Raw genomic sequence first — 54848 nt, 5'->3', positions numbered from 1 at the left:
CGCCGCAGGAGTTCGACCGCGTGCTCTCCTCGATGTGCACGCGCCCGCACCCCGCGGCCGCCCGGGCGGCACGGCGGTTCCTCGCGGACAACCCCGGCGACCCGGCGACGTATCCGGACGTCGCCGCGCTGGAGGAGCGCGCCGTCGACGCCCTCGGCACCATCACCGGCCTCGATGACCCCGCGGGCTACGTCGCCGGTGGGGGGACGGAGGCGAACCTGCAGGCCGTCCGCGCGGCCCGCGACCTCGCGGCGAGCGACGACCCGGTCGTCGTCGCGCCGACGAGCGTCCACTTCTCCTTCCAGAAGGCCGCGGACGTCCTCGGCGTCACCCTCCGGCTCGTCCCGACGGACGACGACCACCGCGCGGACCCGGACGCCGTGGCCGCGGCGGTCGACGACGACACCGCGCTCGTCGTCGGCGTCGCCGGTACGACGGAGTTCGGCCGCGTCGACCCCATACCCGCGCTCGCGAGAATCGCCGACGAGGCGGACGCGCGCTTCCACGTCGACGCCGCGTGGGGCGGCTTCCACCTCCCCTTCACGGACCACGACTGGCACTTCGACCACGCGGCCGTCGACACGCTCACCATCGACCCGCACAAGGTCGGGCGCGCCCCGATTCCGGCAGGCGGGTTCCTCGCGCGCGACGGCGCGACGCTGGACGCGCTCGCCGTCGAGACGCCGTACCTGGAGACGACGGCGCAGGCGACGCTCGCGGGCACGCGCAGCGGCGCGGGGGTCGCGGGCGCGGCCGCGGCGCTCGACGCCCAGTGGCCGGACGAGTACCGCGAGAACCACGAGCGCGCGGCGGCGAACGCCACGTCCCTCACCGAGAGCCTCCGCGACCGGGGGTACGACGTCGTCACGCCCGACCTCCCGCTCGTCGCCTTCGACCTCCCGGAGCCCGCCTTCGAGGCCGTCCGCGAGGAGGGGTGGCGGCTCTCGCGCACCGGGAGTGGCGAGGCGCGTATCGTCTGCATGCCACACGTCACCCGCGCGATGCTCGAGTCGTTCCTCGAAACGCTCGACGCCGTGCGGGTCGGGGCGAGCGGTCGATGACGCTCCCCGTCGCACGCGCGGCCGCGGGAGCGCTGTTCGCCGCGCCACTCGCGCTCCCCGCGGACATCTTCGGGCTCCAACACCTCGTCGAGACGGCGACGGGCCCCCTCGCGCTCCTCGTCATCGCCGTCTACTCATTTCTGATCGCGGTCGTCCTCCCGCTCCCGAGCGAGGTCGTCCTCATCCCCGCGGCGAGCCTCGACATGGGGTTCAGCTATCCCGTCCAGCTCGCCCTCGTGATGCTGACGAGCGGGCTCGGGAAGGCCGCGGGGAGCGTCGTCGCGCTCTACGTCGGCCACGGCGCGACGCACTCCGGACCGGTGATCGACCTGCTCCAGCGCGCCGGCTACGAGCCGGTCGCGTGGTCGAAACACCGCGTCGTCGCCCTCGTCCAGTCCTACGGGTACGTCGGGCTCGCGCTCGGGCTCTGCGTCCCCTTCTTCCCCGACACGCTCTCCATCTACGCCTTCAGCGTCCTCGAAAGCGACTACGTGCGGTTCGCGGCCGCGACGTTCGCCGGGAGCGTCGGCCGCCTCGTCGTCACCGTCCTCCTCTTCGAGGGGACGCTCGCGGTCCTCTGAGTTACTCCTCGTCGTCGTCGTCGTCGTCCTTCATCTCCTGGAGCCGGTCGACGAGTTCGCCGCTGGAGGCCCCCGTGTCGAAGCTGACGCTGCCGTCGTGGTCGTTCTGGTGGACGTTCACGGCGTCCTCCTCGTCGTAGTCGGCGTCCGCGTTCTGGTTCTCCTGCTCGGACTCGTCGTAGCTACCGAATCCCATGTGTAACGTATCGGTATGCAACAGGTAAAGGCGCATCGTTCCGACGGCCGAACGCGGCGAACACCGACACCGCCGCCCTCGACGGGACGCGCCCGCCCCTCCTAAGTCCCGCGTTCGAGCGCGGGCCGCGGTGTCGAGGCCCACGGTCGGGGCGCGCGCCGCACCGGGAATCCGCGGGATTTAGGCCGACACGGTTCGGTGGTACGGACATGACCCACGAGGAGTTCCCCACGGAACACCCCGCACTGGTGACCTGCGGGCTCCCCTACGCGAACGGGGACCTGCACGTCGGCCACCTGCGGACGTACGTCAGCGGCGACGCGTTCAGCCGCGCGCTGCGCACGCTCGGGCAGGACGTCGCGTTCGTCTCCGGTTCGGACATGCACGGCACGCCCATCGCCGTCAACGCCGCGAAGGAGGGCGTCAGCCCCGAGGCGTTCGCGCTGCGCCACCACGAGCAGTACGAGGAGACGTTCCCGCGCTTCAACGTCGACTTCGACAACTACGGGCACACGCACGACGAGACGAACGTCGAGCTCACCCAGGCGTTCGTCCGCGCGTGGGAGGAAAACGACCACGTCTACGAGCGGGAGATTCAGGTCGCCTACGACCCCGAGGCCGACCAGTGGCTCCCCGACCGCTACGTCGAGGGCGAATGTCCCTACTGCGGCGAGCACGCCCGCGGCGACGAGTGCGACGAGGGGTGTCAGCGTCACCTCGAACCCGGCGACATCGTCGACCCCGTCAGCACGCTCACCGGCAACCCCGCCGAGTACCGCGAGCGCGAACACAAGTTCCTCCGCCTCTCCGAGTTCCAGGAGTACCTCACGGGGTTCATCAACCGCATGGAGGGGACGAGCAACGCCCAGAACCAGCCCCGCGAGTGGATAGAGGGCGACCTCCAGGACCTCTGTATCACCCGCGACATGGACTGGGGCATCGACTACCCGGACGACCTCGACGGCGGCGCCGAGGACCTCGTGCTCTACGTCTGGGTCGACGCCCCCATCGAGTACGTCGCCTCCAGCAAGCAGTACAGCGAACGCGTCGGCGCGGACACCTACGACTGGGAGGAGGTCTGGACAGGGGACGACTCGGAGATCGTCCACGTCATCGGACGCGACATCATCCAGCACCACACGGTCTTCTGGCCGTCGATGCTCAAGGCCGCCGACTACAACGAGCCCCGCGCCGTCTGCGCGACCGGCTTCGTCAACCTCAACGGCAAGGCCTTCTCCACGAGCCGGAACCGCGCCATCTGGGCCGACGAGTACCTCCAGGAGGGCTTCCACCCCGACCTCCTGCGCTACTACCTCGCCACCGCTGCCGGCTTCGAGCGCGACGTCAACTTCTCCTGGGAGCGCTTCCAGGAGCGCGTCAACACCGAGCTCGCGGACGTCGTCGGGAACTTCGTCAACCGCGCGCTCCTCTTCGCCGCGCGCAACTTCGAGGGCACGCCGGACGCCGAGCTGACCGACGAGACGGAGACCCGTATCGCCGAGGCGATGGACGACTACGAGGACGCCCTCAACGACTACGACGTCCGTGCGGCCGGCGAGACCGCCGTCGCCCTCGCGCGCTACGGCAACGAGTACATCCAGAACGCAGAGCCGTGGAAGCTCGACGACGCCGAGGCCGCGCCCGTCATCCGCGACTGCGTGCAGCTCGTGAAAGCCGTCACGGTCCTCCTCCAGCCGATCACGCCCGAGAAGGCCGAGGAGGCGTGGGACCAACTCGGTGCCGAGGGGCGCGCCGCCGACGCCACCGTCGGCGACTGCCTCCAGGCGCCCCCCGAATCCTTCCCCGAACCCGACGGCCCGCTCTTCGAGAAGATCGACGACGAGCGCGTCGCCGAACTCAACGAGAAACTCGACGAGCGCGTCGCCGAGGCGACCGCTGACGGAGACGAGACCGAGAGCGACGACACTACCGAGGACACCACGATGACCGACGACACCGACACGGACGCGTTCGAAGCGCTCGCCGACGACCGCATCGACTTCGGGACGTTCCAGGACCTCGACCTCCGCGTCGGGCGCATCGAGATGGCCGAGGGAATCGAGGGGGCCGACGACCTCCTGCGTCTCACCGTCGACATCGGCATCGAGACCAGACAGATCGTCGCCGGCCTCAAGGGCCTCCACGACGTCGAGGACCTCGAAGGCACGACGGTCGTCGTCGTCGCCAACCTCGAAAGGGCCGAGCTGTTCGGCGTCGAGTCGAACGGGATGGTGCTCGCCGCGGGCGAGGACGCCGACCTCCTCACGACGCACGGCGACAGCGAACCCGGCACGAAGATCAAGTAACGACGCGACGGCGCGACGGCGCGCACACGGGGGCGTGATGGCGCCCGCGCGATGGCGCGATGGCGACCCGACGACAGCGCGACCCGCGCCGTCCGACCCCGTCGTCTCCGCCCGTGGGCCGCTATCGGACGTGTTCGTCGAGGAAGTCCACCACCGCCCGGTAGGCCGTGATGCGGTTCTCCAGTTTCGAGAAGCCGTGGCCCTCGTCCTCGAAGATCAGCTTCTCGACGGGGACGTGGTCGCTCGCCTCCGCGGCGATCTGTTCCGCCTCCCCGACCGGGACCCGCGGGTCGTTCGCGCCGTGCATGACGAGCAGCGGGGCCTCGATGCGTTCGACGTTGTTGATCGGGCTGATAGACTCGAGGAACGCCCGGTCCGCGTCGAGACGCCCGTACTCGGCTTCGCGGTGTTCGCGTCGCCACTCGCCCGTGTTTTCGAGGAAGGTGACGAAGTCCGCGATGCCGACGACGTCGACGCCCGCCGCCCAGCGCTCGGGGTACTCGGTGAGCGCCGCGAGGACCATAAAGCCGCCGTAGGAGCCCCCGTAGGCGACGATTCGCTCGTCGTCCACGTCGTCGCGCGCGGTGAGCCACTCGACGCCCCGGTCGAGGTCCGCGACGGCGTCCATGCGCTTCTCGACGTCGTCGAGGTTCATGTAGCGCGTGCCGTACCCCGAGGAGCCCCGGACGTTCGGCTCGAAGACCGCGTAGCCGTTGTCGACGAAGTACTGCCGCAGGGCGCGGAAAGCGGGGCGACGCTGGGACTCCGGGCCGCCGTGGACGTCGACGATGACCGGGTGGGGACCGTCGCCGTCGGGGCGCGTGAAGAACGCCGGGATCGTCAAGCCAACGGGAGACTCCGTCTCCCGGGCGGACGGGCTACGCCCGTCAACGCCGACGCTCTCATAGTGGACGAGCTCGGGCTCGCGGAAGGTCGACGTCGGGATGCCGGCGGTCGAGGCGGCCGTCCAGCGCTCGCTCGCGCCCGTGTCGAGGGCGACGACGTGGACGTTCGCGTTCGCCGTCGGCGTCGAGACGGCGGCCGCGAGGCGCTCGCCGTCGGGACCGACGGAGAGGCCGAGCAGGACGCCCTCGGGGAGGTCGGGGTCGGGGAGGGGGACGCGCTCGCGGTCGGCGTCGAGACGCGAGAGCGAGAGCTCGCTGTACCCCTCGACGTTCCGCACGACGGCCATCGTCCGCGACTCGTGGTCGACGCTGACCCCCGAGACGTCCCAGTCGCCGTCGACGAGCGTGGGGCCGAGGTCGCCCGTCTCGGGGTCGAGTTCGCGCAGCGCGAGCGTGTCCCGCTCGTGGTCCGTCGCCACGTACAGCGTCTCGCCGTCCGGCCCCCACGCGACCGACGAGTACCGGACCTCGCCCGCGCGGTCGGCCGTGAGCGCCGTCACCTCCCCGGTGTCGAGGTGCGCGACGTGGAGGTCGTGCGAGCGATTCGAGTGCGTCTCGTGGACGAGGAGCCGGTCGTCCGACGGGCTCCACCCCACAACGGAGCAGAGGTCGAGGTCCGTGCCGTCGACGACGAGTTCGGCGGCGTCGCCCGTCTCGTCGCGGCGCTGGACGTAGGCATCGAAGCTCCCCTCGTCGCGGCGGTTCGCCGCGAACGCGACCCGCTCGCCGTCGTGACTCCATCCGCCCCAGCCGTGGATCGACTCGGGGTCGTCGGTGAGGTCGAGCGCCTCGCTCCCGTCGCCCGCGAGCCGGTAGAGCTGGGTCCGCTCGTTGCCGCCCTCGTCGACGCCGTAGACGAGTTCGTCGCGCGTCGGCGAGTAGGACGCGAAGCTCACCGCCTCCTCGCCGAAGGAGAGCTGAGTCGGCCACTCGCGCGCGCCGTCGAGCCGCCAGACCTGCGCGACGCCCGTCGTGTCCATCGTGAACGCCAGTTGGCCGTCGGGGCCGACCGTCGGCCCGGCGGCGCTTCGCACGTTCAGGTACCGCTCGATGTCGTAGGCCATGCGGGGTGGTCCGCGGGCGCGCCGATAGCTCTTCGGGTGGCAATACTTATAGATAGTCGACGGGAACCCTGGGACAGTTAATGAGCGGCGGAATCGACATTAGTGCGACCGAAGAGAGTGTGAAAAGCGTCTTCTCGTTCGACTATCGGTTCGAGGTCCCCGACTACCAGCGGGAATACTCGTGGCGCGAGGAACACTGGAGCGACTTCTGGTACGACATCCGCTCACTGGACCACGGAGAGACCCACTTTCTTGGTTCCATCGTCGTTATTGAACGTCAGACGTTGGTAAACGAGCTCTCGGTTCTCGAACTCGTCGACGGGCAACAACGGATGACAACTATTGCCGTGCTGCTCCGGGCGCTTCAGGACGTCCTCTCGACGACGGAGGAGTTCGCCGACGTCGCGGCCGACATCAGCCCCGATTACCTCTGGAAGAGCGACCTCGACGGGAACGATTTTCCCACGCTCTCCCTCGGGAAGAACGACGACGGCGCGTTCCAGGCGCTTTTGCGCGACGGACGCGCCACCGCCCACGACTCCCGTGTAACGGAAGCGTACGACTTCTTCGTGGAGCGCTTGGAGGGTATGACGCCCGAGCAGGTGAACGAGCTCCGCATCCACCTCTTGGGCTCCCTCTCGCTCGTCGTTATCGAGACCGATAGCGAAACCTCCGCGTATCGCCTGTTCGAGAGCCTCAACGACCGTGGTCTCGACCTCTCAGCCGTAGACCTGATGAAGAACTACCTCCTCAGATACGCGTCCGAACACGACGACACGGACCCGGAGACCGTGAAATCGGAGTGGGAGGCCATCCTCGACAACGTCCGGGGGCGGATGAACAAGCCCGCACGGTTCTTCCGTCACTACCTCATGTCCATGCCGGACCCGGACTACGACGGGGCAATATCGAATCACACGCTGTACGATACGTTCACCGAGATCGTCGAGGACCAGCTCCCCGAGAGCGGTCAGTCGCTCGAATCCTTCCTCGTCGACATGCGCGAGCAGTCCGACCGGTACGTCGAGCTCTTGGAGGGCTCTCTCACTGTCTTCTCCGGGAAGTCGAGCAAACGCGTAAACGACCGCCTCGCGGCGCTAAACGCTATTCGGCCGACGCAAGCCCGGACGTTCCTCCTCAGGCTACTACGCGAGGTCGACGACCCGAACGTCGTGCTCGACGCGATGTGGGACTTGGAGGTCCTGTTGCTCCGCCGAGGGATGGCGGGCTACGCGACCGGATCGGAGATGGACCGGCTGTTCAGTCACGTCTGCTCGACGGCGTTCGAGACGCCGGACCCGCTCACAGATATCTCTCGGGCGTTTCGGAACGCCGCACCCTCCGACGCCGAGTTCCGAGCTGCATTCGTAAACAACCGGATGCCGATGAACGACCGGACGAAGTACGTGCTCGACACGCTCGAACGCGAGATATACATGAGCTCCGCGGGCGGGAAAGAAATCGCGGACCGGTCGGTCGTCGATATCGAACACATCGCGCCGCGTGCGAGCTTCTCGGCGAAGAAGTACGCACCGTGGCGCTCGTATCTCGGCGTCGACGAGGAGACGTTCATCGAGTGGCGAGACCGGATCGGGAACCTGACCCTCCTCGAAGACAGCCTCAACCTCTCCGCCTCGGACAACCCGTTCGACCAGAAGAAGGCGCATTATCGGGAATCGGACTTCCTCATGACGCAGGCGCTCTGTGAGTACGACCAGTGGACGATTCCCGAGGTAGAGCGTCGGACGGAGAAACTGGCAGATTACGCGGTCGACCTCTGGTCCCTGCGGTAGAGCGAGCGCAGCGCAAGCCTTTTTCTCACGTCGCGCACACCCCTCGATATGCGCGTCGCGCTCGTCTCGGATCGGACCGTCCACCACGACGACGGCGAGGAGCGACGCACCGCGGACGACGCCCTCGCGCGCCTCGACACGCTCGTCTCGACGCTCGACGCGGACGGCCACGACGTCGAGGTCTTCTGCGCGCGCTGGTGGGACGGCGGGTTCCCGTCGTTCGACTACGACGGCGTGACGTACCGCGCCATCGCGGCGACGCCGGGCGAGCGCCGGGGGACGCTCCGGCTCGTCCGCGCGCTCCGCGCCTTCGACCCGGACGTCGTCCACGTCGCGGGCGCGACCCCCGAGCGCACGCTGGGTGCGCGGGTCGCCACCGCCTTCGGCGCCCCGGTCGTCCTCGACTACTACGACCCGCCGGACGGCTCGCGCGCCGACCGCTTGGCGCTCCGGGCGGCGGACGGGGTGGTCGTCCCCTCCGAGCACGTCGCCACGGCGGCCCGCGAGTGCAGCGCCTCCGACGACGCGCTCGCCCGCATCCCGAACCCCGTCGAGATGGCGCGCGTCCGGGCCGTCGAGCCCGACCCCGAGGCGGGCGACGTCGTCTACTCCCGTCGACTCGACGATGCGGCGAACCTCGAATCGCTACTGCTCGCGCTCGCGGAGTTCCGGGAGTACGAGTGGTCGGCGACCGTTATCGGCGACGGGCCGGAGCGCGAGAGCTACGAGCGCCAGGCCCGCGACCTACGGATAGCCGACCGTATCGACTTCGTCGGCGCGCGCGGGCTCGACGACCGGCTCGCGCTTTTCGCGGGCGCGCACGTCTACGCGCAGACGGCGACGCGGACGAGCTTCCCGACCGACCTGCTGCGCGCGCTCGCCTGCGGCTGCGTCGGCGTCGTCGAGTATCACGCGAACTCGGCCGCACACGAACTCGTCGAGCACGCGGACCGGGGGCTGCTGGCGACGAGCGACGCGGCGCTCGTCGAGCGACTCCGCGAGGCGACGGCGATGGAGCGCGCGAGCGTCGACGAGGCGTACGCGGAGTACGACGTCGGGCGCTTCCGGGCGCGCCACATCGAGTACTACCGGTCGCTCTAGGCGCGCACGCGGACGAAGAGGAACTCGCCACCGCCGTGTTCGTCGGGGACGCGCGTCTCCTCCTCGACCGCGAAGCCGGCCGCGCGGAGGCTCGTCAGGGTCTCCTCGGCGGCGGGGAAACTCCAGTGCATCTCGACGCCGCTGCCGAGCCAGTTCGGCGTGCCGCCCTCGTAGGCGTCCGTCCCCGTGGTGACGAGCGCGGGCGCGCCGTCGGCGAGCACGCGGTGGAACTCCCGGTAGACGCGCGGGTGGGCCTCGCGGGGGACGTGGATGATGGAGTGGAGTGCGACGAGGCCGTCGAAGGCGTCGTCCGCGAACGGGAGCGAGGTCATGTCGCCCTGCACGAGGCCGGCGGTCGGCGAGCGCTCGTGGGCGCGCTCCAGTTGCTCGCGCGAGAGGTCGAGGCCGACGACGTCGAAGGCGAGGTCGAAGCGCGAGAGGACGGGGACGCCGGAGCCACACCCCGCGTCGAGGACGCGCGCACCGTCCGGGAGGTCGCGCGCCACCGCGTCCACCTGGTCGATGCCGGGTTCGCCGACGGCGGTGCGGGCCTCGCGGTGGACCCGCGCGAGCTCGTCGTACGCCTCGTGGACCGCGCGGAGGTAGGACGCGCGACCGTCGCCGCCAGCGTCGACCCCGTCGGCGTCTGCGTCGGCGTCTTCAGGCATCGTCTTCCCCTCCGTCGTCGCCCGCCCCGCGGCGCGTCGCCTCGACGGTCCGGACCGCGGCGACGTTCTCGGGGACGTCGTGGACGCGGACGACGTCGGCGCCGCGCTCCGCGGCGATGGCCGTGCCCGCGACCGTCGCGTGCTCGCTGGACGCGCCGTCCCCGAGCGCGCCGAACATCGACTTGTGCGAGTGGCCGATGAGGACGGGACAGCCGAGCGCGTGGAACTCGTCGGTCCGGTGGAGGATTTCGAACTCCTCGCCGGCGGTCTTGGCGAAGCCGAGGCCGGGGTCGACGACGATCTTCTCGCGGGGGAGCCCCGCCTTCTCGGCGAGCAGGACGCGCTCTCTGAGCTCGTCGATGACGTCCTCGACGACGTCGTCGTACTCGGGTTCCTCGCCGGGTTCGACGGGCGCGTTCAGCGAGTGCATCACGATCAGCGGCGCGTCGTACTCGGCGGCGACGAAGCGCATCTCGGGGTCCTCGAGGCCCGTGACGTCGTTGAGGACGTCCGCGCCCGCCTCGAGGGCCGCGCGGCCGACCTCGGCCTTCATCGTGTCGACGCTGATGAGACAGTCGAGGTCCGCGATGCGCTCGATGACGGGGACGATGCGCTCGATCTCCGTCGCCGCGGGGACGGGGTCCGCGCCCGGACGCGTCGACTCGCCGCCGACGTCCACGATGTCCGCGCCGTCCGCGACCATCCGCTCGGCGCGCGCGACGGCGTCCTCGATGGCCTCGTACTCGCCCCCGTCGTGGAAGGAGTCGGGCGTGACGTTCAGGATGCCCATCACGGCCGTCCCCTCGCCCGTCCACGGGTAGTCGGCGTCGTCGCCCGCGGTCTCGATGTCGAGCGTCTCGCGGAGTTCGTCCGCGTAGAGCGACAGCCCGTACGGCTGACCGTCGAGTTTCCCGCAGAGGCGCTTGAACTGCGCGAGCGTCCCCATCATGACGACGTCGACGGTCCCGCGGGCCTGCTCGTTCAGCCCCGAGACCGCACACTCGCCGCCCAGACTCAACAGCTCCTCCTTGAGGTACTGGGCCTGGCGCTTCTGGACGTGCGCGCGGACGACGCGGTGGACGCCCTTCCCGCGCATCCGCCACGCGCCCGCGGGGGTGACGTGCGCGCGTTCGAGGTGCGCGCGCGACTCCGCGAGGTCGTCGGCGCGCTTCGGGACGGAGACGCGCGTCCAGCGTCGCCGGGCCTCGGCAACGGTGTAGAGCGACCCCGCGACGAGCACGCAGTCGTCCGGGCCGGCGGCGTCGAGCGCCCGGTCGAGCGCGCTCTCGACGGCGCGGCGCGTCGACACCTCGCCCGCGCCGGCCTCACGGAACGCGGCCGCGAGCGCCGCCTCGTCCTCGGCGCGGCCCGTGTCGGGGCGACACGCCCAGACGTGGTCGGCGGTCGGGAGCGCCGCGGCCATCCCGACGTGGTCCTTGTCGTTCATCGCGCCGACGACGAGGTGGAGGTCGTCGTAGTCGAAGTCCGCGAGCGTGTCGGCGACCGCCGCGCACGCCCCGGGGTTGTGCGCGCCGTCGAGGACGGTCAGGGGGTCGTCGCCCATCACCTCGAAGCGCCCCGGCCAGTGGGCCTTGCGCAGGCCGCGCGCGAGCGTCGCGTCGTCGACGTCGACGAGCTGGCGGACGAGGGTCGCCGCGATTCCCGCGTTCGTCGCCTGGTGTCGGCCGAACAGCGGGATGCGCGCGTCGAGCGTGCCCGATTCGTCCGTGAGCGTCACGCTCGCCTCGCTGGTCGAGGCCGGCCCACCGTAGGCCACGCGGACGTCGTCGTCGTCGGACTCGCCGACGGTCACGACGTCGCCGGCGACCTCGCGCACCGTCTCGCGGGCCTCGCCCGTCGTCGCCGTCACGAGCGGCGCGTCCGCGGGCGCGACCGCGGCCTTCTCCCGGGCGATCTCCGCGACGGTGTCGCCGAGGACGTCCGTGTGTTCGAGCGAGACGCTCGTCACGCAGGCCGCGCTCGGGTCGACGACGCTCGTCGCGTCGAAGCGGCCGCCGATGCCGACTTCGAGGATCGCCACGTCGACGTCCATCTCGCCGAAGTGCCAGAGCGCCATCCCCGTCACCGTCTCGAAGAACGTCGGCGAATCGCCGACGGCGGCGTGCTCCGTGACGTACTCCTCTATCGCCGCCGTGTAGTCGGCGACCGCCGACTCGGGAATCTTCCGGCCGTTCACGCGGATTCGCTCGCGCAGGTCGTCGAAGTGCGGCGACGTGTAGAGACCGACGTCGAGGTCCGTCTCGCGGAGCGCGGCCTCGACCATCCGTGCGGTGCTTCCCTTCCCGTTCGACCCCGCGACCTGGACGTACGTCGGGCCCCGGTGTGGGTCGTCGAGGGTCGAGAGCAGGTCCGCGATACCCTCCGTCCCCGCCCGCGGGCTGAACCGCCGGAGGTCGAGGAGGAAGTTCGCGGCCTCGTCGTAGCGCATACCGATACGTCCGCGCCGGTCGTCAAATGCGTGTCGGATGGGCGCACGCCCGCGACGTGACGCCGCACGCGGCGAGGCAGGACGCGGCGCTGTGCGACGGGCGGCAAAGAGGCTGGAGAGGGAAAACGAGAGCGCGTGTCGCGTCGCGTTAGCTGTGGCGGAACGTCCGGTTGCCCGTGAACGCCATGGCGATGCCGTGTTCGTTCGCCGTCTCGATGACGGCCTCGTCGTTGTTCGAGCCGCCGGGCTGGACGATGGCGTCGACGCCGGCCTTCGCGGCCTCCTCGACGGCGTCCGGGAACGGGAAGAAGGCGTCCGAGGCCATGACGGAGCCCTCGGGGCCCTTGTCCTCGGCGTGCTCCTCGGCCTTCATCGCGGCGAGGCGGACGGCGTCGACGCGCGAGACCTGCCCCATGCCGACGCCGACCGTCTCGGTGTCCTTGGCGAGGACGATGCCGTTCGACATGACGTGCTTGAGGACGCGCCACGAGAAGCACATCGTCTCGATCTGCGCCTCGGTCGGCTCGGCCTCCGTGACGACTTCGAGGTCGTCCGGGTCGGGGGCCCACGTGTCGCGCTCCTGGACGAGGCGGCCGCCGACGAGCGACTGGTCCGTGTAGGTCTCGCTCACGACGTCGGGGCCGAGTTCGTCGCCGCCGACGTCGAGCACGCGGAGGTTCTCCTGGGCCGTGAGGACGTCGAGGGCGCCGTCGGTGTAGCCGGGCGCGACGACGACCTCCTTGAAGGAGTCGACGATCAGCTCCGCGGTCTCCCGATCACACGTGCGGTTGAGGGAGACGATGCCGCCGAAGGCGCTCATCGGGTCCGTGGCGAGGGCGTCCGCGTAGGCCTCCGCGAGGGTGTCCGCGGTCGCGCACCCCGCGGGGTTCGTGTGCTTGATCGCCGCGGCGGCGGGGCGCTCGAACTCCTTGATGAGGCTGAGCGCGCCGTCCGCGTCGTTGTAGTTGTTGTACGAGAGGGCCTTCGCGCCCTCGTTGAGCTGGTCGGCGGCGACGACGCTGGGTTCATCGCAGGACGCGTCGCCGTAGACGGCGGCGTCCTGGTGGGGGTTCTCCCCGTAGCGGAGGTCGGCGGTGCGGTCCGCGCCCTCGATGCGTCGCAGCGGCAGTTCCTCGGCGGCGTCGGCCTCGACGACGACCTCGCCGTCGACGACCGTGGCCTCGCCGTCGGCGAACCACTTCACGGCGCGTGGGTAGGCCTTGAACTCGGCGTCGTGGAGGACGCGCTCCTTGAGGGACGCGGCGTCGTCGTCGTCGTAGACGGCGACGGGCTCCTGCGTGACGATGGGACCCTCGTCGACGGACTCGGTGACGACGTGGACCGTCGCGCCGGTCACGCTCACGTCCGCCTCGAGCACCTGCTCGTGGGCGTCCGCGCCGGGGAACGACGGCAGGAGGCTCGGGTGAACGTTCAGCGTCGTCGGCGTCGCGTCGCGGAACGTCTCGGTGAGGACGCGCATGTAGCCGTCGAGGGTGACGAGGTCGACGTCGTAGCCGTCGAGGGCGTCGAGGATGCGCTCCTCGTGGGCCGCACGGTCCTCGTCGGCGTCGCGCTCGACGACCTCGGTCGGGATGTCGCGCTCCGCCGCGGCCTCGAGCACGGGCGCGTCGGCGTCGTTCGTGACGATCACCGAGAACTCCGCGCCGCCAGGCGCGCGGTCGGCGATGTGCAGCAGGTTCCGTCCACGGTTGCTAGCCATGCCGGCGAGCTTCATACGTGGCAGTCGCTACCGCCACGATGAAAGTGGTTTCGGTTCCGACGCCCAATATATACACGAACGGGCATAGATTGAGGCTCTTACGCGCCCGCTACGGCTCCATCTATACACACACGTGGCGATTCGGACCGGCACGCTTTTGGGTCGCGGGACGGGAGTGACGGCCATGCCCGACCCCCTCGACGCCGTCTCGCCGCTCGACGGACGCTACGCCTCGCGGACCGCCCCGCTCGCCGACTACGCGAGCGAGGCCGCGCTCATCCGCGCCCGCGTCCGCGTCGAAGTCGAGTACCTCTGCGCGCTCGCCGACCTGGACGCGACGCCGCTCGACCTCACCGAGTCCGAACGCGCCGCGCTGCGCGACGCCTACGAGTCCTTCGACGGCGAGTCGGCGCGCCTCGTCAAGCGCATCGAGACCGAGGGCACCGAGACGTACGCCGCGACGAACCACGACGTGAAGGCGGTCGAATACTTCGTCCGCGAGCACGCCCCCGAGCGCGTCCACCAGTGGATTCACTTCGCGCTCACCAGCGAGGACGTCAACAACCTCGCCTACCGGCTCCTCGTCAAGCCCGCCGTCACGGACGTCCTCGTGCCCGAACTTCGTGCGGTCCGCGACGAACTCGTCGGCTTCGCCCACGACTACGCCGAGACGCCGATGCTCGCGCGCACCCACGGCCAGCCCGCGACGCCCACCACCTTCGGCAAGGAGATGGCCGTCTACGCCGCGCGCCTCGGCCGGACACTCGCGGACGTCGAGGCCGCCGCCGACGGCCTCGCCGGGAAGCTCGCCGGTGCCTCCGGCGACTACGCCGCCCACCACGTCGCCTATCCCGAGGTCGACTGGCGCGCCTTCTCCCGCGACTTCGTCGCCTCGCTCGGCCTCGACCACGTCGAGCCCACCACCCAGGTCAACCCCTCCGACGACGTCGCCGCGCTCTTCGGCGCGCTCCGCGAGACCAACACCGTCCTCCTCGACCTCGATAAGGACGTCTGGACCTACGTCTCCCAGCGCTACCTCGGCCAGGAGGCGGCGAAGTCCGAGACCGGGAGCTCCACGATGCCCCACAAGGTCAACCCCATCGACTTCGAGAACTCCGAGGGGAACCTCTCGAAGGCCAACAGCGACCTCGACTTCCTCGCGGACTACCTCCCGACTTCCCGCCTCCAGCGCGACCTCTCGGACTCCACCGTGAAGCGCAACGTCGGCGCGGCGTTCGCCTACTGTCTCCTGGGGTACGTCAAACTTCAGGACGGCCTCGGGAAGGTCGTCCCCAACGAGCAGGTGATGCGCGAGGACCTGGAGGCCACCCCCGAGGTCATCGGCGAGGCCGTCCAGACCATCCTCCGCCGCGAGGGCGACACCGAGGCCTACGAGCGCGTGAAGGAGCTCACGCGCGGCGAGCGCGTCACGCTGGCCGACTTCCGCGACCTCTTCGACGACCTCGACGTCTCCGAGGACGTCCGCGAGGAACTCCGCGCGCTCACGCCCGCGGGCTACACGGGCGTCGCCGCCGACCTCGCCCGCGACGTCTGAGACGCGCGTACAAGACTTTTGGCGCCGGCGGACGCACTCCCGTCCGCGATGCCCGACCCTGATACCTCCCCGAGCGGTACCGGCACCGACACCGACACCGACGACTACGGCTGTCCGAAGTGCGGCCACGACGAGGCCGCGACCGGCTCCATCTCCACGACCGGCTCCGGGCTCTCCAAGCTGTTCGACGTCCAGACGAATCGCTTCGAGACCGTCACCTGCGAGAACTGCGGCTACACGGAGCTGTACCGCGACGTCGGAAACAGAGGAAGCGACGTCGTGGACGTCTTCTTCGGTTAAGCGAGCAGGTCGTCGAGGGCGTCCGTGACGATCCGCGCGCCCGCCTCGACCTCGGGCAGGTCGACGTACTCGCGCTCGGCGTGGGCGACCGCGCCCTCGTCGTCCGCGAGGTATCCCGGCCCGAAGACGACCGTCGGGGCGTCGTCCGCGAAGTACGACGCTTCGGTCGCCGCGCCGAACGGCCGCGGGTCGCCCGCGCCCGCCCCGCAGAGCGCGCACACCACGTCGCTGTCGTGGGGCGTGGCGAACGCCTCCAAGAACGGCGTCGTCCGCTCCTGTGGCTCGACTTCGACACCGACGGCGTCCGGGACGGCCGCGCGCAGGTGCTCGCGGAGGCCGGCGAAGAAGCCGTTCGCGGTCTCCGGCGGGACGGAGCGGCGGTCGATGACGAACGAGCAGTCGGCGGGTATCTGGTTCGTCGCCCCGCCGCCCTCGATGGTCGTCGCCGTCAGCGTCGGCGCGCCGAGCGACGGGTGCGTGTCGGGACCGCGCTCGTCGTCGTACATCTCGACGGCGCGAAGCGCCGCCGCCGCGCCCTGAATCGCGGAGACGCCCGATTCGGGTTCCGCGGCGTGCGCCGCCGTCCCCGAGAGGGTGACCGTCCCCTGGAAGCGCCCGCGCGCCGCCGTGCAGGCGTCGAGTTCGGTCGGCTCGCCGACGACGTAGCAGTCCGCGTCGAGGTCGAGCGCGTCCGCGCCCGTCGACTCCGTCTCCTCGTCCGGCGTCACCGCGAGCGTCAGCGTCCCGCGCGCGGGCTCGGTGTCGAGGAACGCCGACAGGAGGACGGCGAGGGGCCCCTTCGCGTCGCACGACCCCCGCCCGCGCAGGACGTCGCCGTCGCGTTTCGGCGGGACGTGCGGCGGCACCGTGTCGATATGGGTATTCAACACGACGTGGGGGCCCTCGCGCGCGCCGGCCGTCCGGGCGAGCGTGTTGCCCGCGTCGTCCACGCGCGCCTCGACGCCCGCGTCCGCCAGTTCCGCGACGAGCAACTCGCGCATCGCGTCGACGTCCTCGTGTGAGGGGATTTCGACGGCGCGTTCGAGGAAGTCGGCGGGGTCGACGCTCACGCGTCCGACACCTCGCCCGTCAGCATACGCTCGGTCGGACCGCGCAACGTCGTCGTCCCGTCCTCGCGCAGGCCGATGGCGAGGTCGCCGCCGGGGGGCGAGACCGTCACCTCGCCCGTCTCGGGGGCCAACCCGAGGCGGGAGGCGACGACGGCGATGGCGACCGCGCCCGTCCCGCAGGCCTGCGTCTCGCCCTCGACGCCGCGCTCGTAGGTGCGCTGGTCGAACCCGTGTTCCGTGGGTGCCGCGAGGTTCACGTTCGCGCCCTCCGGGAAGACCTCGTGGTGGCGAATCGGCGGGGCCATCTCGGCGAGGTCGACGGCGTCCACGTCGTCGACGAACGTCACGGCGTGCGGGACGCCCGTGTTCACGGCCGTCACGTCGTACCCTTCGAGTGCCTCGTCGACGAGCGCGGCCTCGCGGGCGAGCGGGACGTCGTCGGGGTCGAAGGCGGGCGTTCCCATCTCGACCGTGACGACGTCGCCCTCGACCGTGCAGCGCCGCGGGCCCGCGCCCGTTTCGAGGGTGACGACGTCGCGCCCGGTGCGCTCGCTCACCCACTTCGCCGCGCAGCGCGCCCCGTTGCCGCACATCGCGGCGCGCGAGCCGTCCGGCTGGACGAGCGTCATCGTCGCGCGCTCGCCGCCGTCCTCGATTCCGAGGAACAGCGTGCCGTCCACGTCCAGCGACCGACAGAGGTCGGTGCCGAAGGCCGTCTTCTCGACCTGCTCGTCGGCGTCGACGACCGCGAAGTCGTTGCCCGTGCCGTGGTAGACGTCGTAGCTCGTCATGGGTCTGGGTAGGTGCCTGCGGTGTCCTCGGCGTGCGTCACGTCGGCGAGCGTCTCGCGCCGGCGGACGAGTTCCTCGCCCTCGTCGTCGAGCGCGACGACCGCCGGCCGCGGACGCGAGTTGTAGTTCGAGGCCATCTCGACGCCGTACGCGCCCGCGTTGCCGACCGCGAGCAGGTCGCCGCGCTCGGGTGCGGGGAGGTCGCGCGCCTCGCCGAGGACGTCCGTACTCTCACAGACGGGCCCGACGACCGAAACCTCCTCGGTCGCCCGCGACTCCTCAACGAGCGAGCGAATCGGGTGGTACGAGCCGTACATCGCCGGCCGGACGAGCGTCGTCATCCCGGCGTCCGCGCCCGCGATGACGGCCCCGCCGACGCGCTTTACGGTGTTCACCTCGGTGAGGAGCACGCCCGCGTCCGCGACGAGGTAGCGCCCCGGCTCGACCATCAGCGTCGCGTCCACGCCCGTGAGGGCGTCGCGCGTCCGCTCGGCGACACGGTCGAGGTCGAGCGCGTCCTCGCGCTCCCGGTAGGGGACGCCGAAGCCGCCCCCAACGTCCACGAACTCGAAGTCGCGGCCGCTCTCGCGCGCGACGTCCGCGAGCGTCGACACCACGCGCTCGTGGTCGTCGAGCTGGTCGTTCGTGATGCCGCTGCCCGCGTGCGCGTGGAGCCCGACGACGTCGAAGCCGTGTTCGGCCGCGCGGTCGAGGACGTCGACGGCCTCGTCGGCGGGGACGCCGAACTTCGCGTCCTTCCCGGTCGAGACGGACTCGCTGTGGCCCGCGCCGACGCCCGGGTGGACGCGGAGACAGAAGCGCCCCGCGAAGCCGCGCTCGGCGAGGCGCTCGACGGTGTCGCGCGCGCCCGCCGTCACCGTGAGGGCGGGATGTTCGTCGGCGACCCGACGGGCGTAGTCGAGGTCCGCGTCAGGTGGGTTGACCGCCGTGTAGTGGACGTCCGCGGGGTCGAAGCCGGCGTCGAGAGCGCGCGCGAGCTCGCCCGCGCTCGCGCACTCCGCGCCCGCCCCGGCGTCGCGGAGCGTCCGCAGGACGTGACCGCCCGCGTTGGCCTTCATCGCGAACAGCACCTCGGCGTCCGGGAACGCCTCGGCGAGGCGCGCGTAGTTCTCGCGGACCCGACTGCGGTCGTCGACGTAGAGCGGCGTGCCGTACGCGTCGGCGAGGGGGCGGAGGTCGTCGGCGTCCCACGCGGAGAGCCGACGGACCGCGGGGCCGCCGTCGGCGTCCGCTCCGCCGTCGACCGCCGCGTCGGCATCGCTCGCCCCGCTCGCGCCGTCGTCGGCGTCCGCTCCGCCGTCGACCGCCGCGTCGGCATCGCTCGCCCCGCTCGCGCCGTCGTCGGCGTCGCCGCTCACTCCCGGAGCGCCTCCTCGCGCTGGCTGCCTTCGAGCGTGCTCGCCTCGAGGTCGGTGGCGACGACCGCGGGCTTGTACGCGCCGCCCTCGAAGAGGTCGTGGTCGCCGATGGAGGACTCGACGAAGCGCGTGAACGCGCGGCGCTCCGGCGGGAGATACCCGTAGAGGACCTCCTCCTCGACGAGGTCGTAGACCGGGATGCGCGGCGTCAGCAGGGTGTTCTCGCCGACGACGGAATCCTCGCCGACGACGAAACCGGAGGTGACGCGACAGCCCGCGCCGAGGGAGACGCCGTCCTCGACGACGACGGGCGCGTCCTCGACGGGTTCGAGGACGCCGCCGATGAGCGTGTTCGCGCCGAGTTTCACGTCGTCGCCGATCTGCGCGCAGGAGCCGACGGTGTCGGCGGAGTCGACGAGCGTGCGGTCGCCGACGTGCGCGCCGATGTTCACGAACGCCGGGGACATCAGGATGGCGTCGCTCCCGATGTAGGCCCCGCGGCGGATCGTCGTCCCGTCCGGCGTGTTGCGCGTGCCGCGCTCGCCGAGGTCCGCGGTGTCGCGCAGCGGGAGGACGTCGTGGTAGGTGACGCCGCCGTACTCGCGTGGCTGGGTCTCGCGCAACGAGAAGTTCAGCAGGACGCCGCGCTTCACCCACTCGACGGCCTCCCACTCGCCCGCGTCCTTCTCCGCGGCGCGCACCTCGCCCGCTTCGAGGGCGTCGAGGAAGGCGTCGATGGTGTCCGCGTCGGCCGCGTCGAGGTCCGCAGGCCCGAGGTCCTCGGCCTGCACGCGTTCCCAGAGGTCTTCCACGTCGGCTTCGAGCGCGTCGTAGCTTCGGCTCACAGTTGGCTGGCGATTGTCTCGAAGCGGTAATAGTCCGCCGGTTGCTCGGCGAGCCACGCCGCCGCGTCCAGCGCGCCCTCGGCGAAGACGCTCCGCGAGCCCGCGCGATGCGTCAGTTCGAGCGCCTCGTGGTTCCCCGCGAGGAGCACCTCGTGCTCGCCCGTGATGTCGCCCGCGCGGCGCGCGTGGACGCCGACCTCGCCCGCCTCGCGGGGGGCCTCGCCCTCGCGGCCGTGGACGCGCTCGCTCGCGTCCTCGCGCGTCCCCTCGACCCGGTCGAGGAGGACCTTCGCGGTGCCGGAGGGCGCGTCGCGCTTCCCGTTGTGGTGCGTCTCCGTCAGCTCGACGTCGTACTCGGGGAGGTCGCCCACCGCGCTCTCGACGGCGTCGAGGAGCGCCTGCACGCCCCGCGAGAAGTTCGCGCCGACGAGGACCGGCGTCTCGGTGCCCGCCTCCTCCAGCGCCGCGACGTCGGCCTCGGAGAACCCGGTGGTCCCCGTGACGAGCGGAACGCCGTCGGTCGCACACGCCCCGGCGTACGCCACGGTCGCCTCGGGACCCGTGAAGTCCACGACGGCGTCCGGGCGTTCCTCGTCGAGCAGCGCCTCGAACTCCACGCTCGGGCGGACGGGGACGCCCTCGACGTGCTCGCCCTCCGCGTCGCGGTTCACCGCGAACGCGACGTCGAGCCCGCGCTCGCGCGCGACCGAGAGGACGGTCTTCCCCATCCGGCCGGTCGCGCCCGTGACGGCGACTCTCACTGTCCGCCCTCCAGTTCGTCGCGGAGCGTCTCCAGCGTCTCGCGGGTCGCCGGCGTCGCGCGCGAGAGCGGGTCGCGCAGTTCCGCGGGCCCGTACCCCCAGACGTCCATCGCCTCCTTCACCGGAATCGGGTTCGTCTCCGCGAAGAGCGCGCGGAAGAGCGGCCCGAGCTCGTGGTGGCGTTCGCGCGCGAGCGCGTACTCGCCGTCGAGGGCGTCGCCGACGAGCGCCGCCGTGCGCTCCGGGACGACGTTCGCGGCGACGCTGATGACGCCCGTCGCGCCGATGGAGAGCAGCGGGAGCGTCATCCCGTCGTCGCCCGAGAGCACCGCGAACTCCTCGTCGCGGGTGCGCTCGATGACCTCGGAGATGAGGCCGACGTCGCCGCTCGCGGCCTTGTAGCCCACGATGTTCTCGTGTTCGGCGAGCGCGACCGTCGTGTCGACGTCGACGGAGCGCCCCGTCCGCGAGGGGACGTTGTAGACGATCTGCGGGAGGTCGACCGCGTCCGCGATCCGTCGATAGTGGCGCTCCATCCCCGCCGGCTCGGGCTTGTTGTAGTACGGCGAGATGAGGAGCAGGCCGTCCGCGCCGGCGTCCGCGACGCGGCGGGAGAGCGAGACGGCCTCGTGGGTCGAGTTCGACCCCGCGCCCGCGATGACCGGGACGTCGACGGCGTCGACGACGGTGTCGACGACCTCGACGTGCTCGTCGTGAGTCAGCGTCGCGGACTCGCCCGTCGAACCCGCGGGGACGAGGCCGTCGACGCCCGCGGCCTCCAGGCGCGTTGCGTCGGCGGCGAGTTGGTCGTGGTCGATGCGGTCCGGGTCGTCCTCGAACGGCGTCGTCATCGCGACGAACGTGCCGGTCGTCGGTGGCGTGTGGGACATGTGTGTGGTGTGTGGTGACTGCGGGTGGGAGTAAAACGGTACGCGGTTCGCGGCCGCGGTGGCCCGAGACGGGACGCTACGCCCGCAGCGAGCCGACGAGCCCGCGTTTAGCGCGTTTGCGGTCGGCGAGACGCCCGCGCGTCCGGGCGCACGGGTCGGCGCCGACGCCGACGCTCACGGCGGCCGCAGAGCCCGTGAACGCGCGCGCCTCGGTCATACACGCACGTAGTGGGCCCGGCCGGCATAGGTCTGTCGCCGCGCGTCTGGCGAGGATTTATGCCGGCGCGGCCGACACCACCGGGACGATGCTCGTCCTCGGCGACGCCCACGCGATTGACCCCGCCCGCCGCCGGGCGCTCTTCGCCGCCTACCGCGCCGCCGACGAGTCCGTCGCCGTCCAGTGCGGCGACCTCGAATACTACGACCTCCCCGTGCCGACGCACTTCGTCGCGGGCAACAACGAGGACTTCGACGTCGTCGACGCGCTCCGCCACGGCCGCGTCCGCTCGCGCGACGTCGAGAACGCCCACCTGCTCGCGGGCGACGCCGTCGACGTCGAGGGCGTCCGCGTCGCCGGTCTCTCCGGCAACTACGCGCCGACGCAGTACGACAAACCGCGCTCCGCGCTCGTCGGCGAGCGCCGCCGGCACTTCGTCCGCGCGGACGTCGAACGCGCGAAGGCCCTCGACGACGTCGACGTCCTCCTCACCCACCAGGCCCCCCACGGAACGCCCGTGATGGAGGAGTACGACGTCGGCTGTCGGCACGTCGACGACCTCCTCGCGGCGCTCTCGCCCGACCTCTGCCTCGTCGGCCACCACCACGAACACACCGAGTCGACGGTCGGCGACACCCGCGTCGTCACCGTCGCGCCCGTCTGGGAGTCCTACTACACGCTCGACCCGGGGACGCTCGCGCTGACGCGTCACGAGACGCCCGACGCCTGAAGGCGAGCGACCGCTCGTGCGTCCCCGTCAGCGCGTACGCAGCGTGCGTAGCCTCTTTACGCCCGAACGGCGAAGCGGACGCCAACAGATGGCCGAGATACACCCCGCACAGCGCGTCGCCGTCCTCGCGGACGCGCAGAACCTCTATCACTCCTCTCACAGCCTCTACTCGCAGAACGTCGACTACGCGGGCCTCCTCGACACCGCCGTCGACGGCCGCGAGCTCGTCCGCGCCATCGCCTACGTCATCCGCGCGGACTCGCCCCAGGAGGAGTCGTTCTTCGAGGCGCTGCGCGACATCGGCTTCGAGGCGAAGATAAAGGACATCAAGACGTTCGGCGACGGGTCGAAGAAGGCCGACTGGGACGTCGGCATCAGCCTCGACGCCGTCACGCTCGCCGAGAAGGTCGATACCGTCGCGCTCTGCACGGGCGACGGCGACTTCTCGCGGCTCTGTCACCACCTCCGACACGAGGGGGTCCGCGTCGAAGTGTTCGGGTTCCGTTCGTCCACCGCCGACGAACTCGTCGAGGCCGCCGACGACTTCACCGACCTGGCGGAGCGACGCGAGACGGTGCTGCTCTAGACGGAGCGGCCGTCGCCGGCGGTACCGACGAGGAGCGAGCCCGCCGCGAGGCCGACGGCGGCGACCGCGCCGACGCCGAGCGTCATCGGACCCACGGTCGTCATCGTCAGCGTCGTCCACAGCAACAGCGCCGCCGCGACCACGAGGAGCGGCAGTCCCGCGAGCGTCTTCGTTTCCATCTTGCTCGCGTCTTGGGTCGCCCGGCACATAAGCCCACCTCTCCCGTCCGAAGGGTACATCCCGCCGTCGCGCGGAGGTGTCCCGCATGGAGGATTCGGAACGACGGACCCTGGGGACCATCGCGGACTACCAGTTCCGCGCGGGCGCCGGCGCGGCGCTCTTCCCCGACGACGAGACGTACGACGTCGACCGCTCGAAGTCCGGCCGCCCCCGACAGGTCTCGACGCGCGACGGCGAGCGCCTCGTCTCCCTCGGCACCGACGGGCGCTTCACGCTCGGCCTCGCGGGCGGCGAGCGCCTACACGACGCCCTCGGCACGCCCGCGTGCCGCGTCGTCGTCGGCGACGAGAGCGAGCCGTTCGTCCGCGAGGGGAAGAACGTCTTCGCCAAGTTCGTCGCGGACGTCGACCCCGAGGGCCGCGCCGGCGACGAGGTCGTCGTCGTCCACGAGGACGGCCGCCCGATCGCCGTCGGCCGCCTCGAACTCGACGCGGACGCCGTCCGCGACTTCGACACCGGGATGGCCGTCAAGATACGGGAGGGCGCGGGCACGCGATAAGCGCCGCCCGACGGGTCCGCACGGCCGGAGTGGTCCGAGGGGCGTCGAGCCACGGTCGCGACCCGCCCGCGACCCGTAGTGCTTTTGCCCCGGGCGACCGGAGGAATTGGCATGTTCGGAGGAGGCGGCGGGATGAACCCCCGGAAGATGCAGCAGATGATGGAGCAGATGGGTATCGACGTCACCGAGATAGACGCCGAGGAGGTCGTCATCACGACGACCGACGGGCGCGAACTCGTCTTCTCGGACGCCGACGTCACGCAGATGGACGCCCGCGGGCAGGAGACCTACCAGATTCTCGGTCAGCCCGAGGAGCGCGAGGCCACCGCGGCCGTCGAGTCCGGCGACGCCGACGCCGAGGCCGACAGCGACGAGCCCGAGATTCCCGACTCGGACGTCGAAATCGTCGTCCAGCGGACGGGCGCGAGCGAGGAGGAGGCCCGCGCGGCGCTGAAGGGCGCCGACGGCGACCTCGCGACCGCCATCGCCACGCTGGAGTGAGGGCGTTCCTCCTCGTCCGGGACGACCGCGAGTTCCTCTGCCACCCCGGCGAGGAGCTCCACACGGACCTCGGCGTCGTCGACGTCCCCGAGGACCCCGACCCCGGCGACGTCGTCGAGACGCATCTCGGCGAGCCCTTCACCGTCCGCTCGCTGCGCGGCCCGGACCTCTTCGACCACCTCGAACGCACCGGCGCACCGATGATGCCGAAGGACATCGGCGTCGTCGTCGGCGAGACGGGCGCGGCCGCGGACGACCGCGTCCTCGACGCCGGGACGGGGACGGGCGTCCTCGCCGCCTACCTCGGTCGCCTCGGCGCGGACGTCCTCACCTACGAGGCCCGCGCGGAGTTCGCCGAGGTCGCCCGGGAGAACATGGCGCTCGCCGGCGTCGCGGACACCGTCGAGGTCCGCGCCGGCGACGTCACCGAGGAACTCGACGACCTCGGGACGTTCGACCTCGTGACGCTCGACACCGCGGACGCTCCCGAGGTCGTCGCTCGCCTCGACGACCACCTCGTCTCCGGGGGGTTCGTCGCCGTCTACTCGCCGTTCGTCGAGAACGCCCGCGCGAGCCACGAGGCCGCCGTCGAGGCCGGCCTCGCCGACGTCGACACGGTCGAGACCATCCAGCGCGCGATGGACTTCGACGACCGGGGCTCCCGGCCGAGCACGCGCGGCGTCGGTCACACCGGCTATCTCACGTTCGCGCGCAAGCCGTAGGCCGAGAGCCGCGGTGCGGTCGTCGCGTCCCCGACCGCGACGAGCCGCCCCGCCGCTCGCAGTGTTTCGTGGCAGTTCGTGCCCCAGCGGGTCGCGAAGCGACCCCGAGTCGAGAAAGGAGTTAGTTGTCGTCTTCGCGCCAGCGGTGTTCGCACTCCGTGCAGATGAAAAAGCGCGTCTCGGACTCGTCGGCGCTCCGAATCTGCTGCATGTAGTAGTAGGCTCGGTCGTTGCCACACTCCGGGCAGAAGGTCTTCGTGGAGGGGAGCCCGCGGTCCTCGGCGTCCGAGACGTCGACTATCTCCGTCTCCTCTTGGCCCTCCGTGACGGTGTACTGCGCGGCGTCGCCCTTCGGTTGCTCGTGGCCGCAGGACGTACACACCCAGAAGTCGTCCTCCGCCCGCATCATCGAGCCGCATTCGTCGCAGAATTCCATGCTCCCTCCGTAACCGAGCCGTCCCTATAAGCCTCCGGTGTTCGGCGCCGTCACCCCTCGCCCTCCGACTGGCCGGGTTCGCCGACGGCCTCCGTCGGGAGGTTGTTGCGAATCGAGGCGGCGAGCGACGCGGGGTCGTCGAACACCTCCTCCTCGATGCGCTCGACGACGTCCGCCGCGGTCTCCTCGCCGTCGGCGTAGACGAGCACGATCCCTTCGACCTCCGCCACCGCGTTCTGCTTGCTGAGCGGGTACGGGAGCCCTTCGAGGGCGTCTTCGAGGTCCTTGAGTTTCACCCGTTCGGTCATGGCTTCGGATACCGTCGGCCGCTCCTTAACTGTTTGTCGCACTCGCCGACGCCGGACGACGCCGTCGCGCGCCGCTCGTGGGTCACGCTACTCACGGTTTCACCGTTCGCTTCTCCGCGGCGGCTCTGCCGCCGCGCACTACTCGCGGGTCGTTCCTCCCCGCTCGCTTTCTGTGGGCCCTCACATTCGTTCGGCCCCACGCTACTCACGGTTTCACCGTTCACTCCTCCGCGGCGGCGGAGCCGCCGCGCGCTACTCGAACGCCGGCTCTCGCTCCTCCAGGAAGGCCGCCATCCCCTCGCGCTGGTCGTGCGTCCCGAACAGCGACGCCCACGTACGCCGCTCGAAGTCGAGTCCCGCACCGAGGTCGGTCTCGTGGCTCTTCGTGATCGCCTCCTTCGCGGCGGCGAGCGCGAACCGCGGGCGCGCGGCGAGGTCCGCGGCGAGGTCCGCGACGTACTCGTCGAGCTCGTCGTGCGCGACGAGGTCGCCGACGAGGCCGAGGTCGTAGGCGTCCTGCCCGTCGATTCGGTCGCCGAAGTAGATGAGCCGGCGGGCCGTCTCGTCGCCGACGAGCCGCGGGAGACGCTGCGTGCCGCCCCATCCCGGGACGATGCCGAGGTCCGTCTCGGTCTGCCCGAGGATGGCGCTCTCCGCGGCGACGCGGAGGTCGCAGGCGAGCGCGAGTTCGAGGCCGCCGCCGAGGGCGTAGCCGCCGATGGCGGCGACGACGGGCGCGGGGAACGTCTCGATGGCGCGCGTGACGTCGTGGCCGAGGTCGGCGTAGGCGTGCGCCTCCGCGGGGCCGTACTCCGCCATCTCCGCGATGTCCGCGCCCGCGGCGAACGCGTCGTCGCCCGCCCCGCGGAGCACGACTGCGCGGGCGTCCGCGGCCTCGGCGTCCGCGAGCGCCGCCAAGAGCGCGTCGAGCGTCGCGCCGTCGAGCGCGTTCAGCCGGTCCGGGCGGTCGATGGTGAGCGTCGCGACGCCCGCGTCGTCGACGTCGAGCCGAACGGAATCGGTCATGGTGGCGTGGACGCGGAGGCGACCCATAACGATGGGGGCGACGCGGCGAACCGACGCCGGAGGGGAAACGGCGAAATAGGGCCGCCGAATACGCGGGACCATGACCCTCTCGGAGGAGGCGGCCGAGCGCCTCGCGGACATCGTGGAACTCCAGCCGACGAAGAACAAGGCTCTCCAGGACCGCTGGGGGATGGAGTCGGGGAGCGACGTCCACCAGTACCTCGAATCGGAGCTGAAGGAGTACTACTACCGCGACGAGGACAGCCTCATCCGCGCGACGGCGGAGGCGCGCGCCATCGTCACCGGCGAGGAACCGGAGGAGTTCGAGGTCCACATGACCGACTTCGAGCGCCTCGTGTTCGCCGTCGCGCCCGGCCCCGAGGAGGAGTCGGCGAGCGTCGTCAACGTCCTCCACCGCCTCCGCGAGGCGCACGGCGACGACCTGGAGACCGACGACGGCGATGAACCCGGCGCGAAGGACGTCCGGCGCGCCCTCCAGGCGCTCAAGCGCAAGGGCGTCGTCGAACTCATCTACCGGACCGTCCCGACGTTCCGCCTCGCCGTCGAACGCGACGCCGTCCTCCTCGACGAGGACTGACGCCGTCGCCCGAGTCGGCGCTCACGCGTCGCCGTCGCGTTCGTCCAGTCCCGGCCGTCGACGCCGTCGCCGGCGGTCGAGGAGGCGTTTCACCGTCTTCCCCGGCCCGCCCTCGATTGGCCACCCGCGCTGTCGCCACCCCGGGGGTTCGGGCGAGAAGTCGGGACACGACCCCGAGCACTCCGCGGCGGTCTGCTCGCGGCCCTTCGCGTGACAGTACGGGACGTCTCCCTCCTCGGCCGCGCGCAGGTCGAACGCGCGGCAGTCCGGGCGCATCGTGTCGGCGTACGCGCGCCACCCGCGGCCGTAGGCGCGCTCGGCGAGACGGGCGCGCGTCTCGCGTTTCTCCGCCGGGTCGACGTACTCGAAGGCCGTCGGGTCGCCGCGGTCGGTGACGCGGACGCCGGTCGCGTCCGGGTCGAGCGTCCGGGGGTGCCACGCGACGTCGACGGCCAGCGCGTCGCGCTCGCCCGCCTCGGGGTCCCGTCCTTCGTCCGTCGCGTCGTCCGCCGCGTCGTCGCCCGCCCCGACCGTCAGCACGCCCGCGGCGTTCGGCATCTCCGTGACGAGCGCGCGGGTCGCGTCGGCGCGCGTGGCGACCCACACCTCGTCGGCGAGCCCGAGCGCGACGTCGCGTTCGAGTTGTGCGGCGAGGGCGCGCGCGGCCGAGGCGTCGAGGTCGGGTTTGTTCTCGACGGCGACGACCCGGCGCACCCAGTCGGGGTAGGGAGCGACCCGGCGTATCTCGATGCGGTTCGCGCGCTTGCGCTCGTCGAGGACGCCGCGGGCGCTCGCGCGGTGGATGGCCTCGCGGACGTAGCGCCACGGGTAGCCGGGGTCGGGGAGCGCGTCGCGGTAGTACGTCCAGTCGGCCGGGGCGTGCCGGACGACGTCGAGGAGGTCGGCGTCGAGTTCGTCGGCCCCGAAGGCGGCGCGTGCGCTGAGTCCCGCGGGGTCGGCCTCGACGATGACGGTGTCCCAGCGCCGCCGCCGAGTCCCGAGTTGGCGCGCGACGAGCACGCGGCTGTCGGGGTCGGCGGGCTCCCAGTGTCGCTCGGCCCACGCGCAGACCCGGAGTTCGAAACCGAACTCCGCGCCGGCCATCTCAGAGGTCCGTCTCGTCGAGGAACTCGTGGGCGTCCTCCAGGATGTTCCGGGGGCCGTCCTGCGTGATGGTGTTCAGTGCCTGTTCGTAGTCGCGCCATTGGAGGTCCGAGTGCTCGTTGGAGAGTTCGGCGGAGGCCTCGAAGGATTTCGCGATGAAGAGATGGACCGTCTTGTGGATGCGGTCCCCGTTCGCTTCGAAGACGTAATCGTAGTCGTCACGAAAGCCGTCGATGAGGCGGAAATCGGCGATTCCGGCCTCCTCCTGCACCTCCCGGATGGCGGTCTGTTGGAGTTCTTCGTCCCCTTCCACGCCGCCTTTGGGGAATTCCCAGTCCCCGGGGCGGCTCTTCAGAAGGAGGTACTCGCGCCGGCCCCGGGTGTCCCGGAAGAGGATGGCACCGGCGCTCGTTGCTTCGACCGTCATTACGTCCATTAAATCGGCGGCGGATTAAGAGAATGTCGGAGACTGCCGGCGAGACGGTCGCGGCGCACAACCACGCCGTTTTTGAGGGTGGACGTCGTCGTGTACGGTTACGCGCATCCCAGCCATGACTTTCGTCACAAGCCTCACTCTGGAGAGCGGGGACCGAGCGGCCCTCGACGGCGTCGTCGAGGACATCCGCGACACGGTCCGCCGCAAGGGCGCGGAGCTCAAAGGCCCGCACTCCGAATCGCCGACCCAACACTTCGTCCCGCAGTACAAGCGCCTCGACGGCGAGCGCGACACCTTCGACGCGTGGAGCTACACGGTGTATCGACGCCGCGTCGAGATTCGCGGCGCGGACGAACTCGCGCGCGACATCATGTCCTGGGACTTCCCGAACAGCGTCCACGTCACCGCCGACATCGAACGCGTCCAGCACGTCGGCTCCCCGGCGTAACTCCCCCCTCTCCTACTGCCGCAGAAAACCGACCAGCGGCGGCCACGGTGGCCACGGCGGCCGCCGTGTGTAGCTCAGTACGTCGACTCGCCGACCGTCCGCAGGTAGTCGACGTCGCCCGTGTGACTCGACTCGTCGAAGTCGCTGACGCGCACCGCGATCTTCGTCCCCTCGCGGACGCCGTCGGGCGCGCCGTGCACCGTCAACACGGTGTCGCCGACGCGGGCGCGCACGCCGCCCTCGGCGTCGGTGACGAACACCGCGAACTCCTCGCCCTCCGCGAAGCTCGGCGTGCTGGTGCGGAACGACCAGCCGGCGGTGAGCTTCGTCCAGTTCATACGCGACTCACCTCCTCGGACTCGCGGTCCGGCACGTACTCCAGGCCGAAGCCGGTGAGCGCGGCGACGAGGAAGACCGCGAAGAGGAACCAGCCGTGGAAGACGAACGGCACGACGTTCACGGGGCTGACGATCATCTCGGGGCCGTACTGCTCGACGAGCGCCGGCATCTGCGAGTAGCCGGCGAGGACGCCGCCCGCCCACGGGAAGATGTAGCCGAGCGCGGACGTGTTCGCGTCGAGGATGTTCGCCCGCCGGTAGCCGTTGATGTTGAACGACTCGCCGACGCGTGCGACGTACGGCGAGATGGCGATCTCGGCCGCGGTGTTGATGGTGATGGCGGCGTTGACGAGCGCCGTCCCGAGGACGAGCGTCGTCTCCGCGCGCCGGACCGAGGTCGCGGCCGTCGAGAGCAGGAAGTCCTGAATCGCGTCGAACGCCCCGCCGCGGATCATGATGCGCGCGCCAGCGACGATGAGGAGCGTGAGGACGATGAGCGGGAAGAACCCGGACGCCCCGACGTAGAGGCTGCCGCCGACGCCCGCCGCGGTGTCGGGGCCCGCCATCGAGAGGACCGGGAGCCACGTGAACGCCTCGGCGAACGGCGCGTTCGCCGGCGCGACGAAGGAGAGCATCCCGTTGAGCGATTCGAGGCCGAGGACGAGGTTGGCGACGATGGCGGTGAGGATACCCCACGTGATCGCCTCGACGATGTGGCGGCCCCGAACGGCCGTGTAGATGACGACGCCCATCGAGACGAGGTGGACGAGGCCGACGGGGTTGCCGTCGGGGAGCGCGCCGTTCCCGGCGCCCGTCGTCATCGTCGCGCCCGCGATGAGGTAGGCGACGAACGCGAGCGCGGCCGCCGTCACCGCGTACTTGAAGCGCGAGGCGACGACGCCGCCGATGTCGGCGTCCTGCGTCACCGCGCTCACGATGGTCGTGTCGCTGACCGGCGCGAGGTTGTCACCGAACGCCGCCCCGGAGAGGATCGCGCCGAACATCAGGACGGGGTTCGCGCCGAGGAGCACCGTCGCGGGGAAGAACGTCGTGACGAACGTCACGGCGGTCCCGTAGCCCGTCCCGATACCCGTGGCGAGCAGCGCCGCGAGGATGAACGTCACGGCGGGGAGGATGGCGAGGAGCGTCGCCTGCGACACCGGGAGCGACTGGGCGACCCAGACGAGGCCGGTGACGAACCCGCCGTCCTGGAGGAGCTGGGCGAACATCCCCGCCCAGAGCCACGCGACGATGGCCGTCGCGGCCACGCGCTGGGTCATCCCCTCGAAGATCGCGTTCGCGTACGCCGACCAGTCCCCCTTGGCGAAGAACAACCCGACGACGAGCGCGACCAGCATCCCGATGACGAGCCCGGTCGTGTCGCCGATCCCGAACAGGCCGCTCTGTACAACCGCCCACAGGACGAAGACCCCGAGGGGAATCGCGCTCGCCGCGGCCCCGCCGTGGAACTCCAGGTCGGGCCCGGACGAACCCGCCATGTCGAGTTCCGCCTCGACGTCCCCGGGGGTCTCGTCGTCGTTCGTGTGACTCACGACTCACGTCTGTGCGTTCGGTGAATAAATAGCCTCGGAACGACACGAACCCGGTCAGCGTTCGCGTCCGTCGCGCACGTCTCGACACCGTGGCGGCCGGGTCGGGGTCGAAGTCGGCGTGGACGGCCGGCGACGGTCGCGGCGAGCGCGACGGGCGTCGCGTCCCGTTCGCCGTCGGACGGTTCGAGCGCCCGGTTCAGTACCCCTCTCGGTTCACCCTCAGTATTTCGCGTCCGCGCCCGTGACCTCGTAGACGTCGTCCATGATGTCGTCGCGGCGGGCCTGCCAGCGTTCGAGGCCGTCGGGGCTCGACGGGTAGGCCTCGTAGTGCTCGAGGAGGCGGTCGGCGACGCGCTTCGTCTGGTACATCTGGTATATCTGCCCCCAGTGGCCGAAGCTCTTCGCGGCAACCTTCGCGGCGAGGCCGACGCCGAAGCTCGACGTCCCCGCGTAGAGGGCCTCGCTGAGCTGTTTGCCGGGGAGGCTGGCGAGCAGGCTCATCAGGTCGTCGACGTCGACGGCCGTCGAGAGCACGTTGTAGACGTCGAGGGCGGCGTAGCGCGCGCCGAAGTGGTCCATGACGCGCTCGTTGTACGACCAGAGGGCGGCCTCGCCGTGGACGCCGTCTTCGAGGGCGTCGATGGCGGCCTCGGCGGCGTACTTCCCGGCGTAGGCGGCACCCGCGATGCCGCCGCCCGTCGTGGGGTTGACGTGGCCGGCGGCGTCGCCGACCGCGAGGTAGCCGGGGTGGGTCGCGGAGTCGTAGGGCCGTCGGGTCGGGAGCGCCGCGCCGAGTTTGTCCTTCACTTCCGCGCCCGCGAACTCCGCGCGGTTGCGGAGGTCGCTCTTGAGGTCCTCGACGAGGTGCATCGGCTCCTCGTTCATCTGGAAGCCGAGGCCGGCGTTTATCTGCGTGTCCGTGCGCGGGAAGTACCAGAGGTAGCCCGCGGCGCGCTCCGTCGGCTTGAAGACGAGGGCGTCGTCCCACTCGACGGGCTCGGGGACCTCGACGATCTCCCGGTAGGCCGAGCAGAACTGCGAGTAGTCGACGTTCGTGTCGAAGGTCGACTCGGAGAAATCGACCGTGTCCTGGAGGAGCGAGAGCGACCCCGCGGCGTCGACGACGAACTCGGCGTCGTACGTGACGGCGTCGCCCTTCCGGGTCGCCCGGACGCCGGTGACGCGGCCCGCGCGGTCCTGCTCGACGTCCTGGACGACCGTGTCGTAGTGGAACGCGACGCCGGCCTCGCTCGCGCTCTCGATTATCCGCTTGCCGTACTTCCAGCGGTCGATGACGGCGAGTTCGCCGGGAATCGGGATTTCGAGGACGGTGTCCTCCTGGGGAATCTCGAAGCGGCCGTGGTCGACGCCGGTGTTCGTGAACGCCGGTTCGAGTTCGGTCTTCGGGATGGCGTCCGGGAAGTTCGCCGCGCCCTTCAGGGCGTCACCGCAGGCGATGTGGCCCGCCTCGTCGGCGTCCTTGCGTTCGACGACGACGACGTCGTAGCCCGCCTTCGCGGCGGTCGCGGCGGCGTAGCACCCGGACGTGCCGGCACCGACGACGACGAAGTCGAACTCGTGGGTGGTCATACCGCGGTGATTGTGACGGGCCGTGAAAACTCTTTACGGACGTTCTGGACGCGAATCCGTCGCCACTCGGGCGACACGGCGCGCGATAAAGAGTTTTACCGGCGCTCACCGAACGCCGTTCTATGACCGAACACACCGTCGAGTTCGTCGGGCGCGACGAGACCATCGAGGTCTCGGAGACCGAGACGATCCTGAAGGCCTGCCTCCGCGAGGGGATAGCTCAGGAGTACTCCTGTCGCGTCGGGATGTGTCTGGCCTGCTCGGCCGAGGTAATCGAGGGCGAGGTCGCCCAGCCGGCCGCGCGCGGCCTCAGCGAGGCGGAGGCCGAGGACTACTGTCTCACCTGCATGGCGCGTCCCCTCTCCGACCTGAAGATCGAGCGCGGCAAATACCCGCCGAGCGTCGAGACCGACGCCGCCGATATCGATGCGGACGGTCCCGTCACCACCGCGGACGACTAGGGCGTCTTCGACTCAGAGGTCAGGCGCGGGCGCGGCCTTCTGGAGGGCGGTCTCCGCGACGTTCCCGCCGTAGTCCGCGCAGCGCGAGAGCGAGTCCACGACGAGCCCGAGGTGTTGGGCCTCGCGGGGTTCGAGGTCGCGCAGGAGGTCGTCGAGGGCGCGGGCGTGCTCGTCGATCCCGAGGACGGACTCGCGCGTGCGGTTGGCGAGTTCGGTCGCCTCGTCGCGCTCCTCGGCGAACAGCGCCTCCATCGCGGTGTCGACGATGTCCGCCGCGTCGTCGTGCAACTCGCCGAGAGCCTCGGCGGCGTCCGCCGGGACGGGCTCGTCGAGTTCGAGGGCGACGTTCGCTATCTTCGCCGCGTGGTCGCCGATGCGCTCCAGCTGGCGGGCGCTGGAGTGGTAGTCGAAACACGTCTCGCGCGTCACGCCGATCTCCTGGGCGGTGCGCGGCGAGCGCAGCGACCCCCGGAAGATGCGCGAGACGACGAACCAGAGGCGGTCCACGTCGTCGTCGCGCTCGATGACGTCCTCGGCCATGTCGTGGTCGTTCTCGCGGAGTGCGGTGACGGCGTCGTCGAGCATCGAGAGCGCGATGAGACGCATCCGTCGCACGGCGTTGTGCACGGAGAGCTCGCTCGAATCGAGGAGGTCCTGCACGACGATGCGGTCGCTCGTCTCCTCTAAGACTTCGAGGCCGACGAGGCCCTGCGTGGCGTTGCGGACGACGCGGCGCTGGTCGGACGTGATGCGACTCGCCTCCAGGACGAGGACGTCGAAGCCGCTCACGTACATCGTCATCACCGTGCGCGTGAGCGCGTCGCCCTCCATCCCCGTGATGTCGAACGTGCCGCGCTGAGTCTCGTCGTCGCTCACCGGGGAGAGCAGCAGGGAGCCGCTGTCCGGGTGGAAGGCGATCTCGTCGCCGGCGCTGACGTCGTGGTCGCGCGCCCAGTCCTTCGGGATCGAGACGGTGAACGTCGAGCCGCCCGTGACCTGCACCTTGCGGCGTTCCATACTCGTGGGTCAGGGCACGCAACCATAAATCTACGCGTATCTATATACTCATTATCCGCCGCGCCAATCGAGGGACACAACGGTACCAAACCACCACACGTGAGCGTCTCTCGGCACTTCAGTCCGTCTCTCGGGTATCGACCCTCACGTACTCCTATCGTTCACTACCAAGAACTATATAGAAACAATAGTAGAGTATTTATTTGGGGATGGAGTTTCGTCCGATGATGACGAAGCAGCTCAAACGCTTCGGGGAGAGCGTCTCGCGGCGCAAAGTACTCGGCGGTATCGGCGTCACGGGGGCCGCTGCCCTCGCCGGCTGTGGGGGCAACGGCGGCGGGTCCTCCGAGGAGACGAGCACGACGGAGTCGACGAGCACGTCCGGCGCCGGGTCCGACTCCGGGCCGCTGACCGCGGGTGGCTCCTCGACGGTCTACCCGATCACGTCCGACGCGTCGTCCGTCTGGAACTACAACCCGCCGGCCTCCGACACGGAGTACTGGCCGGCCAGCGAGTACGGCATCGACACGGACGAGGCGATGGCCGACTACTGGGCGGGCCTGTACGGCTTCGAGGCCAGCGGTAGCGGGAGCCCGCCGTTCAAGGTCTCCGTCGGCCTCAGCCACTCCGGCGTCGGCCTCACGAAGGTCATGCAGGAACAGGTCGACATCGGCGACGCCTCCGCGCCCGTCGAGGCCGAGCTCGAAGACGTCGACTACGACAAATTCGTCGACCACGTCGTCGGCGTCGACGCACAGCCCATCGTCGTCTCGCAGCACCTCTACGAGAACGGCGTTCAGGGCCTCAACGCCGAGACCGTCCGCGCCATCTACCAGGGCGAGATCACGAACTGGTCGGAGGTCGACGGCTACACGGGCGACGACATGGAGATTCAGGCGGTCGGTCGCTCCGTCGGCTCCGGCACCGACACCTCCTTCCGCGTCAACATGCTCGGCAGCGCCGACGCGGAGATGCCCGGCGTCGACGTTCGTCGCGGCGAGAACCAGCAGGTCGCCGCGACGGTCAAGAACTCCGACAACGCCATCGCGTACATGGCGCTCGCGTTCGTCTCCGATCAGGTCCCGGCCATCTCGCTCACCTTCGAGGGGACGACGTACACGCCCGGCGAGAACCTCTCCGATAAGGGCTACCCGCTCTCGCGTGACCTCCACTGCTACACCTACGAGGGCACCTCCAACAAGGAGGCGGCGTTCCTCCGGATGCTGATCCACGACTTCGGTCAGGGGCAGTACGTCGAACCGGCCGGCTACGCGACGCTCTCCGACAGCCGGCAGGAAGAGGAACTTTCAAAGCTCCCCGACCCACAGTAACGCTCACGGTACAGCATGTCCGGAGCATCCACTACGCAGGCGATTAGCCGGTCGTTCGGCGAACTGGACTGGCCGGCGCGCATCGCCGGGCTGGTGGGTGCGCTCTCACTGATCGCGGCGTTCGCCGCGTTCATCGTCGAGCCGGGGGCCGTCGTTTTCCCCGCGCTCGTCTTCGTCGCCGTCGCGCTCTACGGCTGGTTCGCCCACCAGGCCGAAACGGCGCGTTCGCTGACGTTCCTGGCGACCGCCTCGACGCTCGTCATCCTCGGCGTCATCACCGTCTACCTCTTCGTCAAGGCCGTCCCCATCCTCCGACAGATGGGCGCGTCGCTCCTCACGAGCGCGGTCTGGGACGTCCACGGCGGTCGATACGGGCTCGTGACGATGATGTGGGGGACGCTCGTCACCACCATCATCGCCACGCTCGTCTCCGCGCCGCTCGGCGTGGCCGGCGCCGTCTTCATCAGTGAGATCGCACCGAAATCAGTCCGAGAAGCAGTCAAACCGGCCATCGAACTCCTCGCCGGAATCCCGTCCATCGTCTACGGCTACATCGGGTTCGTCGTCATCAACTCCTACATGATGGACCTCTTCCGTCTCCCGACGAACGGGAGTCTGTTCATCGTCGGGCTCGTCATCGGCGTGATGGCGCTCCCGACCGTCGTCTCCGTCTCCGAGGACGCCCTCAACGCCGTCCCGAACGCGATGAAGGACGGCTCCGTCGCCCTCGGCTCGACCGACTGGCAGACGACGAAGAGCGTCTCCGTGCCCGCCGCTATCTCGGGCATCTCCGCCGCCGTCATCCTCGGCGTCGGGCGCGCGCTCGGCGAGACGATGGCCGCCACGGTCATCCTCGCCAATGTCACGCAGCTGCCCGAGCCGCTCTACGACGTCTTCGGGAACACCATCACGCTCACGTCCGCCATCGCCAGCCAGTACGGCGTCGCGGCCGGGCGACCCACGCAACTCTCCGCGCTGTTCGCCGCCGGCGTCGTCCTCTTCGTCGTCGTGCTCGCGCTCAGCGTCGTCTCGCAGACCATCGAGCGCCGGATGCAACAGACGCTCGGGGGTGACCAATGAGCGAGTCCGGCGGTGCCAACCACGACCGCGCGAACATCGTCACCGAGACCTCCGGCGTCGACCGGCTCGCCGGCGTCCCGGCCGTCTTCGGTGCCGTCGCGTTCGTCGTCGGCTGGGCCATCGTCTTCCGCTGGGTCCACGTCACCGACGTCCTCGCGGGCGTCACGTACGCGACGCTGCTCTCCGCGGGTCACGTCCTCGCCGCCGTCGTCCTCTGCGCCGTCGGTGTCCTCTCCACGACCGGCGTCGTCGACACCGACCCCGACGACTCCACGGGGCTGTTCACCGCGCTCGCCTTCGGCGCAATCGCGTTCGTCGGCGTCGGGCTCACGGCCTCGCAGACGTTCGACACGGGCGCGGGCGTGTGGCTCCCCGCCAGCGTCGTCGCCCTCGTCCTCGTCACGGTCGCGGTTCTGAGCGTCCCCGAGGACCTCGGCGTCACCCTCCCCGTCGCGGCGTTCGAGCTCGTCGTCGGGCTCGCCGTCCTCACCGACGTCATCGGCCCGTCGTGGACGTGGAGCCCGCACGGGTTCTCCGCGTCCTTCGTCGGCCCCATCGCCATCGCGGCGTTCGCCATGGTCGGCAGCCTCCTCTGCGTCTGGGCCGGGACGAACGCCTCGCAGGGGTTCGGCTCGCGTGGCCGCGAGCTCGGTGCGTACTCCCTCATCTCCACGTACGCGGCCGCGCTCCTCGCCATCCTCGTGCTCCTCATCGTCTTCGTCGTGCAGAACGGCATCGACCAAGTCCTGAAGGGAGCCCAGCTCTGGCCGTTCAAGCTCCCGTTCGTCCTGAACGGCTACGGGCTCCAGTACGACGTCAACGGGATATTCCCGGCCATCGTCGGCACCGTCTGGCTCGTCGTCGGCGCGGTCGTCTTCGCCGTCCCGCTCGCGGTCGGCGCGGCCGTCTACCTCACCGAGTATGCCGACCAGGGCCGCTTCACCCGAATCGTCGAGACCGCGACGAACGGCCTCTGGAGCACGCCGAGCATCGTCTACGGTCTCTTCGCGTTCGCGTTCCTCTTGCCGCGCATCCAGAACAACGTCACGCTCCTCACCGGCCAGCTCGTCCTCGGCTTCATGCTCCTCCCGCTCGTCCTCATCACGAGCCGCGAGGCCCTCCAGAACGTCCCGGACGAGTACCGCGACGCCAGCGCCGCGCTCGGCGTCACGCAGTGGCAGACGATTCGGAGCGTCGTCCTCCCCGCCGCCATCCCCGGTGTCCTCACCGGGGTCATCCTCGGCGTCGGCCGAATCGCCGGCGAGACCGCCCCGATCCTGCTCGTGCTCGTTCGCGAACCGTTCTCCGCGTCCGCGCCGAGCGTTATCGGCTCCTTCCACTTCACCGCGAGCGCGCCGTTCGTGACGAACGAGGCGCTGCTCAGCCCCGCGACCGCGCTCCCCTATCAGCTCTTCGCCGTCATCACCGCCGGCGTCGGCGCGAGCCAGGAATTCGGCTGGGGGACCGCGCTCGTCCTGCTCTGCGTCGTCATGTTCTTCTACGCGATCGGCATCACCACGCGCATCTACTTCAGGAGGAAGCTCCGCCAATGAGCCAGATGGAAACACAGACCACGACCGGAGAGACGGAAGAACAGATACGCGACGAGTGGCTCGAATACGACTTCGAGGGCGAGAGCGCCCTCTCCGTGGAGGACCTCGACGTCTTCTACGGGAACGACCAGGCGCTCCAGTCCATCAGCATGGACGTCCCCGAGAAGTCCGTCACCGCGCTCATCGGTCCCTCCGGCTGTGGGAAATCGACGTTCCTCCGGTGTCTCAACCGGATGAACGACCGAATCGACGCCGCGCGCGTCGAGGGCACCGTCGAGTTCGACGGCGAGAACATCTACGACGACGACGTCAACCTCGTCGAGTTGCGAAAACGCATCGGGATGGTCTTCCAGAGCCCGAACCCCTTCCCGAAGTCCATCCGCGAGAACATCTCCTACGGCCCGCGCAAACACGGCGACATCGACACGGGGCTCGTCGCCCGACTCCTCGGGCGCGACGACCGCGACGAGGAGGAGGAGCTCGTCGAGCGCTGTCTCCGCGGTGCCGCGCTCTGGGACGAGGTCCACGACCGCCTCGACGACAATGCCCTCGGGCTCTCCGGGGGCCAACAACAGCGCCTCTGCATCGCCCGCGCGCTCGCGGTCAGCCCGGACGTCCTCCTCATGGACGAGCCGGCGTCCGCCCTCGACCCCATCGCCACCTCGAAGATCGAGGACCTCGTCGAGGAGCTCGCGGAGGAGTACACCGTGGTCATCGTCACCCACAACATGCAGCAGGCCGCGCGTATCAGCGACCAGACAGCCGTCTTCCTCACCGGCGGCGAGCTCGTCGAGTACGGCGACACCGACCAAATCTTCGAGAACCCGCAGAGTCAGCGCGTCGAGGACTACATCACCGGCAAGTTCGGGTAGTCGAGACGTCCGAACGCTTTACAACACCCCACACACACCCCACACCCATGCCACGCGAAAGCTACCAAGCGCAACTGGCGGCCATGCAGGAGGACGTCCTCTACATGAGCGAGGTCGTCATCGACCGCCTCCGCCTCGCACTCGAAGCGATGGCGCAGAAGGACGAAGACGCGGCGACGGAGGTCATCGACGGCGACGACGAGGTCAACGACCTCTACCTCGAACTGGAGCAGGACTGCATCGACCTGCTCGCGCTCCAACAGCCCGTCGCCGGCGACCTCCGGCTCATCGCCTCCTCGTTCAAGATAATCACCGACCTCGAGCGCGTCGGCGACCTCGCGGTCAACCTCGGCGAGCACACCCTCGACTCCCGCCACGACATGTTCCCCGAGGTCGACATCCACGCCATCGGCGACCTCACCGTCGAGATGCTGGAGGACGCGATGGCCGCCTACGAGGCCCGCGACGACGAGGCGTGCTACGACATCGCGGCCCGCGACGACGAGCTCGACCGGCTCTGCGAGCGCGCCTCCCAGACCGTCGTCCGCGACCTCATCGAGACCGAACTCGACGCCGACGACAGCGAGGAGGAGGTCGAGGCGCTCATGCAGGACGTCTCCCGGATGCTCCTCACCGTTCGGGACCTCGAACGCGTCGGCGACCACGCCGTCAACATCGCCGCACGCACCCTCTACATGGTCGAGAACGACGAAGAGCTCATCTACTGACGCGGTTCTCTTCTCCCGGGCCGCCGACGCGGCCCGCCCGACACCCGTCGTGCCGACGGCGTTCGCCCGCCGCGTGCGCGCTACGCCTCGGGCGTCTCGAAGTAGGTCCCGCCACGGAGGTAGTCGACGCCGAAGGCGACGAGGACGAGCCCCGAGAGCGCGAACAGGCCGCGAAAGAGGAGTCCCTCGCCGGTGAGCGCGCCGAGACACATCGACGCGCCGAGGAAGACGTGGCCGACACCGACGAGGCGGAGCGCGCCGACGCGCTCGCGGATCGGGTTCTGGACGCCGCCGAGGAGTTCGAAGACGCCCGCGACGACGAAGACGGCGAGTTGGACGCCGGTGGCGCCGTCGAGCGCGGGCGCGCCGAAGACGGCGAAGAAGACGGCGGCGAGGGCGAGCAGGAACGCGCCGAGGTAGCCAAAGCGGCGGAACGTGAGAGCCATGGGCGTCCCTGCGTCGGCCGCACCCAAGTATCCACCTCCTCGCGGGCGCGCTCACGGCCGGACGCGACCGGCCGCGCGCCGTCGCGCGTGGACTCGCACGCGGTAGCGCGTACACGCCCTCAGGCGCGCGAAAACGAGCGTTTCGGGCCCCGAAAGGTTTAGAAGCCCGTCCGGCATATCGGGCAGTATCGACCCGCCGCGACGGCGGGACACCCACCGTGGAACTCATCATCACAGAGAAGGACAACGCCGCCCGTCGCATCGCCGACATCCTGAGCGAGGGCGGCACGTCCACAGAGCGCAGCGGGGGCGTCGACGTCTATCAGTGGGGAGGCCGCCGATGCATCGGCCTCTCCGGACACGTCGTCGGCGTCGACTTCCCCCCGGAGTACAGCGACTGGCGCGACGTCGAGCCGGCGGAGCTCACGGACGCCCCGGTGACGAAGACGCCGACGCAGGAGTCCATCGTGAACGTCCTCAAGCGCCTCGCGGGCGAGGCCGACTCGGTCATCATCGCCACCGACTACGACCGCGAGGGCGAGCTCATCGGCAAGGAGGCCTACGAACTCGTGCGCGAGGCGAACGCGGACGTCCCCGTCTCCCGCGTGCGTTTCTCCTCCATCACGGAGAACGAGGTGAAGTCGGCGTTCGCGGACCCGGACGACCTCGACTTCGACCTCGCGGCGGCGGGCGAGGCCCGCCAGATTATCGACCTGATCTGGGGGGCGGCGCTCACGCGCTTCCTCTCGCTCTCCGCCCGACAGGTCGGCGACGACTTCATCTCCGTCGGGAGGGTCCAGTCCCCGACGCTGAAGCTCATCGTCGACAAGGAGCGCGAGATCGAGGCGTTCGACCCCGAGGACTACTGGGAGCTCTTCGCCGACCTGGAGAAGGAGGGATCGACCTTCGAGGCCCAGTACTTCTACCGCGACGAGGACGACAACGAGGCCGAGCGCGTCTGGAACGAGGACGACGCGACGGCGGCCTTCGATGTCCTGCGCGAGGCCGCGACGGCGGTCGTCGAGTCCGTCCGGCGGCGCACCCGCACGGACGACCCGCCCGCGCCGTTCAACACCACGCAGTTCATTCGCGCCGCGAGCTCGCTCGGCTACGCCGCGGGCCGCGCGATGAGCATCGCGGAGGACCTCTACACCGCGGGGTACATCACCTACCCGCGGACGGACAACACGGTCTACCCCGACGACCTCGATCCAGCCGACCTTTTGGACGCCCTCTCCGCCCAGCGCGACTTCGCCGCGTCGGTCGAGCGACTGGAGGAACTCGACGAACTGGAGGCGACGCGCGGCGACGAGGAGACGACGGACCACCCGCCAATCCACCCGACGGCCGATTTACCCTCGAAGGGCGACCTCTCGGAGGACGAGTGGGAGGTGTACGAGCTCGTCGTGCGGCGCTTCTTCGCGACGCTCGCGGAGCCCGCCGAGTGGGAACACCTGCGCGTCGTCGCGGACGCAGAGGGAGAGCAGCTGAAGGCGAACGGCCGCCGGCTCGTCGAGGAGGGGTACCACGCGGTCTACCCCTACTTCGGGACCGACGAGAACCACGTGCCGGACGTCGCGGAGGGCGAGGAGCTCGCCATCGCGGACGCCCGCATGGAGGCCAAACAGACCCAGCCGCCTCGGCGCTACGGCCAGTCGCGGCTCATCGAGACGATGGAGTCGATGGGCATCGGCACCAAGAGCACCCGCCACAACGTCATCGAGAAGCTCTACGACCGGGGGTACATCGAGAACGACCCGCCCCGACCCACGCGGCTGGCGATGGCGGTCGTGGAGGCCGCGGAGGAGTACGCGGACCTCGTCGTCTCCGAGGAGATGACGGCCGAGCTCGAGGCCGACATGACGGCCATCGCGGAGGGCGAGAAGAACCTCGATTCGGTGACCGAGGAGTCCCGCGAGATTCTGGGTCGCGTCTTCGAGGCGCTCGACGAGTCGCGCGAGGAGATCGGCGAACACCTCCGCGAATCCCTGAAGGCCGACAAGCGCCTCGGCCCGTGCCCGAAGTGCGGGTCGGACCTGCTCGTGCGCCGGAGCCGGCAGGGGTCGTACTTCGTCGGCTGCGACGGCTACCCCGACTGTCGCTTCACCCTCCCGCTCCCCTCGACGGGCGAGCCGGTCGTGCTCGACGCCGAGTGCGAGGAGCACGGGCTCAACGAGGTGAAGATGCTCGCGGGGCGGAACACGTTCGTCCACGGCTGTCCCCTCTGTGCGGCCGAGGAAGCGGCGGAGACCGAGGACCGGATTATCGGGCCGTGTCCGGAGTGCGGGGAGAACGCCGCGCCGGAGGGAGAGCGAGGCGAAGGCGGTGACGCCGCCGGAGCGCACGGCGGCGAACTCGCCATCCGCAAGCTCCAGTCGGGGTCGCGCCTCGTCGGCTGTACGCGCTATCCGGACTGCGAGTACTCCCTGCCGCTCCCGCGTCGGGGCGACATCGAGGTTACGGACACCTACTGCGAGGAGCACGACCTCCCCGAGCTCGTCGTCCACGACGAGGGGAGCGACGAGCCGTGGGAGCTCGGCTGTCCGATCTGCAACTACGAGGAGTACCGGGCGCGCCAGGGCCTCGACGGAATCGAGGGAATCGGCCCGAAGACGAAGGAGAAACTCGCCGCGGCGGGCATCGAGAACCTCGACGACCTCGTGGACGCGGACGCGGAAGGCGTCGCCGAGGACGTCGAGGGCGTCAGCGCCGAGCGAGTCGAGGACTGGCAGGCGAAAGCGGACTGAGACTGAGCACGCGACCCCCGTGCGGGGGTCGCAGCACGGAACCGGAGGAAGCAGGGTAAGGCGCGCCGGCGCGCCCGGCACAGGTCACCGACTGCACGACGGGTGTCGCGTCGGTGGTCGTCGAACCGTCGACGTCGCTCAGTGACGGCTCACCTCCGTCGCGGGATGACGTTCGGGTGCCTCGCGGGCGAGCCGTCGATACGCGGGGTTCGGCGGTCGATACGACATCGGTCGGGGTGTGGTGCGGTCGGTGTGTGTCTCGTTCGACTCCATGGGTGGCGTCAGCGTGCCTCGATGTCGAGGCTCCCGCACGCCGGACAGTTCTCTCGCGGCGCCTCGTACGCCTGCCCGCAGAGCCGACATTCGAAGTCGTGATCCGTTGGGTCGGACAGGAGTTGCGTCGCGAGGTGTGTGATCGTAGCCATCGTCCTTCACGCCGTACTGTGTGCCACACCCACTAATAACTATCGGCTGTGCGTCCATCTATATTCGTCTATGTACGATGTACCACAGCATATTCGCTCAGAGAGTGTACGATTCGTTTTTTCTCTCGCGTATCTCCGGACGTTTCGGTGCTCATCTATTCGCGGTTGGGCCGTGGGCTTAAGCCCGCCGCGGCCCAACCTCGTCCCGATGCGGCTTGATGACTACGTCGAGGGGCTGAAGCCCGACGAGGAGTACGAGCGGCGGAAACTCGCGGCGGAGAAGTCCTACGCCATCACGGACTACCTCGACGACGCACGCGCCTCCTTCGAGGCCGTCAAACAGGGCGACTCGCTCTACGGGGCGACCGCCCCCTCGGTCTTCGTCGGCCGGTCGTCCTACCCGAACGTCTCCGCGGGCATCCTCTCGCCCGTCGCCGAGGAGTCGGAGGCCGACCCCGACGACTACGCGACGAGCGGCGCGTGGTACGAGCGCGGCCTCGGCATCGACAACGTCCTCCAGTACCGAACGGGCCTGCTCAACTCCCGTCGGTCGGCGGACGTGAACGTCGAGGACGTCTGGGACGGCTTCGTCGGCACCCAACGCGAGGTCGCCATCGCGGACCGGCCCGTGGACGTCGAGATCGGCCTCGCCTCGACGCCCGACTTCGACCCCGACCAGTACGCCCAGCCGACCGCGAACGCGCCGAGCGGCCCGAACGCGTCGGTCGACTCCGCCGACCTGACCGAGAATCCCCACGTTCCCCGCGCGGTCGAGAAGACCCTGGAGGACGACGACTGGCGCGCGCAGGGTGCGATGGTCTACCTCTACGAGCACGGCCTCGACGTCTACGACGTCAACCGCGTGCTCTCCGTCGGCGCGCTCGGGCAGGGCGAGAACCGACGGCTCGTCCCGACGCGCTGGTCGATCACGGCCGTCGACGACACGGTGGGCCAATACCTCCGCGGGCAAATTCGCGACGCGCCGAGCGTCGACGGCGTGGAGGTGCGACTGAACGAGTACATGGGCAATCGCTACTGGGTCGTCCTCGCGCCCGGACACTGGGAGTTCGAACTGGTCGAGATGAAGTCCCCGGGGAGCGTCTGGAACCCGGACCCCGGCGGGGACGTCTGGATGGCCGCGGCGAGCGAGGGGTACGAGGGGCGCTCGGGCTACGTCGAGGAGACCGCGGGCGCGTACTACGCCGCGCGCCTCGGCGTCCTCGAACACCTCGCCGAGCGGGGCCGACAGGCGAAGGCGCTCGTCCTCCGGGAGGTGAGCGACGACTACTGGGCCCCCGTCGGCGTCTGGCAGGTGAGAGAGAGCGTCCGGCACGCCTTCGAGCGCGAGGCCGCGGACGCCGAGACGCTCCACGGCGCGGTGCGCGACCTCGCCGAGCACCTCCCCGTCTCGCTCGGCGACCTCCGCCGGAAGTCGACGATGGTCGCCGGCCTCCAGACCGGGCTGAGCGACTGGGCGTAACGCCGTCAGGCCACGGGGGCGAGCGACCGAGCGGGGGGCGGGCGTAGAAGACTTACAACGGACGCCACGAGAGACACGGGTATGACCGCCCTCCACGCGCTCGCCCCGTCGCCCGCGCCCGCCTTCCTCGGCGGGCTGCCGGGCGGGCTGGAACTGCTCGTGATCCTCCTCATCGCCGCCGCGGTCTTCGGCATCCCGACGCTCCTCCTGCTCGGCGGCGGTGGCTACCTTCTCGCGCGCTCCGCGCGGCGCGACGAGCGGCTCGCGGAGCTCGAACGCGAGGTCGACACCCTCCGCGGGCGCGCCGGTGAGGACGGCGAAACCGGGAACGACGCCGGTGGAGACGGAGCCGGCGAGCGCGAGCGCGTCGGCGAGGGCGACGCCGACGAAGCCGTAGACGGCGACCCGGGAGGGGAGAGCTCCGGCGACGATACCGGCGCCGACGACGCGGCGTCGCGGGACGACGAGCGTTGACGCCACGCCGGCCCGCGCCGGGCACAGAGAGGAGTACCTTTGTGGGCCGCGCGCCAACCCCACGGTAATGTCACGTCCGTCCACGGCCCCCGACCGCGGGGCACAGGCGAAGACGGTCGCGCTGGCGGCCGGCGTCGGCCTCGGGGGGCTCGCCTTCGGGTTCGCGCTCACGCTCGTCGCGGCCGTCGCGGTCCAGACCGCGGGGTTCGCGCTCACGCCCTCGCTCTCCATCGTCCTCAGCGTCGTCCTCCTGCAGGGCGTCGCGTTCGGCACGGTCGCGTACGCCTACGCGAGGTACCGCGACGACCCGAGTCGCTTCATCACCTTCCGCGTCCCGTCGATCCGCGAGGTCGGCCTCGCCGTCGCGGGGTGGCTCGGCGCGCTCGGCGCGCTCGTCGTCATCAGCGCCGTCCTCCAGTCGACGAACGCGCCGACGGCGAGCAACGAGGTGGCGAACTACGGCCTCGAACACCCAGAGGTCCTGTTGGTGCTCGTCCCGCTCTCCTTCCTCCTCGTCGGCCCCGGCGAGGAACTGCTCTTCCGGGGCGTCGTCCAGGGAACGCTCCGGGAGCGATTCGGGCGCGTCCCCGCGGTCGTGCTCGCCAGCCTCATCTTCGCCAGCGTCCACTTCACGTCGCTCTCGGGCGCGCTCGCCGGCCGCGTCGTCACCATCGGCGCGCTCTTCGTCATCTCGCTCGTCCTCGGCGCTCTCTACGAGTACACGGGGAACCTCACCGTCCCCGCGCTCGTCCACGGCGCGTACAACGCGACGCAGTTCGGCCTGCTCTACGTCTCCATCGCGTACGGCGACGAACTCCAGCAGGCGACGGGTCTGCTCGGCTGAGAAAGGGACCTCGAACTCACTCGCACACCGTTCGTACACCGCTCGCGTCTCGCTCGACCGCGGCGTCCGTCTACGCGTCCGTCTCGTCCGCCTCGTCGCCCGTCGCTTCGTTCCCGTCAGCGTCGCCCTCGTCCTCGGCCGCGGCCACCTCGCCCGCGGGGACGGGGCCGTCGCCGACCTGTTCGCGGACCGTCTCGACGAACTCGCGGCGCGACTCGAAGTACGGGACGTCGGCGTGTGCGAGGATGTCCGCGAGGCGGCGAGGGCCCTTCGGCGTCCGGATGGTCGTCTCGCCGTCGCGGCGGACGATCTCGCTGCGCTGAATCCCCCACGTGAAGCGCGAGGCGACGCGCGCGAGCGGCGCGCCCTCGACGGGAGCGCCCGGACCGAGTTCGACCGCGGGCTCCGCCGCCTCCTCGTCGTCGTCTGCCATACGCGAGGTGTCGGTGGGCCGCCGATTAGGGCTTTCGGTGCGCGCGCCCGCGGGTCGGCGTCTGACGTACCGTTTTTACGCCCGGGGCCGTATGTGAGGGTATGACCAGCCTCGCGGACGCGTACCAGCGCGACGCCAACGGCGCGAGCCAGCGTCGCGTCTACGCCGGGACCGCGCTCTTCGGGGCGGGCGCGCTGCTCGTCGTCGCCGGCATCCTCGCCGGCGCGACCCACCTCGTGATGGGGCCGACGCCCTCGACGGCCGCGAAGTTCGCCGCGCGCGAACTCGGCCTGACGCTCGGCTGTCTCGGCGTTCCCGCCATCTTCGTCGGCGTCTTCACCGTCCTGCCGGCGAGCCGGTTCTACCGCGTCGCGGCCGCGGGCGGCGCGCTCGTCGCCGTCGCCGGCACGCTCGTCCTCCGCTACGCCTACCCGATGCGGTGGTACGCGGGCGGGGGCTCCGTCCCCTCGACGACGGCGCTCGCGGGCGCGCTCGTCTACGTCTTCGGTCTCATCGTCATCTTCTGGTGTCTGTTCACCGCCGTCGCCACGTTCAAGACCCGGAACGCCCCCGGCGGCACCGTCACCCTCACCGTCACCGAGGACGGCCAGACGAAGACCGTCGAGGTGCCCCGCGAGGACCTCGACGACGCGCGCGCCGCCGTCGCGGGCGACGACACCGGCTCCTTCGGCGGCGTCGGCGTCTTCGGCGGCGTCGAACGCGGGAGTCAGGACCACGGCCCCCAGCCGACCTCCGATGGGGGCGCGACGACGCCCGACGTCCGCGAGGTCACTGGCGAGCGCGGGAACGCGGGCGAACCGAGCCGGGAGTCGGGCGGAGCGGGGGCGAGCGCGGACGCCGACGTCGGACCCGACCGTTACTGCGGCAGCTGTACGCACTTCGACTACGTCCGCACCGACGACGACGACATCAAACCCTACTGCGGCCACCACGACGAACTCATGGACGACATGGACGCCTGCGAGGCGTGGACGCGCGAGTAGCTCAGAGCCCCGCCAGCCGCGTCTCGACGTCGTCCCAGTGACTCCCCTTCCAGTAGCGCTGGCCGCAGTCCGCACAGCGCCAGACGCGCGCGGCGTCGTCCGGGACGTGCTCGGGGTGTGGCGGCTCCGCGTCCACGAGCCGGCCGTTGCACGTGGCGCACCGATCCGGCTCGTCGGGGAGCGAGAGGTCGAAGCCCGACTCGGCGAGCTCGGCGAGCTGGTCGTCGACGCGCCGCGTCCGCAGGCGGACGCTCCCGGGCGTGCGCCGCGCGAGCTCCGCGTCGCGCGTGAGGAGCGTGCGGTCCTCGCGGGCCGCGATCTCGCGGAGCCGGTCGTCGTCCTCGACGCCCCGGTCGAGGGCGTAGGCGGCGTCGTAGCCGCACATCCGCAGGACGCGCGCGAGCTTCCCGAGCATGACGTCGAGCAACAGCGGCGTATCGTCGGGTCCAGCCATCAGTCGAGGAACGCCCGAAGCCCGTCGGCGTCGCGGGCGTTCAGGACGTCGCCGGCCTCGGCCCACCCGCGGCGGGCGGTGTGGACGCCGTAGGTGCGCTGGGCGTACTCCGCGGGCGAGTGCGCGTCGGTGTCGATGGCGATGGGCGCGCCGGCGTCGACGGCGGCGCGGACCGCGCTCCCCGGGAGGTCGAGACGGTGGTAGTTCGCGTTCACCTCCAGGGCCGTCCCGGCGTCCGCGGCCGCGGCGACGAGCTCGGCGGCGTCGAACGCCATCGCGGGGCGCTCGTTGATGAGGCGACCCGAGGGGTGGCCCAGCACGTCGACGTGCGGGTGCTCGACGGCCGCGACGAGGCGGTCAGTTTGATCACCGCCGTCGTCCCCGAGCGCCGAGTGCGGCGAGGCGATCACGAGGTCGAGGTCGGCGAGGACGTCGTCGCTCACCGCGCCCACGTCGCCGTCGGCATCGACGTTCGCCTCGACGCCGTGGAGGACCTCGACGTCGGCGTCGACGTCGTCGCTGAGGTCGGCGATTGCGTCGGCCTGCTCGCGGAGGTCGGCGTCGCTCAACCCGGAGTCGCCGAAGACGCCGGGGCCCTCGGCGTGGTCGGTGATGCAGACGTAGTCGTGGCCGAAGTCGGCCGCGGCCTCGACCATCTCGCGGATGGAGTGCCCGCCGTCCGACCAGTCCGTGTGGACGTGGAGGTCGCCCCGGAGGTCGTCCTCGGCGAGGAGGTCGGGGAGCGCCCCCTCGCGCGCGGCGTCGATTTCGCCGCGGTCCTCGCGGAGTTCGGGCGGAATCCACGGCAGGCCGAGCGCGTCGTAGACGGCGTCCTCGGTCTCGGCGGCGAGCAGGTCGCCGACGCGCTGCCCGTCGTCGGGGTCGTCGACGTCGGCGACATCGTCGGACGCGTCCGCGTCCGACTGGCCCGCAGGCGCGTCCCTGCGGATGTCGAAGACGCCGTACTCGTTGACCTTCTTGCCCTGCGCGATGGCGTGGTTGCGCAGCGTGACGTTGTGGGCCTTCGACCCGGTGAAGTACTGGAGCGCCGCGCCGAACTCGGCGTCGACGACGACGCGGAGGTCGACCCGGAGACCATCGACGCGCACCGAGGTCTTCGTCTCGCCCGTCTCGACGACGTCGCCGACGCGCTCCCAGTCGGCGAGGTGGGCGCCGACGCGCTCGCCGGCGTCGCTCGCCGCGAGGACGTCCACGTCGCCGTTCGTCTCGCGCCACCGGCGGATCGAGCCCGCGACCGCCGCGCGCTCGACGGCGTCGTGGGCTTCGAGGTGGGCGACGACGTCGTCCGCGAGGGGGCGGGTCTCCCCGAGGAGGGCGCGCTCGCCGGCCTCCCGGGCGAACGCGACGCCCTCGCGGATGTTCTCCTCGGTCTTCGCGCCGAAACCCGGGACCTCGCGGATGTCGCCGTTCTCCGCCGCGGCTTCGAGGTCGTCGAGCGTCCGGACGCCGAGCGCGTCGTAGAGCTTCTTGACGGTCTTCGGGCCGACGCCCTCCACGCGCGTCAGCGCGTCCATCTCGACGGGGAGGTCGTCGCGCGCTTCCTCCAACTCCTCGAAGGAGCCGGTCTCGACGTAGTCGACGACGTGGTCGGCGATTCCCTCGCCGACGCCGTCGATGTCCGCGACCGCATCAGGTCCCTCCGCGACGAGGTCCTCGACGGCCTCGGGGTAGTCCCGGACGTTGTCCGCCGCGCGCCGATAGACGTTCGGGCGGTAGTCGTCGTCCATCGCCTCCAGGAGGTCCGCGTACTCCTCCAGGACGGCGGCGACCTCGGCGTTCCGGCTCATCGCCGCCCCCCGCCGTGTCCGGCACCGCCGACGTCGCTCCCGCGGCCGCGCCCCCGCGAACTCCCGTCGTCGTGCCCGAGGGCCTTCTTCAGGAAGGTGTGCCAGCGCTTCGTGTCGGCGGCCTCCTTCGTCTCCATCTCGCGCTCGATGTCCGTCCCGGAGCCGAGCGATTCGAGGGCGTTGAGCGCGCGGTCGATGCCGATTATCTCGTCGGCGAGCGTCTCGCCCTCGGCGTAGTCGAGTTCGGCCGCCTCAAGGCGCTCGACGCGCTCGCGGCGGGCGCGCCGGAGAGTGCGTTTGGCGTCCTCGACCTCCTCCCGGCGCTCGGGGGGAATCCGGTCGAGCCCGCTCGTCTCGAAGACGAACTCGCGGAGGGGGAACGGCTCGCCGTCGAGGGCGATCTCGTCGGGGATCGTCGCGCCGACGGTCGCGGACTCGCGCCCGATGCGCTCCAAGAGCCCCTTGCGCTCGTACTCCTTCATGCGTCCGTGGACGGCGGGTGTGGCCTTGTAGGCTGGGGGAAGCGTGGGGCCGAGCGACAGCGAGGGCCCACGAACACGCGAACGGGGAGCGGGAGCGACCTGTGGGAGCGACACGCGAGCAGAGCGTGGGGCCGAGCGACAGCGAGGGCCCACGGAAACGTGAGCGCTGAACGCAGTGAGGCGCGAGCGGAGCGTGACACCGAAGGTGTCACGGAGTAGCGAGCGGGGAACGGGGACGACCCGCGAGCGACGGCGCGCGACCGAAGTCACTAACCGGGAGCCGTCCCGACTCACCCATAATGGCGACGTGTGACCGCTGCGGGAAGCAGGTGGGGATGCCCTATCGCTGTCGGTTCTGCGGTGGCACGTACTGCGAGGACCACCGGCTCCCGGAGAACCACGAGTGTCCGGGCCTCGACGAGTGGAACGATCCGGCGGGCGTCTTCGGGCCGGAGGAGACGGGCCGCGAGGAGAAGTCGCGCGTCGGGCGCGCCGTCGAGTCCGTGGGGGCGACGGGCGGGCCGCTCGGCTACCTCCGCGGGAACGTCGCGTTCCTCTTCCTCGGGCTGATGGTGGTCACGGTCGGGCTCCAGGGGGTCGTCTCGACGCTCGGGCTCCCGGTCTCCGCGCAGAACCTCTTCACGCTGAACACGACGAACCTCCTCTGGGTCTACCCGTGGTTCACGTCCATCTTCGCGCACGGCGGGTTCGCCCACCTCTTCTTCAACGGCCTCGTGCTCTACTTCTTCGGGCCGACGGTGGAGCGCCGCGTGGGGTCGGGGCGCTTCGCCGCGCTGTTCCTCGGCGCGGGCGCGCTCGCGGGCATCGCGCAGGTCGTCACGGCGGCGTTCCTCGGGCAGTACACGGCCGTCCTCGGCGCGAGCGGCGCCATCATGGCCGTGATGGGCGTGCTCACCGTGCTCAATCCGAGCCTGCGGGTGTACATCTACTTCATCCTCCCCGTGCCGCTCTGGCTGTTCACACTCGGTTTCGCCGCCTACTCGCTGTTCGTGACGTCGGTGGGCGGCATCGGGAGCGGCGGCGTCGCGCAGGTCGCGCACCTCGCGGGCCTCGCCGTCGGCCTCCTCTACGGCGCGTACCTCAAGTCGCAGGGCGAGCGCGCACCGGAAGAACTCACGCTCGGCGGCGGTGGCGGTCCGGGCGGGCCCGGCCGGGGGCGCATCTAGATGGAGCTCGCGCGGACCGACTACCTCCCGGACCCCGCGCTCGACGCCGACGCGATGGCGGCGATGCAGCGCGACATCGCGGCTGACGCGGTCTTCGCGGACGACCACGGCCTCGCCCCCGAATCCCTGCGGCTGGACGACCCCATCGCGGACACCGACCCCGCGCAAACGGCCCTCGGCGGCGACGGGCCGGTCGTCGTCGGCGTCGACCAGGCCTTCCGGGAGGACGAGGCGGTCTCGGTCGCGGTGGCGCTCCGTGGCGAGCGCGTGGTCGAGCGCGCCGTCGGGCGTGCGCCCCTCGAAATCCCGTACATCCCGGGGTTGCTCGCGTTCCGCGAGGGCGGCGCAATCGTGGACGCGCTCCGCTCGCTCTCGGTCGCGCCGGACCTGCTCGTGCTGGACGGGAGCGGGCGCATCCACTACCGCGAGGCGGGCATCGCCACGCACGTCGGCGTGCTCTTCGACGTCCCGACGGTCGGCGTGGCGAAGAACCTCCTCTGCGGGACGCCAGTCTCGGACGTCGAGGAGCGCTACCTCGACGCCGGCGAGCGCGTCGCCGTCGAGGCGGACGACGAGGTCGAGACGTGCGCGAACGGGACGACGATCGGCCACTTCTACCAGTCGCGTCAGTACGAGAACCCGACGCGCCGTCACGTCAATCCGCTCGTCGTCAGCCCGGGCCATCGCGTGGCGACGGGGACGGCGACGGCCCTCGTCGCGGCGACCTGCGCGGGGTACAAGCTCCCCGAGCCGACGCGCCTCGCGGACGGGGCGGTCGGAGACGTGACGAGATAGCGTGGGGCCGAACGGTGGGTGGGGCCCACGAATACGCGAACGCCGAGCCGAGTGAGGCGTGAGTAGCGTGGGGCCGAGCGGTGCGTGGGGGAACGGTAGTGAGGGCCCACGAACACGCGAACGGGGAGCGACGCGACCCGTGAGCGAAACGAGACTCTGCGGGGAGCCGAGTACCGCGCGAAGTCGCTTCGCCCACGCTTAACTGCCCGGCGCGCGACCGGTCGGGTATGACCGACGAGACCGTACTCATCACGGGCTGTTCGTCCGGTATCGGGCGGGCGACGGCCGAGGCGTTCCTCGCGGAGGAGTGGACGGTGTGGGCGACGGCGCGCGACGAGAGCGACCTCGCGGCCCTGCGCGAGGCGGGCGCGTGCACCGCCGAGCTGGACGTGACGAAACCGGCGCAGTGCCAGGAGGTCGTCGAGGAGGTCGTCGCGGCGGAGGGCCGACTCGACTGCCTCGTGAACAACGCGGGCTACGGCCAGCTGGGCGCGGTCGAGGACGTCCCGACGCGCCGGATGCACAAGCAGTTCGACGTGAACGTCTACGGCCCGCATCGGCTCGTTCGCGCGGTCCTCCCGCACATGCGCGAGCGCGAGGAGGGGACGATTGTCAACGTCTCCAGCGTCGTCGGGCGCGTCTCGACGCCGGGTCAGGGCGTCTACGCCGCCTCGAAGTTCGCGCTGGAGGGCTTGAGCGACGCGCTGCGCGGCGAGGTCGAACCCCACGGGGTCGACGTCGCGCTGGTCGAGCCGGGACCGGTCGACACCGCGTTCGGCGAGCGCGCGAGCGAGGAGCTCGAACCCGTCGGCGCGTCGGGCGCGTACGACCGCGTCTATCGCTTCCTGGCGGGCTTCGACACCGTCTCGGGCGGACTCGCGGCGAGCGCGCCGGCGGACGTCGCGGCGGTTATCGTCGAGGCGGCGAGCACGACGCAGCCGGCGGCGCGCTACCCGGTCGGGCCGGCGGCGAAGGCGATGAGCCTCGCGCGCTACCTCCCGGACGGGCTGCGCGACCGCGTCGTGAACACCCTCTACGACCTCGCCTGATGGCCGGGAGCGACGCCGATACCGACGTCGACAGCGAGGCGCGTCGCGAACTCGCGCGCGAGTGCGCGTTGGCGGGGGTCGACGCCGCGCACCCGGCGACGGTGGTTCGCGAGCGGGTCGCGCTGGACGCGGGGCGCGAGCACCTCCGGGTCGGCGACGAGACGATTGCCCTCGGCGACTACGAGGAGGTCGTGGTGCTCGGCGGCGGCAACGCGGCCTCGCAGGTCGCGGCGGCGCTGGAGGACGTCCTCGGCGAGACGCTGTCGGGCGGCGTCGTCGTCACGGACGACCCGGCGGAGACGGCGCGCGTCGACGTGTTGCCGGGCGACCACCCGGTGCCGAGCGAACGCGGCGTCGCGTCGACGCGCGACCTGCTCGACGCCGCGGACGCGGTCGGCCCGGACACGCTCGTGCTCGCGGTGGTGACGGGCGGGGCGAGCGCGCTCCTCCCCGCGCCCGCGGCGGGCATCACGCTCAGCGACCTCCGCGAGACGACGGACGCCCTGCTCGACAGCGGGGCGACGATACACGAGGTGAACGCCGTTCGCAAGCATTGCTCGGCGCTGAAGGGCGGCCGCCTCGCGGCGCGCCTCGCGTCGGCGCGCGTCGCCACGCTCGTCTTCAGCGACGTCGTCGGCGACGACCTCTCCGTCATCGGGAGCGGTCCGACGGTGCCCGACCCCTCGACGTACGCGGACGCGCTCGCCGTCCTCGACGACTACGACGTGTCGGTGCCGGAGGCGGTCCGCACGCACCTCGAAGGCGGCGCGGCCGGCGAACGCGAGGAGACGCCGGGCGCGGGCGACCCCGCCTTCGCGGGCGTCTCGACGCACGTCCTGGCGACGAACCGGACGGCGGTCGATGCGGCGGCCGAGCGGGCCCGCGAGGCCGGCTACGAGCCGCTCGTGCTCTCCACGCGCGTCCGGGGGGAGGCCCGCGAGGCCGCGAAGACCCACGTCGCGGTCGCGGAGGAGGCGCTGTCGACGGGCGATCCCGCGGAGCCGCCCTGCGTCGTCGTCTCCGGCGGCGAGTGCACGGTGACGGTGCGCGGCAGCGGCGAGGGCGGGCCGAACCTGGAGTTCGCGCTCTCGGCGGCGCTCGAACTCGACGGGGAGGCGGCGCTCTGCGCGCTCGACACGGACGGGATCGACGGCGCGACGGACGCCGCCGGCGCGGTCGTGGACGGCGAGACGATCACGGATCGGCGGGCGGCGAGACGCGCCCTCCGCGCGAACGACGCGCTCCCCGCGCTCGACGACGCGGACGCGCTCGTCACGACGGGCGCGACGGGGACGAACGTGAACGACCTCCGCGTGCTCGTCGTCGGGTAGGCCGGTTTCAGGGGCTGTGTTGAATCGCCATACGGCGGTGGAATTCACTGTTTCACAGCCCGCTTGATGTTATAGACGAC

The 54848-nt window shown here is 70.8% G+C and carries 57 protein-coding genes (1 of these 57 running past the window's edge); 29 read left to right on the top strand and 28 right to left on the bottom strand.

The features are described from left to right. On the top strand, positions 1-1061 hold the 3' portion of the coding sequence (gene mfnA, locus IEX84_RS11045; protein WP_188872640.1) for a tyrosine decarboxylase MfnA. It extends 10 nt beyond the left edge of the window; the window shows 1061 of its 1071 coding nt (coding positions 11-1071); its start codon lies off the left edge, out of view; the stop codon is at positions 1059-1061. Further along, positions 1058-1642, top strand: a complete 585-nt coding sequence (locus IEX84_RS11040) for a YqaA family protein (protein WP_188872639.1) — start codon at positions 1058-1060, stop codon at positions 1640-1642. Before mfnA ends, IEX84_RS11040 begins: the two co-directional genes overlap by 4 nt. 1 nt (position 1643) lies before the next feature. On the opposite strand, the gene IEX84_RS11035 is transcribed toward IEX84_RS11040, so the two are convergent. Next, positions 1644-1838 (bottom strand): DUF5786 family protein, encoded by a 195-nt coding sequence (locus IEX84_RS11035; RefSeq protein WP_188872638.1) that lies wholly within the window; start codon positions 1836-1838, stop codon positions 1644-1646. 209 nt (positions 1839-2047) lie between these two features. On the opposite strand from IEX84_RS11035, the gene metG reads away from it, so the two are divergent. Next, the gene (metG, locus tag IEX84_RS11030; RefSeq protein WP_188872637.1) at positions 2048-4144 is read left to right on the top strand and encodes a methionine--tRNA ligase; all 2097 of its coding nucleotides are present in this window, start codon (positions 2048-2050) and stop codon (positions 4142-4144) included. Positions 4145-4265: 121 nt separating this feature from the next. Here metG and IEX84_RS11025 read toward each other — a convergent pair whose 3' ends face one another. Beyond that, positions 4266-6113 (bottom strand): S9 family peptidase, encoded by a 1848-nt coding sequence (locus IEX84_RS11025; protein ID WP_188872636.1) that lies wholly within the window; start codon positions 6111-6113, stop codon positions 4266-4268. An 80-nt stretch (positions 6114-6193) separates the two neighbouring features. On the opposite strand from IEX84_RS11025, the gene IEX84_RS11020 reads away from it, so the two are divergent. Together IEX84_RS11020 and IEX84_RS11015 are read left to right on the top strand one after the other, a co-directional pair. Next, the gene (locus IEX84_RS11020; RefSeq protein ID WP_188872635.1) at positions 6194-7906 is read left to right on the top strand and encodes a DUF262 domain-containing protein; all 1713 of its coding nucleotides are present in this window, start codon (positions 6194-6196) and stop codon (positions 7904-7906) included. Between the two features lie 48 nt (positions 7907-7954). Continuing rightward, the gene (locus IEX84_RS11015; RefSeq protein WP_188872634.1) at positions 7955-9007 is read left to right on the top strand and encodes a glycosyltransferase; all 1053 of its coding nucleotides are present in this window, start codon (positions 7955-7957) and stop codon (positions 9005-9007) included. Here IEX84_RS11015 and IEX84_RS11010 read toward each other — a convergent pair. From IEX84_RS11010 to purN, 3 genes are all read right to left on the bottom strand, one after another. After that, positions 9004-9675, bottom strand: a complete 672-nt coding sequence (locus IEX84_RS11010; protein ID WP_188872633.1) for a class I SAM-dependent methyltransferase — start codon at positions 9673-9675, stop codon at positions 9004-9006. The genes IEX84_RS11015 and IEX84_RS11010 overlap by 4 nt on opposite strands. Beyond that, positions 9668-12124 (bottom strand): dihydropteroate synthase, encoded by a 2457-nt coding sequence (gene folP / locus IEX84_RS11005; RefSeq protein ID WP_188872632.1) that lies wholly within the window; start codon positions 12122-12124, stop codon positions 9668-9670. The genes IEX84_RS11010 and folP overlap by 8 nt, the downstream gene beginning before the upstream one ends. Before the next feature lie 148 nt (positions 12125-12272). Beyond that, a complete protein-coding gene (gene purN / locus IEX84_RS11000) occupies positions 12273-13859 on the bottom strand; it encodes a phosphoribosylglycinamide formyltransferase (RefSeq protein ID WP_188872631.1) in 1587 nt (528 codons plus the stop codon). Positions 13860-14028: 169 nt separating this feature from the next. Here purN and purB point away from each other — a divergent pair, with 169 nt between their 5' ends. Together purB and IEX84_RS10990 are read left to right on the top strand one after the other, a co-directional pair. After that, positions 14029-15399, top strand: a complete 1371-nt coding sequence (gene purB, locus IEX84_RS10995; protein ID WP_188872630.1) for an adenylosuccinate lyase — start codon at positions 14029-14031, stop codon at positions 15397-15399. Positions 15400-15447: 48 nt separating this feature from the next. Then, on the top strand, positions 15448-15699 hold the full coding sequence (locus IEX84_RS10990; RefSeq protein ID WP_188872629.1) for a zinc ribbon domain-containing protein: 252 nt from the start codon (positions 15448-15450) through the stop codon (positions 15697-15699). On the opposite strand, the gene IEX84_RS10985 is transcribed toward IEX84_RS10990, so the two are convergent. From IEX84_RS10985 to IEX84_RS10955, 7 genes are all read right to left on the bottom strand, one after another. Continuing rightward, the gene (locus IEX84_RS10985; RefSeq protein WP_188872628.1) at positions 15696-16769 is read right to left on the bottom strand and encodes a M20 family metallopeptidase; all 1074 of its coding nucleotides are present in this window, start codon (positions 16767-16769) and stop codon (positions 15696-15698) included. The genes IEX84_RS10990 and IEX84_RS10985 overlap by 4 nt on opposite strands. Further along, positions 16766-17560, bottom strand: a complete 795-nt coding sequence (dapF, locus tag IEX84_RS10980) for a diaminopimelate epimerase (protein ID WP_188872627.1) — start codon at positions 17558-17560, stop codon at positions 16766-16768. Before dapF ends, IEX84_RS10985 begins: the two co-directional genes overlap by 4 nt. Then, the gene (gene lysA / locus IEX84_RS10975; protein WP_188872626.1) at positions 17557-18939 is read right to left on the bottom strand and encodes a diaminopimelate decarboxylase; all 1383 of its coding nucleotides are present in this window, start codon (positions 18937-18939) and stop codon (positions 17557-17559) included. The genes dapF and lysA overlap by 4 nt, the downstream gene beginning before the upstream one ends. Further along, on the bottom strand, positions 18936-19784 hold the full coding sequence (locus IEX84_RS10970) for a 2,3,4,5-tetrahydropyridine-2,6-dicarboxylate N-succinyltransferase (protein WP_188872625.1): 849 nt from the start codon (positions 19782-19784) through the stop codon (positions 18936-18938). Before IEX84_RS10970 ends, lysA begins: the two co-directional genes overlap by 4 nt. Beyond that, positions 19781-20545 (bottom strand): 4-hydroxy-tetrahydrodipicolinate reductase, encoded by a 765-nt coding sequence (gene dapB, locus IEX84_RS10965; protein WP_188872624.1) that lies wholly within the window; start codon positions 20543-20545, stop codon positions 19781-19783. Before dapB ends, IEX84_RS10970 begins: the two co-directional genes overlap by 4 nt. After that, a complete protein-coding gene (dapA, locus tag IEX84_RS10960) occupies positions 20542-21435 on the bottom strand; it encodes a 4-hydroxy-tetrahydrodipicolinate synthase (RefSeq protein WP_188872623.1) in 894 nt (297 codons plus the stop codon). The genes dapB and dapA overlap by 4 nt, the downstream gene beginning before the upstream one ends. Positions 21436-21511: 76 nt before the next feature. After that, positions 21512-21652: a hypothetical protein gene (locus IEX84_RS10955; RefSeq protein WP_188872622.1), complete on the bottom strand. Its 141-nt coding sequence runs from the start codon at positions 21650-21652 to the stop codon at positions 21512-21514. A gap of 55 nt (positions 21653-21707) precedes the next feature. On the opposite strand from IEX84_RS10955, the gene IEX84_RS10950 reads away from it, so the two are divergent. After that, positions 21708-22382: a metallophosphoesterase family protein gene (locus IEX84_RS10950; RefSeq protein WP_407647613.1), complete on the top strand. Its 675-nt coding sequence runs from the start codon at positions 21708-21710 to the stop codon at positions 22380-22382. Between the two features lie 88 nt (positions 22383-22470). Continuing rightward, positions 22471-22968: a LabA-like NYN domain-containing protein gene (locus IEX84_RS10945; RefSeq protein ID WP_188872620.1), complete on the top strand. Its 498-nt coding sequence runs from the start codon at positions 22471-22473 to the stop codon at positions 22966-22968. On the opposite strand, the gene IEX84_RS10940 is transcribed toward IEX84_RS10945, so the two are convergent. Beyond that, complete coding sequence (locus tag IEX84_RS10940; RefSeq protein WP_188872619.1) at positions 22965-23147, bottom strand: hypothetical protein; 183 nt, start codon at positions 23145-23147, stop codon at positions 22965-22967. The two genes, IEX84_RS10945 and IEX84_RS10940, sit on opposite strands and share 4 nt — an antisense overlap. An 86-nt stretch (positions 23148-23233) precedes the next feature. On the opposite strand from IEX84_RS10940, the gene IEX84_RS10935 reads away from it, so the two are divergent. The 3 genes from IEX84_RS10935 to IEX84_RS10925 all read left to right on the top strand — a co-directional run bounded on the left by IEX84_RS10935 (position 23234) and on the right by IEX84_RS10925 (position 24930). Beyond that, complete coding sequence (locus IEX84_RS10935) at positions 23234-23707, top strand: PUA domain-containing protein (protein ID WP_188872618.1); 474 nt, start codon at positions 23234-23236, stop codon at positions 23705-23707. A 111-nt stretch (positions 23708-23818) separates the two neighbouring features. After that, positions 23819-24208, top strand: coding sequence for a nascent polypeptide-associated complex protein (locus IEX84_RS10930; RefSeq protein ID WP_188872617.1), 390 nt, complete (start codon positions 23819-23821; stop codon positions 24206-24208). Beyond that, positions 24205-24930, top strand: a complete 726-nt coding sequence (locus IEX84_RS10925; RefSeq protein WP_188872616.1) for a tRNA (adenine-N1)-methyltransferase — start codon at positions 24205-24207, stop codon at positions 24928-24930. The genes IEX84_RS10930 and IEX84_RS10925 overlap by 4 nt, the downstream gene beginning before the upstream one ends. Positions 24931-25051: 121 nt before the next feature. Here IEX84_RS10925 and IEX84_RS10920 read toward each other — a convergent pair whose 3' ends face one another. The 3 genes from IEX84_RS10920 to IEX84_RS10910 form a co-directional block, all read right to left on the bottom strand. Continuing rightward, positions 25052-25366: a transcription factor S gene (locus IEX84_RS10920; RefSeq protein WP_188872615.1), complete on the bottom strand. Its 315-nt coding sequence runs from the start codon at positions 25364-25366 to the stop codon at positions 25052-25054. 50 nt (positions 25367-25416) lie between these two features. Beyond that, a complete protein-coding gene (locus tag IEX84_RS10915; protein ID WP_188872614.1) occupies positions 25417-25674 on the bottom strand; it encodes a DUF5789 family protein in 258 nt (85 codons plus the stop codon). 252 nt (positions 25675-25926) lie between these two features. Then, positions 25927-26700, bottom strand: a complete 774-nt coding sequence (locus tag IEX84_RS10910) for an enoyl-CoA hydratase/isomerase family protein (protein ID WP_188872613.1) — start codon at positions 26698-26700, stop codon at positions 25927-25929. Between the two features lie 100 nt (positions 26701-26800). Between IEX84_RS10910 and IEX84_RS10905 the strand changes: the two genes are divergently transcribed. Next, positions 26801-27298: a DUF5797 family protein gene (locus IEX84_RS10905; RefSeq protein ID WP_188872612.1), complete on the top strand. Its 498-nt coding sequence runs from the start codon at positions 26801-26803 to the stop codon at positions 27296-27298. 21 nt (positions 27299-27319) lie between these two features. Here the strand turns inward: IEX84_RS10905 and IEX84_RS10900 are convergent, their stop codons facing one another. Further along, the gene (locus tag IEX84_RS10900) at positions 27320-28402 is read right to left on the bottom strand and encodes a DUF5787 family protein (RefSeq protein WP_188872611.1); all 1083 of its coding nucleotides are present in this window, start codon (positions 28400-28402) and stop codon (positions 27320-27322) included. A 1-nt stretch (position 28403) separates the two neighbouring features. Then, positions 28404-28829 (bottom strand): bis(5'-nucleosyl)-tetraphosphatase, encoded by a 426-nt coding sequence (locus tag IEX84_RS10895; protein ID WP_188872610.1) that lies wholly within the window; start codon positions 28827-28829, stop codon positions 28404-28406. A gap of 124 nt (positions 28830-28953) precedes the next feature. Between IEX84_RS10895 and IEX84_RS10890 the strand changes: the two genes are divergently transcribed. Then, positions 28954-29286: an uS10/mL48 family ribosomal protein gene (locus IEX84_RS10890; protein ID WP_188872609.1), complete on the top strand. Its 333-nt coding sequence runs from the start codon at positions 28954-28956 to the stop codon at positions 29284-29286. 74 nt (positions 29287-29360) lie between these two features. Here IEX84_RS10890 and IEX84_RS10885 read toward each other — a convergent pair whose 3' ends face one another. The 3 genes from IEX84_RS10885 to IEX84_RS10875 form a co-directional block, all read right to left on the bottom strand. Continuing rightward, positions 29361-29624 (bottom strand): DUF7513 family protein, encoded by a 264-nt coding sequence (locus IEX84_RS10885; protein ID WP_188872608.1) that lies wholly within the window; start codon positions 29622-29624, stop codon positions 29361-29363. After that, entirely contained in the window at positions 29621-31123 is a 1503-nt protein-coding gene (locus IEX84_RS10880; RefSeq protein WP_209590401.1) for a Na+/H+ antiporter NhaC family protein, read from the bottom strand. The genes IEX84_RS10885 and IEX84_RS10880 overlap by 4 nt, the downstream gene beginning before the upstream one ends. A gap of 273 nt (positions 31124-31396) precedes the next feature. Next, the gene (locus tag IEX84_RS10875; protein WP_188872606.1) at positions 31397-32767 is read right to left on the bottom strand and encodes a geranylgeranyl reductase family protein; all 1371 of its coding nucleotides are present in this window, start codon (positions 32765-32767) and stop codon (positions 31397-31399) included. A 122-nt stretch (positions 32768-32889) separates the two neighbouring features. On the opposite strand from IEX84_RS10875, the gene IEX84_RS10870 reads away from it, so the two are divergent. After that, positions 32890-33228, top strand: coding sequence for a 2Fe-2S iron-sulfur cluster-binding protein (locus tag IEX84_RS10870; RefSeq protein WP_188872605.1), 339 nt, complete (start codon positions 32890-32892; stop codon positions 33226-33228). 12 nt (positions 33229-33240) lie between these two features. Here IEX84_RS10870 and IEX84_RS10865 read toward each other — a convergent pair whose 3' ends face one another. Then, positions 33241-34245: a phosphate signaling complex PhoU family protein gene (locus tag IEX84_RS10865; RefSeq protein ID WP_188872604.1), complete on the bottom strand. Its 1005-nt coding sequence runs from the start codon at positions 34243-34245 to the stop codon at positions 33241-33243. Between the two features lie 227 nt (positions 34246-34472). Between IEX84_RS10865 and IEX84_RS10860 the strand changes: the two genes are divergently transcribed. Genes IEX84_RS10860 through phoU form a run of 5 tightly spaced genes read left to right on the top strand, consistent with a single transcriptional unit; the run spans position 34473 to position 39809 of the window. Next, positions 34473-35576: a PstS family phosphate ABC transporter substrate-binding protein gene (locus IEX84_RS10860; protein WP_188872603.1), complete on the top strand. Its 1104-nt coding sequence runs from the start codon at positions 34473-34475 to the stop codon at positions 35574-35576. Positions 35577-35591: 15 nt separating this feature from the next. Beyond that, positions 35592-36656, top strand: coding sequence for a phosphate ABC transporter permease subunit PstC (pstC, locus tag IEX84_RS10855; RefSeq protein ID WP_188872602.1), 1065 nt, complete (start codon positions 35592-35594; stop codon positions 36654-36656). Then, positions 36653-38209, top strand: a complete 1557-nt coding sequence (gene pstA, locus IEX84_RS10850; RefSeq protein ID WP_188872601.1) for a phosphate ABC transporter permease PstA — start codon at positions 36653-36655, stop codon at positions 38207-38209. The genes pstC and pstA overlap by 4 nt, the downstream gene beginning before the upstream one ends. After that, positions 38206-39081, top strand: a complete 876-nt coding sequence (gene pstB / locus IEX84_RS10845) for a phosphate ABC transporter ATP-binding protein PstB (protein ID WP_188872600.1) — start codon at positions 38206-38208, stop codon at positions 39079-39081. Before pstA ends, pstB begins: the two co-directional genes overlap by 4 nt. Positions 39082-39128: 47 nt before the next feature. Continuing rightward, entirely contained in the window at positions 39129-39809 is a 681-nt protein-coding gene (phoU, locus tag IEX84_RS10840) for a phosphate signaling complex protein PhoU (protein ID WP_188872599.1), read from the top strand. An 80-nt stretch (positions 39810-39889) separates the two neighbouring features. On the opposite strand, the gene IEX84_RS10835 is transcribed toward phoU, so the two are convergent. Beyond that, positions 39890-40255 (bottom strand): hypothetical protein, encoded by a 366-nt coding sequence (locus IEX84_RS10835; RefSeq protein WP_188872598.1) that lies wholly within the window; start codon positions 40253-40255, stop codon positions 39890-39892. A gap of 218 nt (positions 40256-40473) precedes the next feature. Between IEX84_RS10835 and IEX84_RS10830 the strand changes: the two genes are divergently transcribed. Then, the gene (locus IEX84_RS10830; protein ID WP_188872597.1) at positions 40474-43002 is read left to right on the top strand and encodes a DNA topoisomerase I; all 2529 of its coding nucleotides are present in this window, start codon (positions 40474-40476) and stop codon (positions 43000-43002) included. A gap of 281 nt (positions 43003-43283) precedes the next feature. On the opposite strand, the gene IEX84_RS10825 is transcribed toward IEX84_RS10830, so the two are convergent. After that, positions 43284-43427 (bottom strand): PhlB family protein, encoded by a 144-nt coding sequence (locus tag IEX84_RS10825; protein ID WP_188872596.1) that lies wholly within the window; start codon positions 43425-43427, stop codon positions 43284-43286. A gap of 208 nt (positions 43428-43635) precedes the next feature. Here IEX84_RS10825 and nreA point away from each other — a divergent pair, with 208 nt between their 5' ends. From nreA to IEX84_RS10810, 3 genes are all read left to right on the top strand, one after another. Then, positions 43636-44907 (top strand): DNA repair protein NreA, encoded by a 1272-nt coding sequence (gene nreA / locus IEX84_RS10820; RefSeq protein ID WP_188872595.1) that lies wholly within the window; start codon positions 43636-43638, stop codon positions 44905-44907. Positions 44908-44988: 81 nt separating this feature from the next. After that, a complete protein-coding gene (locus IEX84_RS10815) occupies positions 44989-45381 on the top strand; it encodes a hypothetical protein (protein ID WP_188872594.1) in 393 nt (130 codons plus the stop codon). Positions 45382-45448: 67 nt separating this feature from the next. Then, the gene (locus IEX84_RS10810) at positions 45449-46225 is read left to right on the top strand and encodes a CPBP family intramembrane glutamic endopeptidase (protein ID WP_188872593.1); all 777 of its coding nucleotides are present in this window, start codon (positions 45449-45451) and stop codon (positions 46223-46225) included. Positions 46226-46295: 70 nt separating this feature from the next. Here IEX84_RS10810 and IEX84_RS10805 read toward each other — a convergent pair whose 3' ends face one another. After that, positions 46296-46658 carry a DUF5789 family protein gene (locus IEX84_RS10805; protein WP_229732365.1) on the bottom strand — a complete coding sequence of 121 codons (363 nt, stop codon included), beginning with the start codon at positions 46656-46658 and terminating at the stop codon, positions 46296-46298. 101 nt (positions 46659-46759) lie between these two features. Here IEX84_RS10805 and IEX84_RS10800 point away from each other — a divergent pair, with 101 nt between their 5' ends. Continuing rightward, on the top strand, positions 46760-47662 hold the full coding sequence (locus IEX84_RS10800) for a DUF7139 domain-containing protein (RefSeq protein ID WP_188872592.1): 903 nt from the start codon (positions 46760-46762) through the stop codon (positions 47660-47662). A gap of 1 nt (position 47663) precedes the next feature. Here the strand turns inward: IEX84_RS10800 and IEX84_RS10795 are convergent, their stop codons facing one another. Genes IEX84_RS10795 through IEX84_RS10785 form a run of 3 tightly spaced genes read right to left on the bottom strand, consistent with a single transcriptional unit; the run spans position 47664 to position 50406 of the window. Next, a complete protein-coding gene (locus IEX84_RS10795) occupies positions 47664-48116 on the bottom strand; it encodes a Mut7-C RNAse domain-containing protein (RefSeq protein WP_188872591.1) in 453 nt (150 codons plus the stop codon). Beyond that, complete coding sequence (locus IEX84_RS10790; protein ID WP_188872590.1) at positions 48116-49924, bottom strand: helix-hairpin-helix domain-containing protein; 1809 nt, start codon at positions 49922-49924, stop codon at positions 48116-48118. Before IEX84_RS10790 ends, IEX84_RS10795 begins: the two co-directional genes overlap by 1 nt. After that, entirely contained in the window at positions 49921-50406 is a 486-nt protein-coding gene (locus IEX84_RS10785) for a DUF5788 family protein (protein WP_188872589.1), read from the bottom strand. The genes IEX84_RS10790 and IEX84_RS10785 overlap by 4 nt, the downstream gene beginning before the upstream one ends. Before the next feature lie 299 nt (positions 50407-50705). Here IEX84_RS10785 and IEX84_RS10780 point away from each other — a divergent pair, with 299 nt between their 5' ends. From IEX84_RS10780 to IEX84_RS10765, 4 genes are all read left to right on the top strand, one after another. Beyond that, a complete protein-coding gene (locus tag IEX84_RS10780) occupies positions 50706-51593 on the top strand; it encodes a rhomboid family intramembrane serine protease (protein WP_188872588.1) in 888 nt (295 codons plus the stop codon). After that, positions 51594-52388, top strand: coding sequence for an endonuclease V (locus IEX84_RS10775; RefSeq protein ID WP_188872587.1), 795 nt, complete (start codon positions 51594-51596; stop codon positions 52386-52388). 227 nt (positions 52389-52615) lie between these two features. Beyond that, complete coding sequence (locus IEX84_RS10770; RefSeq protein ID WP_188872586.1) at positions 52616-53437, top strand: SDR family oxidoreductase; 822 nt, start codon at positions 52616-52618, stop codon at positions 53435-53437. Further along, a complete protein-coding gene (locus tag IEX84_RS10765; protein ID WP_188872585.1) occupies positions 53437-54768 on the top strand; it encodes a glycerate kinase type-2 family protein in 1332 nt (443 codons plus the stop codon). Before IEX84_RS10770 ends, IEX84_RS10765 begins: the two co-directional genes overlap by 1 nt. Positions 54769-54848: the final 80 nt, after the last annotated feature.

Origin of the sequence: Halarchaeum rubridurum (genome assembly GCF_014647115.1) — an archaeon.
In the GTDB taxonomy this organism is placed as follows: Archaea; Halobacteriota; Halobacteria; order Halobacteriales; family Halobacteriaceae; genus Halarchaeum; species Halarchaeum rubridurum.
The sequence above is the reverse complement of the archived record's forward strand: the minus strand, read 5'-3'. Positions and strand labels throughout refer to the sequence as shown.

Bases quoted from the DNA above. Each gene is read 5' to 3' on its own strand.
- IEX84_RS10865 (WP_188872604.1), bottom strand. From the start codon at position 34,245: ATGGAACGCCGCAAGGTGCAGGTCACGGGCGGCTCGACGTTCACCGTC.
- IEX84_RS11035 (WP_188872638.1), bottom strand. From the start codon at position 1,838: ATGGGATTCGGTAGCTACGACGAGTCCGAGCAGGAGAACCAGAACGCG.
- metG (WP_188872637.1), top strand. From the start codon at position 2,048: ATGACCCACGAGGAGTTCCCCACGGAACACCCCGCACTGGTGACCTGC.
- IEX84_RS10930 (WP_188872617.1), top strand. From the start codon at position 23,819: ATGTTCGGAGGAGGCGGCGGGATGAACCCCCGGAAGATGCAGCAGATG.
- IEX84_RS10940 (WP_188872619.1), bottom strand. From the start codon at position 23,147: ATGGAAACGAAGACGCTCGCGGGACTGCCGCTCCTCGTGGTCGCGGCG.
- IEX84_RS11010 (WP_188872633.1), bottom strand. From the start codon at position 9,675: ATGCCTGAAGACGCCGACGCAGACGCCGACGGGGTCGACGCTGGCGGC.
- IEX84_RS10805 (WP_229732365.1), bottom strand. From the start codon at position 46,658: ATGGCAGACGACGACGAGGAGGCGGCGGAGCCCGCGGTCGAACTCGGT.
- IEX84_RS10885 (WP_188872608.1), bottom strand. From the start codon at position 29,624: ATGAACTGGACGAAGCTCACCGCCGGCTGGTCGTTCCGCACCAGCACG.
- purB (WP_188872630.1), top strand. From the start codon at position 14,029: ATGCCCGACCCCCTCGACGCCGTCTCGCCGCTCGACGGACGCTACGCC.
- IEX84_RS11020 (WP_188872635.1), top strand. From the start codon at position 6,194: ATGAGCGGCGGAATCGACATTAGTGCGACCGAAGAGAGTGTGAAAAGC.
- IEX84_RS11015 (WP_188872634.1), top strand. From the start codon at position 7,955: ATGCGCGTCGCGCTCGTCTCGGATCGGACCGTCCACCACGACGACGGC.
- IEX84_RS10890 (WP_188872609.1), top strand. From the start codon at position 28,954: ATGACTTTCGTCACAAGCCTCACTCTGGAGAGCGGGGACCGAGCGGCC.
- IEX84_RS10875 (WP_188872606.1), bottom strand. From the start codon at position 32,767: ATGACCACCCACGAGTTCGACTTCGTCGTCGTCGGTGCCGGCACGTCC.
- IEX84_RS10775 (WP_188872587.1), top strand. From the start codon at position 51,594: ATGGAGCTCGCGCGGACCGACTACCTCCCGGACCCCGCGCTCGACGCC.
- dapF (WP_188872627.1), bottom strand. From the start codon at position 17,560: ATGACGAGCTACGACGTCTACCACGGCACGGGCAACGACTTCGCGGTC.
- pstA (WP_188872601.1), top strand. From the start codon at position 36,653: ATGAGCGAGTCCGGCGGTGCCAACCACGACCGCGCGAACATCGTCACC.
- IEX84_RS10795 (WP_188872591.1), bottom strand. From the start codon at position 48,116: ATGGCTGGACCCGACGATACGCCGCTGTTGCTCGACGTCATGCTCGGG.
- IEX84_RS10835 (WP_188872598.1), bottom strand. From the start codon at position 40,255: ATGGCTCTCACGTTCCGCCGCTTTGGCTACCTCGGCGCGTTCCTGCTC.
- pstB (WP_188872600.1), top strand. From the start codon at position 38,206: ATGAGCCAGATGGAAACACAGACCACGACCGGAGAGACGGAAGAACAG.
- IEX84_RS10770 (WP_188872586.1), top strand. From the start codon at position 52,616: ATGACCGACGAGACCGTACTCATCACGGGCTGTTCGTCCGGTATCGGG.
- IEX84_RS11025 (WP_188872636.1), bottom strand. From the start codon at position 6,113: ATGGCCTACGACATCGAGCGGTACCTGAACGTGCGAAGCGCCGCCGGG.
- purN (WP_188872631.1), bottom strand. From the start codon at position 13,859: ATGAAGCTCGCCGGCATGGCTAGCAACCGTGGACGGAACCTGCTGCAC.
- IEX84_RS10870 (WP_188872605.1), top strand. From the start codon at position 32,890: ATGACCGAACACACCGTCGAGTTCGTCGGGCGCGACGAGACCATCGAG.
- phoU (WP_188872599.1), top strand. From the start codon at position 39,129: ATGCCACGCGAAAGCTACCAAGCGCAACTGGCGGCCATGCAGGAGGAC.
- IEX84_RS10765 (WP_188872585.1), top strand. From the start codon at position 53,437: ATGGCCGGGAGCGACGCCGATACCGACGTCGACAGCGAGGCGCGTCGC.
- IEX84_RS10910 (WP_188872613.1), bottom strand. From the start codon at position 26,700: ATGACCGATTCCGTTCGGCTCGACGTCGACGACGCGGGCGTCGCGACG.
- IEX84_RS10895 (WP_188872610.1), bottom strand. From the start codon at position 28,829: ATGACGGTCGAAGCAACGAGCGCCGGTGCCATCCTCTTCCGGGACACC.
- IEX84_RS10860 (WP_188872603.1), top strand. From the start codon at position 34,473: ATGACGAAGCAGCTCAAACGCTTCGGGGAGAGCGTCTCGCGGCGCAAA.
- IEX84_RS10935 (WP_188872618.1), top strand. From the start codon at position 23,234: ATGGAGGATTCGGAACGACGGACCCTGGGGACCATCGCGGACTACCAG.
- IEX84_RS10955 (WP_188872622.1), bottom strand. From the start codon at position 21,652: ATGACCGAGGCGCGCGCGTTCACGGGCTCTGCGGCCGCCGTGAGCGTC.
- IEX84_RS10880 (WP_209590401.1), bottom strand. From the start codon at position 31,123: ATGGCGGGTTCGTCCGGGCCCGACCTGGAGTTCCACGGCGGGGCCGCG.
- dapA (WP_188872623.1), bottom strand. From the start codon at position 21,435: ATGTCCCACACGCCACCGACGACCGGCACGTTCGTCGCGATGACGACG.
- IEX84_RS10915 (WP_188872614.1), bottom strand. From the start codon at position 25,674: ATGACCGAACGGGTGAAACTCAAGGACCTCGAAGACGCCCTCGAAGGG.
- folP (WP_188872632.1), bottom strand. From the start codon at position 12,124: ATGCGCTACGACGAGGCCGCGAACTTCCTCCTCGACCTCCGGCGGTTC.
- IEX84_RS10780 (WP_188872588.1), top strand. From the start codon at position 50,706: ATGGCGACGTGTGACCGCTGCGGGAAGCAGGTGGGGATGCCCTATCGC.
- IEX84_RS10815 (WP_188872594.1), top strand. From the start codon at position 44,989: ATGACCGCCCTCCACGCGCTCGCCCCGTCGCCCGCGCCCGCCTTCCTC.
- IEX84_RS10900 (WP_188872611.1), bottom strand. From the start codon at position 28,402: ATGGCCGGCGCGGAGTTCGGTTTCGAACTCCGGGTCTGCGCGTGGGCC.
- IEX84_RS10810 (WP_188872593.1), top strand. From the start codon at position 45,449: ATGTCACGTCCGTCCACGGCCCCCGACCGCGGGGCACAGGCGAAGACG.
- IEX84_RS10990 (WP_188872629.1), top strand. From the start codon at position 15,448: ATGCCCGACCCTGATACCTCCCCGAGCGGTACCGGCACCGACACCGAC.
- IEX84_RS11040 (WP_188872639.1), top strand. From the start codon at position 1,058: ATGACGCTCCCCGTCGCACGCGCGGCCGCGGGAGCGCTGTTCGCCGCG.
- pstC (WP_188872602.1), top strand. From the start codon at position 35,592: ATGTCCGGAGCATCCACTACGCAGGCGATTAGCCGGTCGTTCGGCGAA.
- IEX84_RS10825 (WP_188872596.1), bottom strand. From the start codon at position 43,427: ATGGCTACGATCACACACCTCGCGACGCAACTCCTGTCCGACCCAACG.
- IEX84_RS10785 (WP_188872589.1), bottom strand. From the start codon at position 50,406: ATGAAGGAGTACGAGCGCAAGGGGCTCTTGGAGCGCATCGGGCGCGAG.
- IEX84_RS10790 (WP_188872590.1), bottom strand. From the start codon at position 49,924: ATGAGCCGGAACGCCGAGGTCGCCGCCGTCCTGGAGGAGTACGCGGAC.
- nreA (WP_188872595.1), top strand. From the start codon at position 43,636: ATGCGGCTTGATGACTACGTCGAGGGGCTGAAGCCCGACGAGGAGTAC.
- IEX84_RS10905 (WP_188872612.1), top strand. From the start codon at position 26,801: ATGACCCTCTCGGAGGAGGCGGCCGAGCGCCTCGCGGACATCGTGGAA.
- IEX84_RS10945 (WP_188872620.1), top strand. From the start codon at position 22,471: ATGGCCGAGATACACCCCGCACAGCGCGTCGCCGTCCTCGCGGACGCG.
- IEX84_RS10920 (WP_188872615.1), bottom strand. From the start codon at position 25,366: ATGGAATTCTGCGACGAATGCGGCTCGATGATGCGGGCGGAGGACGAC.
- IEX84_RS10800 (WP_188872592.1), top strand. From the start codon at position 46,760: ATGACCAGCCTCGCGGACGCGTACCAGCGCGACGCCAACGGCGCGAGC.